Below are 49015 nucleotides of genomic sequence, written 5' to 3' on the forward strand. Positions count from 1 at the left end.
ACAACGGGACGAAACGACCTCTTAGCTTGTTCTTTATCTACCAAGATCTTCCTGGCTTGCCGATGGCCTTGAGGGTCTCGGGGCGTTTGACGGTCTTGCCGACGTCGTAGCGGGGTGCCCGGTGTTTGTTCTTGGCGCCGGGTGGCCGTCCGGGGCCAGCGCCTCGGGGTTTGGGAACACGGGCCGGGCAGGCGAGGTGAGCGCGGATGTTCCTGAACCCCCGGCGGACCCGGGCCGGAGTGAGCCGGTCGGAGGTGGTGGGTTTCTCCCAGGGCCGACGGAGGTCCGCGGCGAGCGGCCGGGCGAGCCGGAGCTGGGTGTGAGCGACGATCAGGATCCAGGTCCAGCGGTCCGCCGCCTCGGGAGTACGGAGTTTCGGGGTGGTCCATCCGAGGGTCTGCTTCGCGAAGCGGAAGGTGTGCTCCAGATCAAAGCGGCGGAGAAATGCCTGCCAGAAGCGGTCCACATCGTCCGGGGTGGCGCCGGTCTTCGAGGACCATAACCACACCGGCGGGGCATCCCGGTCCTTCGATAGATGCTCGACCTTCAAGCGCATCAACGTCCCCTCGACCAAGGGAAGTTCACCGTCGTGGTCGAGCCAGGAGGAGCGGTGGGTGAGCCTTGGGTGGACCCGGTCCCACGCCTGGGTTTCGGCCTTGCCGTAGTTGGTGGTGTCCGTGATCGTGGTGATCGCGGGTTCGGGCCAGGTCTCCGGCTTGGTGAAGCGGAATTCCGGGCCGTGCTTGGGCGGCCGGCCGTTGACGCCGTGCATCCGCGGTTGTTTCGGCAGACGCATCACGCGGTCGGAGCGGACCCGGCCGACCAGCTCGACTGGCAGGTCACGCAGGACCCATGCCAGGCGGGTGACGTCGTAGCCGGCGTCGCTGACGATCACGATATGCGGGTCCCCGGTCTGCCACTGGCCCGCGGCGATGAGCCTCTCGACGACACCCCTAACTGGGCGGCGGTGATCGCGGTCGCGTCGTCCGCAGGGCCGAGCCGCACCACGTCCAGGATCGCGGTCCAGGACGTGGCACCCGGCTCCAGGACGGCGACGAAGGAGTAGGGCCAGCCCGGAATGAACTGCGAGGCCGTCTTCGCGCGGCCGTAGACATGGCAGAACAGCCGATCGGCCGAGCACGGTGCGTCGGAGCGAAGCCACGGCGACACATCGACCGCCAGGACCAGGCGCCCGCCGTCGAAACGCGGCAGCGACAGCCCGGCCAGCACCGCCCGCAGCCGGCCGAAGTCGATCCGGCCCTGGTTCAAGCCGCCGTACATCGCTCCGTGCCCACGCCGGTGCTCGGGCAACAGCGTCAAGTCCACCGGGGACTTCACCGCACCGTCCGCACACAGCACCGCGTCTGCCAGCTCGAACAACTCGTCGCGCCGAGCGGTCAGACACTCGTAGAACTCTCCCCGGAAGCGTGACGCTTCCGCGAACGCTTCCCTCCGGACAGCATCTGGCAGCAGACTCACCCTCACGGCCTTCGTCGTGGTCATGTGCACCTTGGTCGGAGCACAGGATCAGACGAAGGCCGCCCCCATGTCCGGCGAATGCCCAGGTGAGCGACCTAGTGCGAGACGTCGTTCGATGCCGGATGCCACATCGATCCAAACATGCCAATGCGAGTACGACCCACCGGACTCGACAACGCTCACCAGGCGATCTCTCCGTCCTCGTCTACGGAGGGATGGGCGACGGAGTCAAGCCAGTCGGTCCGATCGTGGTGTTCCATGGCCTCGGCCACCTCGTGGAGCCAGGTTCCAAGGCTCGGCCACCCCAGGAAGTAGGCATAGTCGGCGTGCGGGGCACGACCGAGATGGTCATGCCACAACCCCGGGCCCGCGTCGATGAAGTGCTCGTCGCCATCGCCGCCGGCGAAGGGGACCCACTGCGTTCCCCACCACGGAGCCTCCTGCTCGTCTGGGTCGTCCTCGCCCTCCCAGATCTTCATGCGCCTCTGTCTCACGTCGGCGATTGCATCCGTGGAGTACAGCGGGCCGCACGGCAATATGCCGAGATAGGACGAATCCCCGTCGTGACACAGCAGGGACGCGCGCAGGTCGTTGGGAAGACGTACGCCCAACGCGACTTCGAGCTGGTCGACGGCATGTGGCGAAGCCGGAGGAGCAAGCTCTGCGAGTCGAGCGGGCGCATGCCGGGCCAGCCATGTGTCGATGCGCTGCCACGAGGTGGCAACAGGTGGAATCACCGGCGTGATGCCGATCAGAGGCGGCTCAATCATGAGCTGAAGCATCTCACCCGGGTTCAGCAGCAGGCTGAGAGGTGCAGGTTAGGGGCACTTCTCATGCGCTTGGGCGGGCTGGAAGATAAAGAACAAGCTCCTTACGTTGTTGGTGGGTCGATTCCGCTCACTCGTAGGATCGGAAGGCCCTGGGGCACTGGGTGTGGCTGTCAAGCTCATGCCGCACGTGTGGCTTCTACTGATTGGCCGCCCGGTGCCCCGCGACGACTCGGCCACTGATTGGGATGCGCGCGGAGATCGCTTGGTAAGGACACGCTGGCGAGGTCGTCTGCTGGGACCAGTACCGGAACTTCGGAGGTGAGCGTGCCCGAACTCTGGGCCGGAACGGACGCGGGCAAAGCCGAGCATCACTGCACGGTTATCGACACCGAGGGCAAGCGGAGGAAGATCACAACCAACGCCTTGTCCATCCTGACCGCCGTGATCATGCTGCGGGAGGTTCAGGTTCCCGACGGCGTCACCGACACCCTCCGAGCCGCCCTCGCCGAGGAGCGTGACAGGTGGCATCGGCAGGTCGGTGAGGCGACCCGTCACTTCACCGACCGCGCGCAGGAGTTCATCTTCACCTTCCGCGGTCCCATCGGAGTCCTGTGGATGCGCTACTGCGGGACCGCCCGCATGGTCTGGATCTCCGACCGGACCGAGGAGACGAGGCTGCGGCACCTCCTGGAGATCACGGAGCACTTCCACACCCTGTTCTTCGGCAGCCGATGGCGCCTGCGTTCACGCGTACGGGCGATGGGAGAGCTGCAACGCCTGATGAGCGTGATCGAGGAAGAAGGCCGGCCGCCATTGCCCCAGAGCCGCACGGCACCCGCCGTCGAGGTGTGACAGGCGCCCCTACGGATCGGACTCCCGAACAGGAGCGCCAGCCGCCACGGCTACGCTGCTCCGCGCTGAACGCGCAACGCAGAGCCCGGCACAGGCTACAGGCGTGGAGCTGTCCACCGCTGCGGGTCAGCCTGGCCATGCGGGCTGCCCGCTTGCGGAGTTCTGCCGGGGCGGTCAGATGCGGCGGGGTTCGATGACTACCTCGGGTGAGGAAGACCGCACTACGCTGGCGGCAGGGACGACGGTGCTGCCCATGCAGACGCTGGCCGCAATGGCCGAGTGGCGGCCCACGGCGATGCCGGGGCCGAGGGTGATCATGCTGCCGGTCTGGACCTGGTCGCCGATCAGGCTTCCGAACTGGGACGTGGTGCACCGGTAGGGCGGTTCGTCGCCGGAACCGTGAAGGACGATCTCCTTGACGGGTACGCGCATGTCGTAGTTCCACAGGCTGATCGCCGCGATGACGAGGTTCGCGGACAGGTGGGCGTCGGCCCCGATGATGGAATGGCCGATGCCCACCTGGTGGCCGAGAACGGCGTTCTCCCCGACGAAGGAGTGGGTGACCTCGCATCCGAAGCCGACCGAGACGCCGGCGGCGAGGACGGAGCGCTTGCGGACCGTCGAGAATTCGTGAACACGGACACCGGAGCCGATGATCACGTCTTCGCCGATGATCGCGGTGGGGTGGATCCGTGCGGTGGGGTGGATCCGCTCGGGCACAACCTGAAGGGCGTCGTCGTGGAGGCTGTCCCAGCGGGTGAGGAAGTCGGACAGCTCGAACTCGCTGATCTTCGCGTAGCCGGTGGCGTCCAGGCCGGACGCTGAAGGGCTGCGGACGTAGTCACCGATACGGATGGTCTCGGGCACCTGCTTGCTCCTGGGCGTCGTCGGGTCGGGAGGTTCACGCGGCTTCGGCGGCGTCACGGCGCAGGAAGTCAGGTAGGGCCGCGGGGGTGTTGTCGAGCCAGGCGACGTAGCGGGCCACGCCTTCGGCCACCGTGATCCGGGGCTCCCACTCCAGGGCGGCGGTCATGCGGGCCGTGCCGGCCGTCCCGCCGAGCGGGTCACCCTCAGGCAGCGGCCGGTCCTGGAACTCGGCATCGCGGTAGTGGTTGCGGATGAGCTGGGCCACGTCCGCGATGGAGGTGGCCTGGCCGGTGCCGACGTTCAGGGTCTGCCGGTCGGCGCCGGGGGCGAGCATGGCCATGATGGTGGCGTCGGCGATGTCTTCGACGTGGACGAAGTCGCGGACCTGCCGGCCGCCGCCGTTCAGGTGCAGGGGAAGGCCGAGCTTCGCGCGCATCGCCATCCAGGCGACCACCCAGGAGTGCGAGCCCTCCTTGACGGTCTGGGGCTCGCCGTAGACGGAGAAGTACCGGACCGAGGTGTGGGAGACGTTGGCCTTGCCCAGCACCAGCGCGGTCTGTGCCTCGCCCCACGCCTTCGTGTTCGCGTAGACGGAGAGCGGGGCCAGGGGCTGGTCCTCGTGCCAGGTCTGCACGTTGCGGCGCTTGGGGTCGCCGTTGCCGTAGACGGCCGCCGAGGAGACGAACACGAAGCGGTGCACGCGCGCGTTGCAGCGGCTGACGGCGTCCAGGAGGACCTGGGTTCCGGTGACGTTGGTCTGGATCGCGGCCATGGGGTTTCGGGTGCAGGCGGCCACGTCGGCGACGGCGGCGGCATGGATGACGTAGTCGGCTTCCCGGACGACGTGGTCCATCAGGGTCGCGTCGGCGATGTCGCCCACGATGGTGTCGCGGTCGGTGGTGCGCACACCGAACAGGTCGCTGTAGACGGTGGCGGGGTAAGCGTCGAGCTTGCCCACGGCGATCACGCGGGCCCCCGCTGCGCGAAGGCGGACGGTGATGCGGGAGCCGACCAGGCCCCCGCCCCCGGTGACCACCACGGTTGAGCCGGCGAGGGCGGCGGACAGGTCAGCGTCGGTCAGCGGCACGGCGGTTTCTCCTCGGACTCGGCGGGATGGCATAGGGGAGCGGGGAGGTTGCGACCGGGCCGGCTTGGGACCGCCTCCCCGCCACCCGGCAGGCACCGCCCGGGGCAGGGGTGGGCTCCATCGGAAGGAGCGGTGAAACGGCCCCGGGCGGCGTGATGAACAGTGAACTCGCCTGGGTCAAAGCTGAGTACGGTGGAGACGGAGGGAACCCGTTCAACCCGTTCAAGATCGCTTGCGAGGGGGCCGACGTTGGCAGGAGACCGGACGCCGAACAGCGCGTTAGCGGACGTGATCACCGAGTCCGGGGCCACGTACTACGCGCTGGCCAGGGAGATCCGCTCTGTGGCGGCCGAGGCCGGCCAGCGATTGAGTACCGGGCCGTCGGCCGTCGCCTACTGGGTCGCCGGGGGTACACCGTCCGGCCAGACGCCGTTCTACATCGCCGAGGCTCTGACGAGACGGACCAAGCGACGGGTGACGGTTGCCGAGATCGGTCTAGGCTGCGAAGGCGGCGGGGCCATGGAAGCAGATCCACTGGCCGCCATCGCCGATCTCGGGAGATCCGTCATGCAACGTCGCCGCGACTTCCTCGGCGCCGCGTTCACCGCCGCCGCCGTCGGTCTGCCGCTGGCCTACGACCACGAAGCGGTCGCCGCGACGCTCCGAGCGGCCGAGACCGGCGGCAGCGTCGGCCCCACCGAGGTGACCACGGTCCGGCAGCTGACCGAGATGTTCCGCAGCGTGGACGAACGCATGGGCGGCGGCCACGGCCTGACCACCGTCACCGCCTTCTGACCGACACCGTCGCACCGATGCTGACCGCCCGGTTCCCCTCCGCCACGGTCCGGTCCGAGGCGTTCGGGGCTGCGGCCCAGCTGGCTTGCCTGGTCGGCTGGAAACACCACGACCTCGGCCGGGAGGGCGCCGCCCAGCGGTACTACCTGCTGGGCTACCAGCTCGCCTGTGAGGCCGACCCGAACGGCCACGCAGCGTGGATGATGCGGGCACTGACCCATCAAGCCCTCGACCTGGGCCACCCCGGCTCATGTCCCGAGCTTGCAGAGGCGGCCCTGGGCAGGGCCGTGGGGAAGGTCGACCGGCAGACCGAGGCCCTGCTGTTGGTGACGTGCGCCAGGGCGTACGGGGCCGGCGGCCAGAGCGCCAAGGCCGCACGGGCGCTTCTGGCCGCCGAGGACGCCGTGACGGACACCCGGGACCCGGTCACCGCCTACGCCGCCGCCTCAGGGCCGGTGGCGGCCACGGTCGCCTCGCACATGGGCAAGACCCTGACCGCGATGAAGGACCACACCGCCGCCGAACGGCACTACCGCCGGGCCCTGGCAGGCCGAACCCCGGGCACGTACCAGCTCAAGCACGGGCTGACCATGGCCAACCTCGGGCGATCGGTGGCCGGGCAGAACCGGCACGAGGAAGCCGTGGGCCTGTGGACCAGGTCCCTGGACTTCATGGGCGGTGTGGTCTCCGACCGCAACCGGCAGGCAGTCAGGGAAATCCAGGCGGCGGCCGCCCGGTACCGCCAGCGCGGTGTGGCAGGCGCGGCGAGCCTGAACCAGCGCGCCACCGAACTGCTCACCAACCAGGCGTGAAAGGAACGAACACCAGAATGCCGAAGATCGGGGTTGTGGTCCTGACCATGGGCGACCGGCCCGCAGAACTGGGGGCCCTGCTGGCCTCGGTGGCCGCTCAGGAAGGCGATCCGGCGACCGTCGTGGTCCTCGGCCAGGGTGTGAAGCTCCCGCCCCTCCCGGACGGCGTGGACGGCGTGGAGCTGGCGGAGAACCTGGGGATCCCCGGCGGGCGGAACGCCGGCGTGGCCTGGCTGCGCGAGCGCGGCGGCGTGGACGTCGTCGTGGTCCTGGACGACGACGGCCTGTTGCCCCGCACCGACACCTTCCGCCTGATCCGCGAAGCGTTCGCCAGCAGGCCACGCTTGGGCATCGCGGGCTTCCGCATCGCGGACGAGACCGGGGAGAGCCAGCGCAGGCACATCCCCCGTCTGGGTGGCAAGAACCCGCTGGTATCCGGGCCGGTGACCACGTTCCTAGGCGGCGGCCACGCCATCCGCATGACCGTGATCGACCAGGTAGGCGACTTCCCCACCCAGTTCTTCTACGCCCACGAGGAGACCGACTTCGCCTGGCGGGCGCTGGACGCCGGCTGGGAGATCGACTACCGGGCGGACATGGTGCTCCAGCACCCGCGCACCGAGGCGTCCCGACACGCGGTGTACTACCGCAACACCGGCCGGAACCGGGTCTGGCTGGCCAAGCGGCACCTGCCCGCCGTCCTGGTCCCGGTCTACCTCGCGACGTGGGCCGCGTACACGCTCGCGCAGCGACCCCCGCTGTCGGGCCTGGCCTCCTGGTGGGCTGGCTTCTTCGAAGGCGTACGAGTGCCGTGCCCGCCGAGGCGGCCCATGCGGTGGCGGACCGTGTGGCGGATGACCAGGCTGGGCCGACCCCCGGTCATCTGACGCCCCGATATGGGTTCGCTTTGCTGGCTGCTGCCCAGCCCGGAGCTTCGGGTGACAGCATGAAGGCCATCGTGCAGGCGGTGGTCTCGGGCTTGCTGGTGCAGCTCGGACACACGGTCACAGAACCGTCCAAGGACAGTGACCTGCTTGTTCTCGCCGAGGGTCATGGGGCCGAAGAGTAGGTCAAGCCGCTCGTTGTAACGCCCTCGGAGTGTTGGGCGACCGGGCTGTAGTCGGGGTCCGTGAGGGGTGATGCCGTCAAGATCCGCTGCATGGTGACCGGCCGTTCTGCTTCACTTTCGCCCATGACCGACACCCGTGAGGCCCTCGACCGCGCCTCCGCGCCGACGGCCGCGCGTTGGTCGAGGAGTACGTCGTTCCCGAGCCGACCCGGGCACCTTCACCGCCCTGGCCGGCCCCTCGGCGGGGGAGCTGCCGCTGTGCTGCGAGGGCACGCTGGAGTAGCCACGCGCGAGATCCCGTTCGGCGGACGCCCGACGGTGCCGCGAGTGCCGGTGTCGTGCGGGGCGTCGAGGGCTGCCGGCCGTCCCGGATTCGGGTCGATGACGGCCTGACACCGCGGTCTCCCGACGGCTTACGGGTGACCCGATTCGTCGGACAAACCTGTCGGTGGACGGGCAAGCTGTTCGCCGACGGAGGAGACGAGGAGGTCAGGGTGATCGAGACGATCGTCGCGGTGGTGGGGGCGGTCAGCACCCTGGCGGGTGTCGGAATCGGTGTCGCGGGCTACCGCAGCCAGGCTGCGCTGCTCCGCCTGCAGGCGGCACAGCTCCAGCGGCAGACCGAGGACGCCGAACGGGCCCAGCGCCTCGCGGAGGCGGCCGAGCGGCGGGCCCAGGCGGCGGAGCGCCGCGCCGTCGAGGCCGGCCAGCAGCGGGTCGCGCAGGAGGAGAACGCCGACCGGGCCCGGGAGCGTCGGCTCCTCCTCGCCCACGCCCGGCACTTCACCGTCGAGGCGGAGCGCAACGCGGTGCGGGTCGGCTACCGGGGCCGGTTCCCCGTGACGGACGTCCGGGTTTACTGGCGGGGGACCGACATCACCCCGGGTGGCCTAGGCCTGGGCCTGTCCGTCCCGTCGGACCTCGCGCCGTACGACCCCCGGGCCGGGATCCTGGTGGCTCCGGTGCCGGGGCTGCCGGACGGGACCAGGCCCGCCTTCGCGGACATCCACGTGGACTTCACCGACGTGCACGACCGGCGCTGGCGCCGTCGCGGGAACGGCGCGCTGCTCCTGCGCGGCGGCAACGGCGAGTGGGACCCGGCGCCCACCTCCTGGCTGGAGGACGATCCGGCTCAGCCCTGGGACCCCCGTTCCGTCGGACACCAGCCACAGGGCTGGCCGCAGCGGCAGCTGCCACCGCTGCCGTGGCCGGCGGCGGTGCCCGGCCTGCCGGAGCCGGGCACAGCCCCGATCACCGGGCTGCCCGACGGCCGGCCACGCCCGACGTATGGCGACACCCCCCTCTCGTCCGACCGCCTGCTGCGCGCGCAGCCGAAGACGAAGGCGAGCAGACCGGCGGAGCGCCAGGGCCAGTGGTACACGGCCCAACCCGTCGCTCCGGAGCACCCACGGCCCCCCATGCTGCCCGTCCTCGCCGTCCTTGGGATCGGACTCGGTGTCATCTGCCTGCTGTTCCTGGCGTTCTAGGCAGATCGATAGCTGTTGCGGGTCATGACGTTGTTGACGCTCCCGGCAGGGCATATCCGTGCAGCTGCGGTGTGCCGGGGCTCGTCGCTCTATGGCTGGCGCACCGCACCCGAGGAGGTGGCTTCAGGTAGTCGGGGCCCAGAGTCCGTCGGCTGCACCGCGGGCGAGGTGCTGGGCGTAGACGGCGACCTTCCAGGTGATGACGGATCGGCACTCCTCCAGCGCCTGGATCTGTGCGTCGACGCGCTGTCGATGGGTGTCGAGCAGGTGCAGGCGTTCCGCTTCGTTGCCCGGTCCGTGGCGTACCAGTTCGGCGAAGTGCTTGAGGTCGGCGAGCGGCATGCCGGATTCGCGGAGTTTGACGCAGATCAGCAGCCATTCGACGTCGACGGGGGTGTAGCGCCGTCGGCCGCCCGATGTGCGCTGGACGGGTCCGACGAGCAGGCCCTCGCGCTCGTAGAAGCGCAGCGCGTGCACGCTCAGTCCGGTGCGCTCGGCCACCTCGCCGATGCTCAGCGACTGCGCGGCAGCCTCGCTGGTCGTCATCCCGCTCACCCCTTGGCTTGATCTAGACCTCGCTCTAGATCGTAGCGTCCGCAGCATGACCATCACTGATCAGCAGTCGCTCGGCTCGACCTTCTCTGCCTCCACCACCGCCGAGGACATCGTGGCCAGCCACGATCTCTCCCGAAAGACGGCTGTGGTGACAGGGGGTTATTCCGGGCTCGGCCTGGCCACCACGCTGGCGCTGACGGCCGCCGGAGCCCGGGTCATCGTTCCTGCCCGTCGCCCCGACGCTGCCCGTGCCGCTCTGCAGGAGTTGAAGAACTGCGAGGTCATCCCCATGGACCTGGCCGACCTCGCCAGTGTCCGCTCAGCCGCCGCGCGCCTGAGCGACCGGCTCGACCGGATCGATGTCCTGATGGCCATCGCCGGCGTCATGGCCACCCCAGAGCGGCGTGTCGGGCCCGGCTGGGAAGGCCAGCTCACCGCCAACCACTTCGGGCACTTCACCCTCGCCTGCGAGCTCTATCCCCTCCTGGCCGCCGCGGACGGCGCGCGCGTCGTCGTCAACAGCTCCGCCGGACACACCCTGACCGGCATCCGCTGGCACGACCCGCACTTCCGTACCGGCTACGACAAGTGGCTGGCCTACGGCCAGGCCAAGACCGCCAACGCCCTGTTCGCCGTGCACCTAGACGCCATCGGGCAAGGCGACGGCGTCCGGGCCTTCGCCCTTCACCCCGGCAAAATCATCACCGGCCTCCAGCGCGAGATGGCCTTGAAGGAACAGATCGACCGCGGCTGGGTGGACGAGCACGGCAATGTCATCGGCGAGGGCTTCAAGACCCCCTCCCAGGGCGCCGCCACCGGCCTGTGGGCCGCCACCTCCCCACTCCTCGATAACCGGGGCGGCCTCTACCTGGAGGACTGCGACATCGCGCGCGTCTCTGCCCCCGGCACCCCCATGGACGACGGCGGCGTCCGCGCCTACGCCATCGATCCCGACGAGGCCGCCCGGCTCTGGTCGACGTCTCTCGCCGCCACCGGCGCCACGCCGATCACCCGATGAAGCCGCGCTCTGCATCTGCCCGTGCTGCCCGCCGCTGCGGCGGGCAGCACGGTGCGGACCGTCCCCGGGCCGATCACGGCCGCGCCGGGCAGAGACCTCCGGCATTCCGCCGTCTGAGGCCAAGGGATAAAGGGATCTAGCTGCCCGGAGTCCCACGCCCGCCCGCGTGAGGAGCCTGAACGATGACGTACGCCAGCAGCGCCCGGCAGCCCGAGCCGGAGCCGGGCCAGACCTGGTCAAGGGGTGCCGAGAGCCCCGCAGACGGTCCGGAAGCCGGTGTCGCGTCCAGTGCCGTGAACGATTCCAACGTCGTGCCCATCACCGCAGCTCACACCAGCCGTCAGGGGGCTCCCCGGCACGCTGACACCTCTCTCCCTAACCCTGAGACAGCAGCGAAGGGGAAGAAGTCCACTCCAACGGCAGGGAAGGTACAGGCCGATGCTCTGAGGATGCTGGGGTGCGTACGGATAGCCACGGTTCGGCAGATGGCTCAGGTGATCACGGGGGAAGAGTCGGACGGCCGGTCGTACGTGCGCAGGGCGATGGTGGAACTGGAGAAGCTCGGGCTGGCGGAGACGAACGGCAAGGACGGCAAGCACCGGATCTGGAACCTCACCCCGGCAGGGCAGAAGGCTCTGGCCGACGGCAACGAACTACCGGCACGCCCGAAGGCCGGCACCGGAGCGAAGGCTGTCCGAGCCGGGCTTGGCCCGCACGGTCTCGCGGTGACCGACACGATCCTCGCCTACACCGACACCGTCCTGCGCGGTCGCCGGGAGTACCTGACCGACTGGCAGGTGGAGGTCAACCACGCCATCAAGCAGACCGGCCTGTCCTTCAACACCGACGCCGTCCTCGCCGTGCCGACCAAGACCAGCGAGGTCCGCCTCTTCGAACTCGACAACGGGTCGATGAGTCGGGCCCGCCTCGCGAAGGAGGTCTGGGACTACAAGCGCTACGCCGGGCACCGCGTCTGGGAAGGAGCCCGCGGCACCATCGGCGGGACGTACCCGTTCTGGCAGCGCCACCGCTACACCCGCTCCAAGACCTTCCCGCGGCTGCACGTCGTCCTGGCGGGCAAGGCCGAGCACCTCCTCGACAACCGCCTCCAGGCGCTCACCGCCGACGTGAAGGGCATCACCATCGCGGTGTGGGCGAACACCCTGCCCCGGCTCCAGGGCGGCGAGCCCTGGTACGAGATCGGCGTGGACGACCCGCACCAGCGCCGCGCCCGCTACCCCGAAGCGGTCGGCCGCTGACTGGTGCTGGGCAAGCCCAAGGGGAGCCTGGGCAAGCCACCCGCGAGTGCGGCTTGCCTACCCTGCCCGGAGGCACTGCGGGCAGGCGGCATCGGTCACGGCCACCCCGGTCTTCCCGGCGAGGGGCTGGCTGACCGATGACGGGTGACCGATGACCGGTCACCGTCTCGGCTGGGGGTTGCATGGACCGGTCACGGCGCTGACGTGCTGGTTGACCGATCGCGGGAGGCGGATCGGTCACAGCTGGCCTGCCGATCGGTCACGGCCCTGGCTGGGCAAGCCCTCGGCTCGGAGGGCTTGCCCAGTGTCCGGATCACGTGGCGGGACGGCTCCCGAGGTCGTGGCGTCACTGTCTGGGACGCGGAGGCCCGGAGCCGGCCGACGCCTCCTCGCCGGTCGTAGACCGGAGTCATGAGACGAAACAAGCAAGAGATCCCGGCCGTGCTCGGGCAGAGCGATGCGGGCGACATGTGGCTGGCTCTGGCGCGCCTTCACGCGGCTCACCGTGACCCGGTCGGCCGCCTCGTGCCGTTCGAGCGGCCGGAGGCGCTGTTGTCCCTCACCGAGCCGGACGGCGTCCTGTTCACCGCGCGGGTGGAGCTGTCCGGGATGGAGACGATGGGCCACCTCCACGACCTCATCCGCACGGTCACCCACGGCGTCACCGCGGAACTGGGCTACGCCGAGCCCGGAGTCGCGCTGGAGGTCATGGTGGGCAAGCGCCACGAACTCGCCCTGCACCCGGCCCACGTCCACGGCCTCACCCGGCTCCTGCGCCAGGCCGGCGACACCATCGGGGCCCGCAGCACGCCCGGGGGCGGCCGGTGCTTCCACTGCGACGGGACCGGCCGTGCCCGCCCGTTGTGGGAGTCGGCAGCCGGGCAAGCCTGACGCGCCCCTGGGCAAGCCCTCCGCGAGGGCGGCTTGCCCAGAGGGCCTATGGCTATGGGGCTTCCCGTCCAGGGCGCAGGACGTCGGCGTAGATCCGGGCCCGTACTCCGGGCTCGCCGGGGTCCCGGCGCATCGGGCCGATTCCCGAGGTTGCCCAGAGCCCCTCCAGCGCGGCCATGACGGACTGGACGGTGTCCTCGTCCCCGCCGGTGATGTCCAGGACCACCAGGCCGGGCTCCGCGATGTGCTGCTCGTCGATCGGCTTCATGACCGCTGCGACGTCGGTGAAAACTGGGGCGGTTCGCCAGCGGCCTCGGCTCCACCCGCACGAGGGATTGGAGCCTGGCTCCGCGCATCAGCATCCGGCAGGACGCTCGCGTGGTGTCGGGGTGCGGCCCCCGTCGCGGCCCTGGTGGCCAGGGCCGCACCCCGTACCCCGAACGTACTCCGAGGCGGCCAGGTATCCGCCCGGCGGGGGGAAGCACGGGCCGGTGCTACGCCTACAACAAGAAGTCGACCGCGCAGCGGATGCGCTTCGCGAGGTCGGAGGCCGTGTAGGGGGCGCTCGGCTGCAGCTCGGACAGGCTGTCGACCAGGTTGTACTGGATGCGGCGCTGGTGGGCGCCGATGCCCTGGAAGATCATCGGAACCATCTTGAGCATGTGGATGTCGGTGCTGCCAGGTGTGGTGAGCCAGCCGTTCGGGATTGGGAAGAAGCGGTCGAAGGCTTCGAGGGCTGTGGGGATCTCGTCGGCAGGGATGCCGGAGTACTCCGCCATCCACTCGAACTCCTCGCCCGTCCTGTCGTTGAGGTAGAACCCTCCCCATCCCCAGAGGAACTGCTGCCAGAAGGTCGCGTACCGCGCGAAGTTCGGCTGCTCTCGCAGCCATGCAATGCCGTCGTGGAACGTTCCCGGCAGGACGTGGTAGGTCAGCCCCTGGAAGAAGAAGGACTTCCCGTCCTGCGACATGCGGAACTCAGGCGGGCCGTCGGGATGCGCCAGTGCGTAGTCCACGGCGGCCTTGAGGATGGCGAGCCGGGTCCGGTGCTCCAGGTACATGCACGCCTGGAGCTCGGGGTGACTGCCGTGCCAGAGCATCGCCTGGTAGCTCGTGCTGTCACTCGCGGCCGTGTGCGGATCGAAGCCCTTCCCATCGATCTCGCGCGCGTAGCCCAGAGTCAGTTTGGGGTGCTCCCCGTACGCCTCGTAGAGCAGCGCCAGCGACTCCTCCGGGGCCCTGGCGAAGAAGGTGCCGTTGTTGATCTGACGGTGGTACGTCTTCGCGGCCTTGGCGCCTTCGTGCCCGGCGCGCTCCTGCTGGTGGATGAGCTTGACGAACTTGCGCTCGACTCCGTACGAGTGCCGCCACAGACTGATGAGCCGCGGCTCCGGAAAGGAGCCGAACCCCTTCTCCGTGAACAGCTGCCGAGCGGTTGCGAAGTCGTCGAAGCACACCACGTCCAGGCCCAGGGGCTTCATCTTCCGCAGAGCGGACTCCCGGTCATCCCACTGGGTCATGAAGAAGGCCCCGTGCTCAAGACCCAGGTACTGCATCCACCCCACGACCTTGAACAGGTCGGTGAAGCCCCACTTCCCGCTCTTGACCTCGATCAGCCGCCGCACGGCCTGCTCAGGCCCGTAGTCGGTCGAGAAGATGTCGAGTTCGAGGATGTCGGCCGGATCCCTTTCGATGATCTGCTTCTCCACGAAGTGACCGGACGCCTGGAACAGCGCGGCGATGTAGTCCTCGAGCTCCTCGCCCTTCGGGCTCTCCGGCAGAGTCACGACCTTGTTGCCCATAAGCAACCCCCTTTGTGCCGGGTGACCCTATCGGCGCAACGCAGTCACCAGCCACGCCTTTCCGAAGATCCCGACGACAGCGGCAGGCCCGGGAGAGTTGCACCGGAAGGGGGCTGGACAGTTGCCTGCAGGGGTGCACTAGGCGGGGGACCGCAGGTGTGACCGGAGGTGGGACCCCCCGAATCCGGTGATCTTCCATCTGTGCAGGTCAGAGGCCGTGGGCAAGCCCCCTTCGGAAAACGACACCTCTTACCTCGCGATAGCCGAGGCGAGAGGTCTATCCGTATCCCGGGGGCCGGCGGCCGCGGGCACCGGGCTGTGCGCTGCGGCTGGTTCAGACGGCGCTGGACCCGGCGGCGCGGTGTGTGTGCCGGGGCCAGGGCCTGGTGCTGTCAGTAGTCGCCGTGCTGCTGGCCCTTGTGGTGGTTGCCCTCGCCGCCGTTGCTGATGCAGGTGTTGCCGAAGGCGGGGTTGAGGAGGCCGACGATGTTGACGGTGTTGCCGCAGATGTTGATCGGGATATGGATGGGGACCTGGACGACGTTGCCGGACAGGACGCCGGGGGAGCCGATGGCGGCGCCTTCGGCGGTGGCGTCGGCGGCGGCCATGCCGGCCCCGCCTGCCAGGACGGCACCGGCGGCGGTAACGGCTACGGCCTTGGCGATACGTGACATCAAAATCTTCGTGAACACAATTGCCGGGGAATACGGCACGGACGACGCTCCCCACAACGCTTTGAGCCGCCCGCCCGTCACGGGCCCTGGGCCGAACCAGTGACCCGACACCCGTGTGCCTGACGAACCTGCCGCTTCATGTCCCCGCTCCACCTTCGTCTGCGAGATCAAGAGGGGCGCACAACCGACTGCACCCCACGGCCTCCGCGCCCCTTCCACCCCGCCCCGGGAGCACCTCGAAGACGGACGCGCGAGGCATATCGCCAGTACTGCGATGAATGCAGGACCGTGCCGCCGTAACTCCGCCACCCCGACGTCGGGGCCGCAAGCGGGGGCGCTGCCTGCGGTGAACGCGTTCGGCCGTACGGCGCGCCGTCGTCACTGATCCGTTTCGGTGGTCCAGCCTGCGGTAGAGGTAGGAGTGCCGCACGGGGTGGCACCGGGCGGCACGGACTGATGTGGAGTGACGCGCATGGCGAGGGGCACGGTGAAGTGGTTCAACGCGGAGAAGGGGTTCGGGTTCATCGCCCAGGACGATGGCGGTCCGGATGTCTTCGCCCACTACTCCGCCATTGTCGGCGCCGGCTACCGGGAGCTGCGTGAGGGGGAGCCGGTCACTTTCGACGTCGCCCGGTCGGACAAGGGGCTGCAGGCGGAGAACATCATCCGCCACTGAACAGTGTTGGCCGTCCTGCCTCGAGCGCAATGCCAGCACCGGGGAGGAGAGACGGGTCGTGCGGGGACGAGCGGTGAGGTCTCCCGGCCGAGTGACTACCCGGCCGAGTGATCGCCGTAGGCATGCTGCTCGCCGCCGCCTCGCGGAACACCCGGGCCGTAGACAGAGAGGGCAGCCCGCGTCGAGTCAGACAGCACGGGATCCGCCGGGGCTGCCCGTTCTCGCGGGCCCGCGAGACGTACCCGCCCGGGGAGTGCTGCCCGGCAAGCCGGCGTTCGAGGCTAAGTTCGACGGCTACCTAACTTCTGTCGAGAGGACGACCGATGAGCATGCCCTATCTCGCCCAAGCCGATCAGCAGGAGACTCTTGAATGGCTTCACGGCGGCACTTTCTCGGTTTTGCTCGACGGCCAGGCAACCGACGGTCAGCTCACTGTGGGCCGCTTCCGTGTCACGAAGGGGGAGGCCCCGCCGTTCCACCTGCACACCCGGGAGGATGAGGTTTTCCTGCTCATTCAGGGCTCCGCGCTGCTGTGGGTGGGCGATGAGCAGATGGAGCTCTCTGACGGAGGCATCGTCTACCTGCCCCGGAATGTTCCCCACGGCTACCGCATCACGTCCGACACCGCGGACCTCCTCATGATCACTACGCCGTCGGGAATCGAGGGCATGTTCCGTCACGCGGGACGTGACGTCACCACTGACCGGCCCAACGGCTTTGAGATCTCGAACGACGTGCTCGCCGAAGCCGCCGACCTCTACGGCCAGGTGATCGTCGGACCGCCACGCTGAGGCGTACCTGCGCTGCTGCCAGGCGGCACCGCGCCACCGCGAGGGGTCTGGTCAAACGAGCCGCCGGCTCCCCTGCGGCAATCTGCGATTCAGCAGCACCCGCCTGTGGAGATCACAATGCGGCACACAGGGACCGCTCCGCCACCTGGGCCACAACCATCCGTAGGCTGGTCTGAAGAACTCTTGCGTGGCGGGGTCCTGCGCCCCACTTCGACGCGGGGACGTCGCCGACACCAAAGCGGGCCTTTGCCTGTCTGCAGCACTGAGACCAGCGACCGGCCTGCCCTGGCGGGGTGCGGACGGTTGCCGCCACCCCCGGGGGAGAGGAGCACGCGATGAACGCTTCAGCAGCCACCGTACCCGGCGCGTACACGACCAAGCGCGTGGAGTTCGACAGCCAGGGCGACACGCTCGTGGGCCGTCTCTACCGCCCGGCCACATTGCCCCCTGGCAAGGGGCAGCCGCCGGTGGCGGTGGTGATCGGCCCCGTCGGCTATGTCAAGGAGCAGTCGCCCAAGCAGTACGCGACCCGCCTGGCCGCCCGCGGCATCGCGGCCCTCGTCTTCGACCCCCGCTACTTCGGCGAGAGCGGCGGAGCGCCCCGGCAGTTCGAGCACCCCGCGGCCAAGGCCGAAGACCTCCTCGCGGCCGTCGACTACGTTTGCGCGCACCCGGACCTCGACACCAGCCGACTCTCCGTTCTCGGCATCTGCCAGGGCGCCAACTGGGCCATCGACGCCACCGTCGCCGACCCGCGCATCAAGCGCTTGTCCCTGGTCTCCGGGCATTACCTCTACCCGGCGGCGATCGACGGCTTCTTCTCCGTCCTGTGGGCCGGCCGCACCAGCGCCGACGAGCGCATCACTGGCGGACGGAAGGCGCGGGAGGCATACGAGAACACCGGCGCGGTGGAGTACATCCCCATCGTCGGAACCGATCAGGACGCAGACCGGCTGCTGCCCGCCGTGCCGACCTACCAGTTCTACATCCGCTGGGCAGAGCGCAGTCCGGCCTGGGCATTCCACGGTCTGTGGGAGAACCGCGTCACCAAGATGAGCGAGGAAGCCCTGTGGAGCCACCAGGCGGACCAGGCCGTCAACCAGCTCCGCACACCGACACTGGCCGTAGTCGGCGACAAGTCCGCCACCCCGCCCGCCCACCTGCAAGCCCTCCTCGACGGCATGCCCGGCCCCCACGAAATCCGCCACCTGGGCCAAATTCACGCCCACATCCAGTTCTACGACGACCCCGAACTCATCGACCGCGCCGTCACCGAAATCACCGCGTGGCACCTAATGGATCAAGACTGACAACAGGCCAGACGGGTGGACCCGCCCGGCCGCCCGCCCGTCCCTCGGATGGATGACGCCCCCGGGCGCGCACGGGCGGGTTCTGTCCGGTCCGGCGGACCCTGGAAGGGGTACCCGAGAGGGGCAGGGTGATGCTGAGACCGCCGGTTGAGCCGATTCTGGCGCAGGCTGTGGAGTCGGTGCCGGGCCCTGGTGTGGCGGGTGTTGTTGCAGAGCCGGCGCGGTTCGCTGGTCCAGGACCGGTTCCCCGACCTCGTCGCGGCCGCTGCGGAGCAGCTGCCTGACGGCCTAATCGTCGATGGCGAACTGGTGGTGTGGGATGCCGGGGCGGGTCCGTTGTCGTTCGTGGCGTTGCAGCGCCGGGCCGCCGCCCGTAGCCGGGCCGCGCCGACGCTCGCCGCGACGCTGCCGGCGTTCTTCATCGCCTTCGACATCCTGCAGCAAGACGGGACCGAGCGGCTGAACCTGGCTCTTGATCTCGCGTCAGCCATCACCGTGGGGGCGTACGCCCCTGTCTCGGTTGTGCGCTGCGTGAGCCGTCCTCACCCGAGTGAGTGATATGCCGCCCACATGCGCGTTCGTACCTTGAAAGCGGCATATCCCGTTGCCTGCTCAGGGAGGAACCATGCCAAAGTTCCGTACCGGTCTGATCGCCGCCGCGGCCGCGTTAGTCGTGGGCACCAGCGCCATCCTGGCGGCGCCGAGCGCGGTGAGCGCAGCACCTTCTGCGCCCGCTGCTCCCAGGGGCATCGAGAAGCTCCACACCCAGGTCGACCTCCCGGCCGGGGCCTGGAGGGACACGATTCAGGTCCGCCTGCCGCGCGCCGGCACCTACGAACTCGACGCCGACGTCCGCGGTCGCCTGTCCGGCACACCCCCGGTGAACACCTACATCACCGCCCGCCTGTGGAACGCCACCACCGGCACCGAAGTCCCCGAAAGCGCCCGGCTGATCTACCAGATCATCGACGGCAACCCCGGCAACGCCTACGCCGGCGGCAACCAGACCGCACCGATCAGCGAACTCGTCCAGGTCACCGGCCCGACCACCATCAGCCTGCAGGCCCAGCGCTTCGACGCCCGCGGCACCGCCGGCGTTTCCCAGATCTACTCCGACACCCGCGGCTACACCTCCCTGCGCTTCAACCGCATCGCCCCCTGAGGAAACGGCGTAAAGGGTTCCGGCGGCCATCGCCCACATCAACAAGATCGCTCTGTCGAACACATCCCTTCAGGAGGGCTCATGCACGCAGTTACTGTCCCTGGCAGCCGGCGCACCAGCCGAACGTGGGCCATGGCCGCCGCGGCGACGGCAGTAGGCCTCGTGGTGCCGCTCGTCGCGGCCGCGCCTGCTCACGCCGCTGCCTCGACCTACAACGCCTCCGGCACCTACACCTTCACCGTGCCGGGCGGCGTCACCAAAATCACCGCCTCGGTAACCGGGGCCGGTGGCGGAGGCGGAGGCAGCAGGTACGGTGCCTTTCCCTTTGCCGGCCAGGGCGGAGGCGGTGCAGGCGGCGGCGCCACGGTCAGCTGCACCCTGACCGTCACCCCCAATTCCAGCCTGACCATCACCGTCGGGACAGCCGGCACCCCAGGTCCACTCCACTACGGGGGCGGGGCCGGAGGTACCTCCTCCGTCACCATCGGCGGTACCCAGCGGGCCAACGCTGGCGGCGGCGCGGGAGGAGCAGGGCCTGCCGGGGTGTACGGGGGGGTTGGGGGTGCTGGCGGTGCCGCCGTCCTATGCAACGGCACCGCAGCCACCCTCCGCGCCGGCAACCCCGGCACGAAGGGCGGGAACGGCGGCGTCGAGAGCAACAGCGGAGGCATCGGCGGAACGGCAGGAGGGCCGGTACCGGCATCCTGCACCGCCAACACCGGCCGAGGCGGGGACGGCGCCGCCGGCGGCGTCTTCACCGGGTACGCCGGCAATCCCGGCAACCCGGGCTGTGTGGTCCTGACCTACTGACAACACCACCTCACCAGAGACGGCCGCCGCCGGCCGCCGCAGGCGGGCAAGGCGCCGGCCCACGCCGATCACGATGCAGCGGTCGCGGTGGCGTGTACGGACACCCCGGCCGCCGGGCTGCCGGCAGCGCGCAAAAACGCCGATGCCGAGCGCGGTGCTCCCCTGGTGCACGGAGACGCTCGTGGCCACGCCGGCCCTGGCGATCCTTGCCCAGGGCTCAGCGTCGGCTGTGCGGATCGGCTTGGAGGCCGACCCATCCCCGCATTACGCCCAGTCCATGCCGAGCTCAGCGAGGGCGGCGAGCTGGTCGGCGCTGAGCTTGTCGCGCCGGCTCGTGGTGTTGGAAACCCATACGCCCAGCTTCACAACGACCGGCTCCGTCTCGCCGTCGACCGCGATCTCCTCAGAGTGGCCGCGCGGTACAGGCTGGTGCCCTTCCCGCTCCACCCACTGCGCGAGTGCCGCAAGTCCGCGCTGGAACGCCTACTGCGTCTTGCTCGGACCCTTCGCCGCGTGACCGGCGGCGGGGGCGGGGGAGGGGGCCTGGTCGGGCTGGACGCCCAGCGCGGTCAGCCGTTCCTGCTGCTCGGGGAGGAGCCGCGTCCAGGTGGTCGGCTGTTTCTGTTGCTGTAGCCACTGTCCGATGTCGTCGCCGTCCATGAGGACGCCGGGGCGATGTCGGGCAGGTGGCCGCCGGCGTCGACCAGGTCCGCGAGGACACGGTAGTGGCGCTGCCAGTTGAGCGGCAGCGCCCGCCGCGCATGGCTGGAGCCGATGCGCGACGGGTGGGAAGCGGGCTCTGGCACCCGTCTGCCACAGGCCGAAGACTGCCTGACTTCAGGGGGAGGTGTCGGGCTGTCGTCAGAAGGCGGCGTTCTCGTAGGCCCAGTTGTGCCACTCCCACCAGGCCGTGTGCGTCTTGGAGCGGTTGATCGTGTGGTTCCTGGCGCGCGTGCCGTTCTGCTTGTCGACGGTGATCATGTAGCCGTACACCTCGGGCTTGGCCCGCCCCTCATACGTGAAGGGCAGGTCGAGGAAGTAGCCGTGCCAGCGGTTCCGTTTGACGAGCAGGGTGTGCAGGGCCCGTGCGGTGTTGTAGTTCCACCGGGGCTCGTTGTCGAGCGCGGACAGGGCGTAGATGCCCTCATTCACGTCGCCCCAGAACACGACGTGCGTGTGGTTGGGGAAGCGGGACCGGTTGCCGTGCATGTAGCGCTCGAGGTCGGCCAGCCCCATGTCCTCGCGCAGGTACTGGATCTGCTGCTCGACGCTCCTCCTCGACTCGTAGCCGACGTAGAAGTCCCACCGCCGGTTGTGCCGTCCGAGCTTGCAGAACGTTTCGGCCTGGCTGGGCATGTGCTTGTAGAGGAACGCGAAGCGGCCGGTCTGAGCCTTCATCTGGCTCAGCCACGTGGCACCGCCGTTGTGGATGCCCTTGAAGTAGGCGCCCATGCCGCCGCCGGGGACCATCAGGGTGTGCGTCGTGAGCCAGTTCCCGGTAAGGGCGTTGATGCCCTTGGCGATGTACAGGGCACGGTTGCGGACCTCGGCGCAGTTGTTGAGGTTGGTCTCCACCGGCATCACGCCCTGCAGTGCACCGGCGATACCCTCGCGCCTGGCGCGCTGGATGAGCGCGCTGATCTCCGTGATGAACTCATCCGCGCCGGGGTGCTTGTTGTAGGCACCCCAGGAGCGGTCGCTTCGCTGCAGCCACTGGCGCTTCCACAGGTAGACCTTCATGCCGCGGCGGTTGAGCTCGCGCAGCAGCTTGATGACCTCGTCGTCGCGCTGCTTGAGGGTGGTGCCCTGCGGGAGGTCGCCCAGGTTGGCGACGCGCAGGACGACCGTGCGGAAGTTGTTGTTGTTCAGCGACCCGGCGGCCGTGCCGTAGGACAGGCCGGCTGTGTCGAAGCGGGTCGTGAGCGTCGTGCTCGTGTCGCCAGGTTGCGGCGTACGGTGCGCTCCGCGCCATTTGATCCCGCGGATGCTGTCAGGGTTCTGCGAGACGGGGACGGCCGCGGCGGCGAGGGCCACGGCGGGCTCGGCGCCCAGCGTCCCGCCCGCCACCGCCGCACCGGCGACGGAGATGCCGATTCCCAAAAACCGGCGCCTTGTTGTTGCCATGAGGGCCTCCTCGCGACCGCTCGGTTGGTGGATTCGGTGTACCGGCGCCCGCACGACCCCGCGGCGGCTTCACAACCTGGGTCACCCGTTTGGCGGGGCGAGTTCACCGCAGGAACGATTGCCCGCCCGTCCTCGTGGCCAGGTCTCCCGGCCACGAGAACGCCACCGAGCCGCACAGCCCCGGCCGTAGCTGCGGCGCATGGCGGTGTAGGCGACTTACCGCCCGGCGACAGGGCGGGGCGCTTAGATGCAAACGGGGACGCAGGCTGCGCCCCCGGCAATGCTTCAAGGCGCTGTCCCTCACACGGGGGACAACTCCTCACCAGGCGGCGGTGATGCCTCTACCGTCCTGGCAGGCGTCACAAGACGCCGGTGACCAGCAAGGGGAAACACATGCGCAAGATCCTCATGTCGCTCGGCGCGCTATCCGCGGCCGGCATGCTCACCGTGGGGCTGACCACGTCCGCGCAGGCGGCCACGGGCACGCTGTACATGACGCAGTCCGGGCAGACCACGACGTACACCAACCCGAAGCAGGGCCTGTGCGTCACCAGCGACCCGGCGAAGGGTGACGTCACCTTCATCAACCGGACCAACGGGGTGGCGTGGACCTACTCCAGGCCCGGGTGCGACCGCGCGTACCAGGTCGACTACCTGCGTGTCGGCCAGCGGCTCACCCTGCCCGCGGGGTGGTCGATCCTCATGCTCCAGTGACCTGAACCGTCCGTGTGCTCGTCGGCGGTCGGGTTGACCGCCGGCGAGCGCACGCATGTCGCGGGGCGTTGTGCAGGCCGTCTGTCAGGCGCCGGAGAGGTCCGGCAGCGGTCGCGCAGGGAAGGCACCGAGGCCCCGGAGCGGCGAATGCCGCTCCGCGGCCGGTGCAAGGGTGTCAGTCTGCGATCTTCACGTACGTCAGGTAGGAGCGGTCACCCTGGAAGGCGGAGGCTTCGAGTGTGGCGTCGTCCAGGCCGTTGCCGGGTCCGCCGCCGTGGAGGACGGCCTGAACGCGGACCGTCTTGGATCCCTGGGCCTCGGACACGGTGACCAGCCCGGTCAGGGGTGTGGGGCCGTGCGTGCAGTGCTGGAAGCGGGTGTCGCTCGCCGCGCGGAACTGATGCTGCGCCGACTGGCGGGGGCCGAGTTCGACGGCGCCGGACTGCGTGTGGACCAGGCGGACTTCGGTCCACAGGTTCGTGCCGCCGCCGTGGTCGATGGTCGCGCAGATGTTCGTGTCGATGTCGCCGGTCACCAGGTAGACGCCGGGGTGGGGGAGCGTGACCTGCAGGGTGGTGTTGGCCCAGGTGTCGTTGGCGCGGGTGGGCCGCAGGTCGACGTCCGGGACCGGGGTGGCGGCCTCTCCGCGCAGGGGTGTCAGGTAGGCGCGGACCGTGTAGTCCTGCGGGCAGTCGCCCGCCTCGGGGGACGCCACGACGACGTCGACCGACTGCCGGTTGTCGGCGATGCGGGCCGGCGCCGGTCCGGATGTTCCCGTGACGCGGGTGCGCGGCACGAGCAGGCCGGACGGGGTGCACTTCAGCGCGTTGCAGGGGATGGGGTCGATGTCCACGCCTCCGCACGGGTCGCAGCACGGTGAACCGGGGGAGGGCGGACGGGAGCAGGGTTCGCAGCACGGGGAGGCGTTCTCGACGCAGAGGGTGACGGTGTCGGTGTTGTTGCCGGGGCGGGGGTCGGTCTCGTTGGCGTCCGCGGTGGCGGTGTTGGTGAGGGGTCCGGCCTGGGTGGCCTTGGCGCGCAGGGTAAGGGTGGCGGTGGCGCCTTCGGCCAGGTCGCCGATGCTCCACCGGCCGGTTGCCGGGTCGTAGGTGCCGGTGGTGGCGGTGGCGGAGACGAAGGTGAGGTTGTCGGGCAGCTGGTCGGTGACGGTGGCGCCGGTGGCCGCGTTGGGGCCGGTGTTGCGGACGGTGATGCGGTAGGTGACGGTCTGGCCGACGGTGACGGTGGTGGCGTCCGCGGACTTGACGACCCTCAGGTCGGCCGCCGCGCGGACCTCGGTGACTGCCTCGTTCGAGGTGGCCGTGAGCGGCTCGGGGGTCGGGCCGAGGCGGTTTTCGTACGTGGCCGTCGCCGTGTTGGCGACGCGTCCGCCGGCGCTCGCCTCGTCGATCCTGACCCTGTACTCCACCGTGGTGCCCGCGGGGGAGGTACCGGTGTTGGGCAGGCTGCCCCCTTGCCCGCTGGTGGCCCCGTTGCCGAGGTGGAAGACCACCCGGTTGTTCTGGGCGTCGAAGTGCGCCTGGTCGTCACCGGCCTGGTCGGTCCTGACGCCGGTGTTGGGGCCGCCGATGATGCGCAGCGAGCCGGGCACGTAGGTCGTGCCGGTCGGAACGGCATCGGTCAGGACGAGGTTCTCGGCATCGCCACCGCCCTCGTTCCTGGCGGTGATGCGGTACGTGATGACGTCCCCCACCTCCAGCGGCCCCTCGGGGATCGCGGATTTGGTGAGTACCACCAGCGGCGCGGTGCCGAAGAACACCCCGTCCAGGAAGTTCCCCACACCCTGGTTGCCACCCGCTGAGGCGATGGACCGGAAGGCGAACCTGGTCGTGGTCTGGCCGGCCGGCACCGTGTAGGTGCCGGTGTAGTAGCCCCAGGCGCTGTTGCCGTCGGTGAATCGCCGCTGCTCGACCGCCGTCCCTGGCGCACCGATGTCCAGCGCCATCGTGTCCTGACCGAGCCGGCCGCGGTGGTACAGCCGCCAGTACAGCGTTGTGCCGGGCGTGGTCGGCAGGTCTTGGAAGAGAGTCGAGACGCGATTGGCGTTGAGTTCGGCGAACTGGGCTCCCTCGGCCGCAGGGACGCCGTTGAAGCCGGAGCGCCACAGTTCGATCATGTGGTCGGGCGCGGTGGTGAGCCAGCCCGGCACGCGGCGAGGTGCTTGTGTCTGGGAGGCATCAGGGAGGATCTCGAAGTTGTTGACGGTGGGTTCCTCGAAGCTGCCGTTGACGAGCGCTACACGGAGTGGGGCGGGAGTGGTCATCGTCTTCCCCTTACATACCGCTGGGGCGCCCACCGACCAGTCCCGGATTCCAGGGAGGGCGGCGGGAGGCTGTAGCACGGAAGGACAACACACATCGGCAGTTGACTGACAGTGACCGGCCAAGGGTCCCGGCCATCCCTATGAGGCAGGTTTGGCAGGCAAGTGCACCGGACACGTGACGGCCTGCCGCACCCAAGACCCGCCGGTTCACACCACGTGTGGCACACAGGTTCCAGCGTGATCAACAGCCACCCCGTAAACGGCCGAAATAAGCCGTCAAATCGACAGGACGCTCCACTCGATCGCGTGAAGCAAAGGTGCGTGACGTTGACGCGCTGAACAGTTCCGGGCCACCGCAGAAGGCCGCTCCACTGGCCAGGCCAGGCCAGGGCGGCTGCAGAGCGGTGAGCGGGGAACGCCGGCCCTTCACCACCGTGCGCAGCCGCTCCCGGTCAACCTCTGTCCGCAAGGTGGGCAGCGCATCGGCGTCAGCGCTCCGGCAGAGCGCTGACACCCCGGTTCGGCCACGGTCACACCTGCGCCGTGATACGACGCTCCACTGCCACTGTCATGGGCCACTCGGAGCGCTTTTGGCCCGGTCGGCGGGAACAATTGCCAGTCCACGCCGGGCGCGGTCAGGACCGCGAGGCGGGACGTCTACCGACCACGACAAGTCCCGGCCTTGCGGTGACGAGGTGGACGCGCCCTGACGCCAGCGACATGGGCACAGCGGTCGCAAACTCCGCCGCGGCCGCCGCATCAAGGGGGGAAAGGTGCGTAGGGCCTTGACCCCGGGTTTTGGACACCGGAGACACTTGGATCTTGATGGTCCAGGAGAACGGAGTCCCCGTGGGGATGAAGCATTACCCCGCCGAGTTCAAGGCGGACGCGGTCGCGTTGTACCGGTCGAGGCCGGGAGCGACGATCAAGTCCGTCGCCGGTGATCTCGGGGTGAACACCGAAACGCTGCGGAACTGGATCCGGGCCGCCGACGGCCGCCGAGCTGGCGCCCACTCCGAGCCGTCGGCCGCCTCGCGGGCCGGCGACGACGCCGTTCAGGCAGAGCTGGCCGCCGCCCGCAAGAGGATCCGTGAGCTCGAGGAAGAACGCGACATTCTCCGCAAGGCGGCCCGGTATTTCGCAACGGAGACGCGCTGGTGAACCGCTACCAGTTCGTTGACGATCACCAGCGCCGACACGGCGTGAAGCGGCTCTGCGACATCCTCGGCCTGCACCGCTCAAGCTTCTACTACTGGCGCCGCACCGCATCCGCGAGAGCGGCCCGGCAGAGTGCCGAGGCCAAGATCGCTGCCCGGATTCGCAAGATCCACCAGGACTCCGACGGCACCTACGGAGCCCCCAGGATCACCGCCGAACTCCGCGACGAGGGCGGTCCGGTGGTCAACCACAAGCGCGTCGCCAGGATCATGCGGACCATCGGGCTCGAGGGAGTCCGCCTGCGCCGCCGGCACCGCACCACGCTCGCGGACCAAGCCGCAGCGAAGGCGCCGGACCTGCTCGGCCGTGACTTCACCGCGGCCGAGGCCAACCGAAAGTACGCCGGCGACATCACATACCTGCCGGTCAGCGGCACGAAGCCGCTCTACCTCGCGACCGTCATCGACCTCGCCTCACGCCGACTGGCCGGGTGGGCGATCGCCGACCACATGCGGACAGAACTCGTCATCAAGGCCCTCACGGCCGCCGAGCGAACCCGCGGAAACCTGGCCGGAGCGATCATGCACACGGACCACGGATCCCAATACACGAGCAGGGCTTTCGCGGAAATCTGCAGGTCAGCAGGGGTCCGGCAGAGCATGGGCGCGATCGGATCCAGCGCCGACAACGCAGCCGCGGAAAGCTTCAACGCCGCCTTCAAAAGAGAGACGCTCAAAGGCCGGAAGGCCTGGTCGAGCGAGCGCGAGGCCAGGCTCGACGCCTTCCGCTGGCTGACCCGATACAACACCCGCCGCCGGCACTCCCGCCTCGGCCAGCGGTCCCCGATCGCCTACGAGAACGACCTCCAACCAGCAGCAACTACCCTGACCCAAGCCGCATAGACGTGTTCAAAATCCGGGGTCAAGGCCCCCCGAAGAGCCGCCCTTCGACCTGGACGAGATGCCCCCGCCGCCCTGGGACGACTGGCAGTAGCCGGTCACCCCGCCGAAGGCTGCGTACGACAGCTCCTGACGGCCACTCGGGAGCCCGCCGCCGACCGCGCTCGGGATGCAGCCCGCGCCGTTGAGGCGTTGCATGGTCAGAGAGGCCTCCTCCACTCGGGGATCGACGTCCTCATGCTGCGGAGGCAGCCATGCCCACCATGCTCCGGATGCGGACCTGCGCCGTTGTCACCTTCGCGCTACTGAGCGTGAGCGGCGGTTACGCGTACGGCCTTCCCACAGCGACCAGCCACGCGACGGCGGACCAGCGCCTCGCCCCGACCCCGCCACCCGCGCCGTACCCCCTCACCCGCGCGCAGGCGCTCAACCTGCTCGGCGCGGGCACCCCCGTCGCGGGCCGGTACGGCGGCGGGTTCGAAGGACTCGCGACACAGACGACCGAGACGGCCTACCGGGAGGAGCGGGTCCGTCGCGAGAAGTGTGCGTACGTCTACGACACCTACAAGGACAAGGAAGTCCTGAAGTGTCATGACGAATACGTCACCGAGAAGGTGCCGTACGACAAGACGGTCTACCGGGCATCCGTCTACAACACGTATCTCGGCGAGTTCTCACACCTCACGTTCCCCTCGGCCGCCCAGGCCATCGGCTACATCTCCTCGTACGGCGTCACGGGCTGGCGCCAGGTGACGCAGTGACGACAGCCATCCGCATCGAGGTCCTGCCCGCGCGGCAAGGTGACTGCCTGCTCGTGGAGTGCCCGCGGGAGCCCGGGCCGCCCTGGCGCATGCTCGTCGACGGCGGACCCCCGGCCACGTGGCCGCTCCTGGAGCAGCGGCTGAGCCGGCTCCCTTCCGGCGGGCGGGACATCGACGTCGCCGTGGTGACCCACATCGACAGCGACCACATCGGCGGCATGATCCCGTTCCTGCGCAGCGAGTACGCCGAGCACGTCGGCGACTTCTGGTTCAACGGCCGTACCCATCTGCCCCGCACCGGGGTCAGGCGCGGCGTCGCACAGGGGGAGCGCCTGATGGCGGCGCTGCTCGGCGAGCCGGGTGGCCCCGAACTGCCGTGGAACCGTGCGTTCGCCGGCGGTCCGGTCGAAACCGGCTACGACGGGGGGTTCACGGAAGTGCCGACCCGGGACGGCCCGCGGATCACCGTGCTCTCGCCCACGCTCATACGCCTGCAGAGTCTGGGGCACGCCTGGTCCGAGACCGTTCGGAAGGCCAGGCGAGGACGTGCGGAGGAGGCGGGGCCCGACATCCTGGAACCCCTCGACGACGTGGTCTCCCTGTCCGAGGAGAAGACCTCCAAGGACCCGTCCGTCGCGAACGGGAGCAGCATCGCGCTGCTGGTCGAACACCGTGGAGCCGGCCTCGTCCTCGGTGCGGACGCGTTCGGCACCGTGCTCGGGACCGGTCTGCAGGCCGTCGCCGGGGCACGCGGCCTGGACACCCTCCCGGTGGACGCCTTCAAGCTCCCGCACCACGCCAGCAAGGGGAACGTGCTCGGGGCGCTGCTCCGTGCCGCCCCTGCCCGGCACTACCTCGTGTCCACCAACGGCGACCTGTACCACCACCCCGACGACGTGGCGCTCGCCCGCGTCGTGCTGGGCGCACCGAGCGGCGCGGCACTCTGGTTCAACTACCGTACGGACCGGACCGCCCGGTGGGCCGATGCGCAGCTGTGCGAGAAGTACCGCTACACCGCGCACTTCCCCGAGGACCCCGGGACCGGCGCGGTACTCGAACTACCGGCCCGGTCGTGATGCTCCCCGTACCCGCCCGCCCGGCGCTCGGCCCGCTCGTCCGCGAGGACCTGCAGAGCGCTCCCGGCCGCGCACGCGAGGCCGCCGAGGAAGTGCTCGCCCGGCGGCCGCACGACCCACGGGCGCAGCTCAACGCCTGCCTGGCTGCGCTGACCGCGGGAGAGCCCAAACGGGCGCTCGCGGGCCTCGACCCCTCCGACCTGGGGCCGCGGGTCACCGCGGCCCTCACCGCCTGGGCCATGCGGCTCGACGGCAACTGGTACCCCGGGGACGTCAGCGCGGAGTTCGGCATGGAGCTGGAGGGGGCGTTCGTCGAGACCCGGCCGGGTGAGACCGATGAGGAAACCATCGAGCAGGTGGTCCGGAACGGACCCACCGCCCTCTTCGCGCCACGCCGCCTGATCGAGGCCTGGCTGCGCGACGACGCCGTCAAGGGAGCGCAACAGGCGGCCGTCGCGGCCTGGACGGACCTGGACACCTTGTCGCGGTACGCCACCGCGCACGCCCTTCCGGACCTCACCACATGGGCCGTGATCGCCGGCGCCGACCTGGCCGCGCGGTTGGGCCTGCCGCAAGCCGAAGAGCTGCTCGCCGACGTGCGCGGGCGCGCAGCCGCCCTGGGGGACGACGGCCGCCTGGCGCTGACGTACCTGGTGGAGGGCGACTGGTACGCCGCCCCGGGAAGTTGCCCCGAAGCGCTCGGCTGGGATCTCGCGCCGCAGCACAACCCCGGCCGGTCGACCGCCGACCTGCGACGCGCGGCCGACTGCTACGGCCTGGCGGAGGGGCTGCTCGGCGCAGCGGACGTCCCGCGGCTCCGCGCAGCCCTCGCCCTGCGCCGGGCCTTCCTCGCGCGTGCGGCCGGAGACGCGGCGTCCCGACGCTGCCATATCAAGACGGCCGTGGCCGGCTTCGACGCCGCCGGCGACTCGGCCGGACACCACCTCGCGGCGATGCACGCTCTCGTCGGCGACATCGACGACGGGCGGCTGGCCGGCCATGCGCTCGACCTCGGAGGCGGATGGCACCGCCCCGCCCGGGGTCCCGTGGCGGACGCACTGGCGTGGGCGGAGACGGTCGGCAGCCGCAGCTGGTGCGTGGGCCTCGGCCGGCTCCTGGAGCGGTGCGGGGACCACTGGACGCACCACCGCAGTGTCGCGCGGTCGCGCATCGCCTACCTGGCCGCACTGCACCTGGTCTCGGTGGACCCCGCCTTCCCGTCGCAGACACTCGTGACCGCGGTGGCCGACGCCGACAACGAGAACAACCTCTCCACCAATGCGCTGCTGCGCCTCGAGCGCTCCCTGGAGCCGCTGTTCGCCGACACGTCGACCGAGAACCCGTACGCGTTCTCCCAGAAGCTCGACGCGTCCATCACGCTGATCTCGGCGCTGCGTCACCCGTCGCACGGCCCCGCGGCGGCGCGGGCAGCGGACCGGCTGGCCCTGCTCGGCCGACAACTGGCGGAAGCGGCCGACCGTTTTCACGTCTCCCTCCCGCCCGTCGAAGGGCCGGTCCCCACGGAGATGCGCGAGCAGCAGGCCGCGCTGGACGCCCTTCGGGGTGACGGCTCCCTCACAGCCCGGAGCGACCAGCTCCAGGCGGGCGCCCTCCTCTCACAGCACTCGTTCGTGGCGGCGGCGCGGCTCAACATCGACAGGACCGAGGTTTACGCGTCGCTGAACCGGGCGGAGGTCAGCCAGCACATCGGATGGCTCGCCGAGGCGGAGCGCTGGTTCGACCGCGCGATCGAGGCCGCGAGCAGACCCGGTGCCGAACCGCACCTGCTGCCCCAGGCGCTCGTCTCCGCCCAGCGGTTCGACGAAGCCCGCGCCGCGCTGCTCGCCCGCGGCCGGCAGATACGGGACAAGACCCAGCTGCTTCTGTGGCTGCGCGTCGGGGACTTCGACAACGCCCTCGCCACGCTCGCACGGATGGAGGAGGCCGGATACGCCGCGGAGAACTGGACGGACCTGCTGTCCGTGGCCCAGCTCCGCCTGGCCCGCGGCGAGCACACCGAGGCCCGGCGGATCGCCCTGGAGGCCGTCGCGGCGTTCGAGGACTCCGTACGGCTGCTGCTGCGGGACCCGGAAAGACTCGAGGCCTGCGACCAGCCCGAGGTGGCCGACCTGTACGGCGCCCTCGCGCTGACCCACCTCCCCGGCGAGGGCCCGCCCGCCACCGCCGACGCGGAGGCGTCCTTCGAGGCGGCCGAGCTGCTCCGGTCGCTCACCTCCGATTCCGGATCGGGCCGGGCCGATCCCGCGAGCAGGCGGACCTGGCAGCGCGCCGCGGCCCAGTACGCCGCGGCCGCCAACCGCCTCCTGGCGGGCAATCCCTCGGCCACCGGCGAACGACTGGCGGCCGGCTTCGCCGAACTCGACGCGCTGGACGCCGCCCTGGCGGCCGCCGAGCACACGGTGGACACGCAGGACTCCGGGATCCTGCTGCGCCGTACGGCCCGCCCGCCGCAGCCGCCCGCCGCACAGCTCAGACGACGCATGCCCGAGAACACCCTGCTGCTGGAATACCTCACGGTCGGGAACGGCCTCCTGTCGTGGGCGATGACCCGGGACACCGTCCGGCCCGCGCACGTTCCGGTCCGCCCGCCCCACCTCGCCCGCCTCGTGCGCGACTTCCACACCGGCTGCGCGGAGGGCCGCGCCCTCGCCACCGAGCTCACGCAGCTGCTCCTGGGACCGTTCACCGACCTGCTGCGCGCCTTCCCCCGCGTCGTCGTCGTCCCGTTCGGGCCGCTGAGCCTGGTGCCGTTCCACGCGCTGCCCCTCGACGGAACCCCTCTCGTCCTCAGCCACGTGGTCTCGTACGCCCAGCGGGCGGCCGGTATCGGCGAGCACGAGGGCGGACTCGACCGGCCCGTCCGCGCGACCCGCCCCCTGCTGGTCGCCGACCCGGCGTTCGATCCCGCCGCACACCCGCACCTCGAGCGACTGCCCGGCTCTCGAACCGAGGCCGCGGCCGTCGCGGAGGCGCTGGGCGTGCCGGCCGACGGCGTACTCGTCGGCCCCGCCGCCACCGAGGCGGCTGTGGGCGCCCGCCTCGACGACTGCGACCTGCTGCACGTGTCCAGCCACGGCCACCTCGACGAGTGGTCGCCGTTCGCCTCGTCGCTCGTTCTGGCCGGGCGCGACGAGCTCACCGTGGCCGACATCACCGGGCTGCGCTTCGCCACCGACCTGGCCGTGCTCACCGGATGTGACACCGGCCGCGGCAAGGCCACACTGGGCGGCGACCTGATCGGCCTGACCCGGTCCCTGCTGCGCAGCGGTGTCCGGCGCACCGTGGTCTCGCTGTGGCCGGTGGACGACGGGGTGGCGCCCGTCGTCATGGCGCGCTTCTACGCCGCCCTGGCCGACCGTGTGGCGCCGGCGGACGCCCTGGCACGAGCACAGCGCGCCGTGCACGCGATGAGCGCCGGACAACTGAGCGCCGCGTACACCGCCCTCGGGGGTGATCCCGACACGGACGTCCACCGGCGACGCGGCCGGGAGATCGACCCCGAGCTCCTGGACGAACACCGAGTACCCGAACCGATGGGCGGCGACGCGGAGCGCTATTGGGCGCCGTTCGTCATCGTCGAGTGAGATCACGGGAGGCCGTCATGACCGATGCTCCGCAGGACTCCGGGCGCAACCTCGTGCTGTGCCTGGACGGGACCAACAACGAACCGGAGACCGGCACCACCAACGTGGGCCGGATGTACGACCTCGCGGTCAAGGACGATCGGCAACTGGTCTACTACGACCCCGGCGTCGGCACGATGGGCGCGAGGGGCGCGGTCACACCATGGGGCAGGAAGGTCACCCGGTGGGCCGGACTCGTCGCGGGGTTCGGCGTCAAGGACAACCTCGAGGAGGCCTACACCTTCCTCATGCGGAACTACCGGAAGGGCGACCGGATCTTCGTCTTCGGGTTCTCCCGGGGCGCCTACACGGCCCGGGCGCTCACCGGAATGCTGCGCACGGTCGGGCTGCTGCGCCCGGGCACCGAGAACCTCGTGCCCTACGCGGTGAAGCTCTACGCCCAGGCCGGCGAAGAGAGCCCGACGAAAGAGCAGCGGAGCGAATACTTCCGGCTCCGACGGGAGTTCGCGCGCCAGTTCGGCAATCCCGATTTCCCCAACCCGTTCGACACGGGCCGCCGCCAAGTGCACTTCCTCGGCGTCTGGGACACCGTGAAGTCCGTGGGCTGGCTGAACTGGAAGGCGCGCATCGAGCAGGCCCGGTGGCCCTTCACCGCGAAGATCACCAATGTGGGAACCGCCAGGCACGCCCTCGCGATCGACGAGCGCCGGCGCCCGTACGAGGAGTACCGCTTCAACGCGGACGCCGTGGCCCAGTCCCGCGGCCATTACCAGGAGATGTGGTTCGCCGGCGTGCACAGCGACGTCGGGGGCCAGTACCGCGACGACCACGGCCTCTCCGACACCGCCTTCGCCTGGATGACGGAGGAAGCCGAGTCGTTCGGCCTGCGGGTCGACCCGCAGGCCTACCGGCGGCTGCTCGACGTCGGACACGGCGAGAAGCTCCCGGATGAACGTGCGCTCGGCACGCTCCACACCAACGAAAAGGCCTGGCGGCTCCTGGGGGGCTGGCGCGAGCGCCCCATCCGCCCCGGAGACCGGGTGCATCCCAGCGTGCGCTACCGCATCGAGGCCACCGCGGACAACGACCGTCCGTACGCGCCGAGCGTGCCCTCGGGCTGAGTGCCCCGCATGCGAAGTTACCGAGGGGTAGCCGCGGGGTGCGGTGGGACGGTAGCGTCGGCCGCCGAGAGGGGAGAGCCATGCCTCGTACGTTCACCGTGTCCGACAGCATCGTCGTCCACGTCAGTCCCGCCGACGTCTACCGGCACGTTTCCGATCCCGCCCGGATGGGCGACTGGAGCCCGGAGAACCTCGGCGCCACCGTCCACTGAGACGGCGGGGAGACCCGCGTCGGGACGGTCTTCGACGGGCGGAACAAGCGCGGAGCCTTCCGCTGGACCACGCGGTGCACGGTGACGGCGGTCGAGCAGGACCGGCTGTTCCGGTTCCGCGTGCACGCCATCGGCATCCGGCGTCCGCGGGTGCCCGGCCCCATCGCCACCTGGGAGTACCGGTTCGAGTCGGTCCCGGAGGGCACCCGGGTTCCATTCATCTGGGCAACGGACCCGGCTGGAAGGTCGGCGGTTGGCCCCCGTGGGGCCGCACCGACCCGAACCCCCGGTACTGCGCTGTGTGCGAGGTACAGATGGTCCTGCTACTGACGATCGCTTCCTGGGAGTGGGACGGCGGTGAAGGGCACAGCTGGGCGCCGCAGGAAGACCAGGCCGCAGCCCTTGCCTCCCACTACGCGGGCCAGGACCCCTCGCAGCCGACGAGGGTAGAAGTAGGCAGTACGGACAACATGCAGATCTACGTCTGTCCGGCCTCACCGGAGCATCCGCACACCGACCTGATCCAATGAGCTGTCCCAGCTGGCCTTACAACCCCCCTAACCCGTGACAGAAGGGCCGCCGAGTCGGAACGTCCTGAAAGAACACGCAGGTGAGGCGATCGATGTCGCCAAACGGGAGGAACGCATCATGTGCGCGCGTTTCCGCAGGTGAGAGGCGTCCAAGATTTAGCGCGCTAGTTGTCCATCCAGGCCAAGTAGGGCGCTAAGTCACAGCTGTGACTGAGCACTACATCTGTCCAATGAGCGCTGGACTTGTCGTGCTGTGCACACTGGTGCGCCAGCCATGAGGCCAGCCAGGTCGATCCGCAGTCACCATGGGGGCAGCGCGGCGAAAGGGTTTGTCACGACGTCGGACGTCGACGATGATCACCGCATGACGACCAGAAAGGGCCATGCCGTCTAGGCGCCCCGCTCCCCTCTCCACCGCTCGCGCGCCGCCGCCCGCCGCTCACCGCAGCGCCCGATGGCCGTGACCGCCCACCCAGGAGAGCCCGCCCGTGCAGAAGACCGCCCTCGTTCCCTACGCCCACCTCCCCCGAGCGCACCACGATCGCCACGTCCTGACCAGTACCGTCGACGTCTTTGGCGTCGCCCACTGGCTGCTTGCCGATCGCGCTCCGCAGCCCGGCGGCGATGTCCTGCCCTTCGACACCCTCGTGGTGTCTGTCCATCCGGGCGGAACCGTCGAACTCACCGAGCTGAGCGCCGTGCGGGCCCGCTGGCCGCACCTGGACCGCCTGCCCGACGGCGGGTTCGTCGTCGCCGCGTCTCGCGCCCGTCGGTACGAGGACGGGAACCAGGTTCAGGTCTTCGACCCGCTCGGCCGCGAGACGTCGTCCTTCTCCGTCGGAGACGCCATCGAGCACCTGCTAGTGGACGAGGCCGGCCACATCTGGGTCGGGCACTTCGACGAGAACCCGTCCGGCATCCGTCGCTGGAGCACCACAGGCCACCCCCTGTGGACGTCGGACGGTGCCGACATCCCCGGTCTCTTCGACTGCTACGCCCTCAACGTGTCGGGCAACACCGCCTGGGCCTGCACCTACACGGACTTCCCGCTCGTCGAGATACGCCCCAACCGACCCGACCGGTCAGTGAGGGTCTGGGCAAACCAGGTTCGGGGCGCCAAGGCAGTGGCCGTTCACGGAGATCAGGTGGCCTTCTACGGCGGCTATGGCGAGGAGCAGGACCGGCTCGCTCACGGCAAGCTCACTGAATCATCGGTCAAGCCAACGGACGTCGGCCTGCTCACCCTGCCCGATGGCAGCGCCCCGGGCCACCGACGGGTTGTCGGCCGAGGAAGCAGGATCTACGTCCAGGCCAAGCCGTTCACAGCGTGGGGTGTGTTCGACCTCAGCAGCTGATACCCGGCGCTGGAGGGGCGCACCAGCGAGGGTCAGAGGGTCTTCGACCGGTTGATCGAATCTCCTCTGCTGCGCTGAGTCCTTAACGCCGCAGCGGGCCCGCGGTCGAGGCATCCTTCCAATCCCGACACGAGCAGGCGGGCCAGCTTGCGCTCGGCGTCACCGTCGGGCCGAATCTGTGCATCAGAGTTGTCCATCCGAGCCAGGTACAGCGCTAAGTCACAACGGCACAGTTTGCGAATGGACGCCATAGCCTGCGAACGCCCACGCGCTGATCACTCTGTGCGTTCAAGATGATCGCGGTCTGGCCGCTCCAAGTCGGCCGGCTGCGCGTCTTCAAGGGTTGTTGACGCCTCGTCAGTTACATTACTGAAATCCGGTCGATCTTTCGTGATATCGAGCATGCTGAGTCTGCTGATCAACTAGGACAACTGTGGAGTGAGCATGTCGAATATTCCGGCTGATCTGCGGTATACCGAGTCGCATGAGTGGGTGCGGTCGGAGTCGGACGGCACGTTGGCGGTCGGGCTCACCGATCACGCTCAGCAGGCGCTTGGCCCGGTGGTGTTCGTGGAGCTGCCGGAGGTCGGCAAACCCGTCGCGGCTGGCGATGTCGTCGGTGCCGTCGAGGCGGTCACGGCCCAGTCGGACATCCACGCGCCGGTCGGCGGCGAGGTGATCGCCGTGAACGAGGAGCTGTTCTCCAAACCGCATCTCATCAACACGGGGTACTGGCCCCACGAGGCGTGGATCTTCAAGATCAGGCCGTCGGACAGTTCCGAGCTCGGGAGGCTCCTCGACGCTGCCGGCTACAAGGCGGCCATCGGCGAGTGAACTGCGCCACCACAATGCCTCGGGCCGGGTTCGGCTGTCACTCGGTGATGCGCCAGCACGAATACCTGGTCGCCCTCAAGGCCGAGAACGGCCTCCTGACCTTGGACACCCTGCACTGGGCCGACGAGATCAGAGACCCGCAGAAGGAGATCGACAACCTGCCGGGAAAGGCGAGGGCCTCCGACAAAGAGCTGACCATGGCCGAGCAGCTCATCGAAGCCCTGACGATGAAGTGGGACCCGGAGCAGTTCCACGACACCTTCCAGGGGAAGGTCGCCGCCATGATCGAGGCCAAGCAGGCCGGCGAGACCGTCGAGAAGGCCGAGGTCCCGGTGGAGCCGACCGGTGTGGTCGACCTCATGGAGGCGCTGCGCGCCAGCGTCGAGCGGGCCGGGAGCCCGAAGGCCACCGGCGGCAAGGCGACCACTTTCGGTAAGGCCGCCGAGAAGAGGCCTGGGGCGAAGAAGCGGATCCGCTCCGCGCCGAAGGAAGACTTGAGCGGACTGTCGAAGGCCGACCTCTACAAGAAGGCCGCCGCCGCCGACATTCCCGGCCGCTCGCACATGACCCGCGATGACCTCGTGAAAGCACTGTCCTCATCCCGGACGTAAGCGCGAAAGGGAGGCATACAGGGTGGCGTTGCGACCGCCGGTGGAGCCGATGCTGGCGCAGGCCGTGGAGTCGGTGCCGGGCCCCGGCGTGTTGGGAGAGCTGGCGTTCGAGCAGAAATTCGACGGCTGCCGGACCCTGCTGTTCACCCCCACCGGGCCGGACAGTGGCCTTCAGCTGCAGACCCGGCGAGGGTCGCTGATCCAGGACCGGTTCCCCGACCTCGTTGCCGCGGCGGACAAGCTGCCCGACGGCCTGGTCCTGGACGGGGAGCTTGTCGTCTGGGACACGAAGGCGGGTCAACTGTCCTTTGAGGGGTTGCAGCGCCGCACCGCTGCCCGCGGCCGCAGCGCACGCGGGCTCGCCGCGTCCCTGCCCGCCTTCTTCATCGCGTTCGACGTCCTGCAGCAGGACGGAAGCGAACTGATCAGCTACCCCTACCGCCAACGCCGCCTCCGCCTGGAAGCACTGTTCGCCGGGCACCGGCTCACATCCCCCTGGACGCTGTGCCCGATGACAACGGACCTGATCAAGGCACAGCAGTGGCTGGAAGCCTGGACCGAGATCTCCGGCCTCGAAGGCATCGTGGTCAAAGCAATGAACCAGCCCTACCGACCAGGACACAGAGGCTGGTACAAACTGCGTCGCCGGAACACGACGGAGGCGATCATCGGAGCCATCACCGGCACCCTGATCCGACCACAGCTCCTCCTCCTGGGCCGCCGCGACGCGCACGGCCGCCTCCGCTCGATCGGCCGCACGGCCCCGCTGCGTGCCGAGATGGCGCGCCTGGTCGGAGGCAACCTGATCGCGGCCGATGCCGGACACCCCTGGGAGGGCTGGCGGTTCGCATCGGCGTGGGGGAGCCGGGACATCCTGGATGTCACCCTCGTCCGCCCCGACCTCGTGGCCGAGATCAGCGCCGATACCGCCGTCGACCGAGGAGGAGTCTTCCGGCACGCGGTCCGCTTCAAACGGTTGCGCCTCGACGTGACCGTGGAGGAGGTACCGCTGTTCAGTGCCGGTCCGAGCGCCGCAACTGGCTGAAGAGTCTGGGTGAGCACCTGCACGGAGGGGGAGGTGAGGCAGGTGCCCACGGACGACGGCCGGGGGGCCGCTCAGCGCGCCGGCCGCCGTCTCCAGCGTAAATTCACCAGGCGCTCGGAGTCACGTGCCAGGCGTGGCGGCCGTGCTTCATGGGCGGGGGTGCGGGCGGTCCCGTAGGGGCCGGAACCTGTCATTCGGCCCACACGCGTTGTCCAGATGCTTGCCACGGCGAGAGCCGCAGCGCTGCTCAGCGGATCCGGCCCAAGCCACAGCGCGGCAGCAGCCCGCCCCCCATCAGCCCGGTCCGGGCGGTGCGCTCGCCTCGCGCAGAGTCCGGATCGACGGCGGGGGTACGGTCCGCGCCCACGGCAAGCGCGCGGACCTGCATCCGTCGCCCAGTACGTACCGGCCCTCCTCCGCCGCCGGCCGTCTTTTCGCCGTCCCGATCGCCCGCAGTCGGCAGCGCTGGCGGCCACGCATGCCATGTGACGGATGCCGGTCTGAACGTCGGCCGGAATCAGGCGTTGGCGCCGACGGGAGCCTGTCCCGGAATTTCGGCGGGTGCTGGCCCGGACGGCGATGGCGCCTTGCCGCCGGCACTCCGCAGGGCGGGGGCGATGACCTGTTCGTCCACTTCAGGGCGATCGAGTCCGACGGCTTCAAGAGCCTCAAGGAAGGCCAAATCGTCAGTTTCGTGGCTGAGCAGGGCCAGAAGGGCATGCAGGCCGCGCAGGTCCGCCCCGAGTAGCCCGCGCCGTGGGGGCTGGGAATCGCTGGGGCGGTCGCCAATACCCCGCCGCGACTGACTCTCCGCAGGTCGGGGTGACTGTTCCAGAATTCTGGAACGGCCCCCAGATCCGGTTACCGGGCCCAGTCGACGCCGAGTTCGGCGAGCGCGCGGAGCTGCGCCTGGTCGAGCTTCCATGCCCGGGTCTCGGCCGTGAGGCTTGGCCCTGGTAGCGGTCAGGGTCCGGCGGATGGGTGCGTGATGGCGGGGGAGCTGGGCGGTCTTCCGGTGCTCTGCATCCGATGCAGAGCATCGAGTGGAGTCCACCGGGTGGCCTCCGCTCCGCCCGCGCGAGGGCCTCCAAGACCTTGCCGCGCCGCGGGGCCGGCTGCTGCTGCTCGTGATCGCTCATGTCCCCAAGGACGCCACGGCGCCCCTGTGGACAAGGGACGTCGTGGGGAGGCCGGTCGAGGCCACCGTTGCTGTGTGTGTGCATCCTTCGTCCGTGGCCTCGACCAGGTCCGGCCGCTCGCCGTTCGCCCGGTGGACGACCCGCACCAGGTTCTTCTGCCAGAGAGAGACCGACGCCCCGTAGAGCGCGAACTGCTCGTCTGCCCAGGCGACGCGGACCGGGTCGTCCTCCGGGGCGTGCACCTCGGGCGGGACAGCCTGGGTGAGTGCGGGGAAGGACGTGGACATCGCGGTCGGGGCGGTCTTCTGCACTCAGACGAGGAATAGGGGTGTAGCCCGTTTGGTATTGCCTGTCGGGCGTTGGCCGGTGGGGTGGGCGAGTGTGGTGGGGTCACCCGTTTCGTGCTGTGTGTCAGGGAAGGATCCACCTATGCCGTTTACCGAGGTTGTCACCTTCCGGCTGAGGGAAGGGGTGCGGACTGAAGATTTCCTGGCTGCGGCATTTCGGATGGACCGGGAGTTCCAGCCGACTCAGCCCGGCTATCTGCCGGGCAGTCGTCGTACGCTCCGCTCGCCTGACGGCACGTGGATGATCTCGGTGGACTGGGAGACGGTGCAGGATTCGGAGAACTCCCAGGCCGCGTTCGCTGACGCGGGGGAAATCACCGAGGCGTACCTGGGCGCCATGGACCCTGACAGTGCCCGGATTGAAACGTGGGAGCTCTTCATCCCTCCGGCGCAGTAGGCCGCAGGGTATAAAGCGCCTGGTCAGGTCCGGTGCTCCTTGCGTTGCGGGCCGACGGGTGCGCTGCTGGAGGTGAACGTGGCGGCGAGATCTTCGATGAACTGGTCGGTTACGGGTTCGCGGGAGATGAAGCGCCGGAAGAGTACGGGTCCGCACAGGCGGGCGTACTCGTCGGCGTCCACGCTCACCCCGAACGGTGCCAGGAGTTGGTTGAGGGCGTCGCGGCGGTTGGTGACCAGGCGGTTCAATGCCTGGTCGCTTTGGGGGTCGTGGTCGGCCTGGGCGGCGAGCATCATCAGTGCGCTCGCGTTCGCCTGGGCCTCCATGCCGGCGCGCAGGCTGCGCAGGAAGGCGGCGGCGATCTGCTGCGGGGTGCCGGAACCGTCGGGGTACTCGGTGGGCGGGCCCTCAAGGAGCAGGTCCATGAACAGGCGCTCGCGGCTGGGCCAGTGCCGGTAGAGGGTCTGGCGCGTGACGCGCGCCCGGGCGGCCAGTTCGGTGTAAGTGACCGCGTCGGGGCCTCGGGTGGTGAGCAGTTCGCGGGCGTGGCCGAGCACGTGGGCCCGGGTCCGCTCGATGCGGGGGTCGGTTCTGGCGGCAGCGCCGACTTCGTCAGTCATGAGTGAATCATACAAGCCCATCGCTATCATACGACTCGTTCCATAACTACGGGTGTTCGCTCCGGGTCTCCCGCCTCCGGTATCTCGAGCTGGGTCCCTCCGGTGCATCACCCCCGCCGATGCGCCATGCGCGCTCCCGCGAACCGAGGGAAACCCAATGATCACGATCGACAAAGACGCCGACACGCTCACGGTCATGATCGTGTTCACTCTCGAGGCCTCCGATCAGCCGGCCCTGCTGGAAGCCATCCGCACGTTCGTCCAGGACGTGGTGCGCCACCAGCCGGGCTTCGTCTCCTCCACCGTGCACGTCAGCGATGACGGCACACGCATCATCAACTACGCCCAGTGGGAGAACCGAGACGCCCTCGAAGCCTTCCGGGCAAACCCCGACGCCATGAACCGGCGCGGTGACATCATGCGCTTCGACCAGGAGAGCCACACCTACCGGATCGCCTTCCAGTCAGAGCGCCTCGCTCCCTGAGACGGCGCGGCCGTTTGCCGGCAGCCCTCCCGGGACGAGCCGCGGGAGGCTGCCGCCCCTCACGGGATACGCGGTACAACGATGGGCCGCACAGAGCAGTCTCTGTGCGGCCCCGCCGCCGGCCGGATCCCGCCTCAGGGGAGAAGAACGATCTTCCCGCGGTTTCGGCGGGTGTCGATGTCGGCGTGCGCCCGGGCCGCTTCGGCAAGCGGGTAGGTACGCCAGATCGGGACAGTGAGCTTGCCGGCGGCGGCCAGCTCGGCCAGTTCCGGCAGCGCTTCGGGAGCACGGTCGGAGGGGTCCATCCCGGTGAAGCGCACGCCGTATTGGGCGGCGCTCATGTCGGCGAGGGTGATAACGCGCTCCGGACCACCGGCCAGTTCGATGGACTGGGGCAGCACGCCCGCACCGGAGGTGTCGAGCACCGCGTCAATCCCCTGCGGCGCCGCGGCGCGCACCCGCTCGACCATGCCGTCGCCATAGAGCACGGCGGTGGCGCCGAGCCCGGTGACCCGCTCCAGGTCGGCCGCCCCAGCCGTGCCGATCACGGTGACGCCGCGGGCGACGGCGAGCTGGACGGCAATCGCGCCCACACTGCCCGCGGCGCCATGGATCAACAGCGTCTGACCGCCGCGCACGTCGAGGTGCTTCAGGGCGCGGAAGGCAGTCTCCCCGACGGTCGCAAGCGCGGCCGCCACCTCCCACGACAGCCCCTGCGGCTTGACGACCGGCCCGCCCAGCAGTGCGTACTGCGCATACGCCCCGCCCGTGGCCACACCGAAGACCTCATCACCCAGGGCAATGCCGCTCACCGCGTCCCCGACGGCGTCCACGACACCGGCCACATCCATTCCCGGGGTGATCGGGAACTCGGCCGGGAACACCCCGGCCAGCTCGCCGCGGCGGATCTTGTTGTCCAGCGGGTTCACCGCCGCCGCCCGGACCCGGACCCGGACCTCGTGCGCGGCAGGCTGCGGCATGTCGACCTCGGAGAAGGTGAGCACCTCCGGGCCGCCGAAGCGCGTGTACGTGATGGCTGACGGCATGAGAACCTCCCAGAGAAACAAAATAAGACGATCTGTAGTTAAACATACAGGACGTATGATTGTCGAGCCACGTCGAGGCCGCGCCGGGCCGGGCCCCCTCATCGGGGTCAGGCGGAAGGAAAGGTGGTCATCGGCGCGCCTGCCCAGGTGGCTCTGTCCGCGTTCCACTGCATCAGCAGGCGGGCGGGCAGGTCCCGGCGCTCCACGACGCGGACCGCCACGGGGTTGATCCACACACCTCACGCGCCGACCCCGGTCAACGAAGCCGCGGGCCTCGAGCCGGTCCACCGCTTCTGTGAACTCGCTGGGCGTCAGGAAGAACGACGGCGCGAGCAGGAACCCCAGCTGGTAGTTCCTGATCTCCGGCGGCTCCTCCGGCCGGTGCAGCTCCGCCTGTTTCAGGGCCAGCCACAGCAGAGCGGTGGCCTCGTAGGGGGAGGAGGACAGCTCCCGGAGCACGTCCTGGTGCAGCGCCACGAACTCGCCCTGCACCCGGCCCACGTCGACGGCCTCACTCGGCTCCTGCGCCAGGCCGTCGACACCGTCGGAGCCCGCAGCACGCCCGGGGGCGGCCGGTGCTTCCACTGCGACGGCACCGGCCCTGCCCACCCGCTGTGGGAGCTGGTACCCGGCAAGCCTGAGCACCCTGGGCAAGCCCAAGGCGACCCTGGGCAAGCCCTCCACGCGGGCTTGCCCAGGGGCCGGATTACGCCATCGCGGCGGCCACGGTCTCCAGGACGACGAGCTGCTCCGGGTCGACGGGGACGCCGTCGGCCTGACGCAGCGAGCGGAGAGTGCTGCCGTCGGCGCACAGCCTGCACAACCCGGCCAGGGGGAACGGGGTGGCGCCGATGAGGGTGTGCGAGGAGGAGCTGTCGTAGACGGGCCGGTAGCAGCCGGGGCACGGCAGGCAGTCATCGACTCCGTCTCCGGCCGGCGCGTCCGGGCCGAGCTGCGGCACGATCAGCAGGAGGTTCTCCCCGGCCTCGGCCCACAGCCCCATCGGCCGCTCCGCGGACCGCTCGAAGACCACGTCACCGTCCGGGCCTTCGCCGGAACGGACCCGGGCCAGCGTGCCGACGCCTTCGGCGGGGTGGTTCGGGAGGAACGCCAGGACGGTCTTGGCGCCGGGCTCCTCGCTCACGCTGTAGACGTGCCCGCGCCCGGCCTTCATGGCCGCGCCCATCCCGTTCAGGCCCTGGCCGCCGTCGTCGTTGCGCAGGCGCAGCTGCCACGAGGCCGGGGCCCCGTCGATCTCGGCGGGAGAGGAGGTGATCAGGATGCCGTTGCCGGACCGGCGGACGTCCAGGTGCTGCATCCCGCGGACGGAGTGGAACGCGGTGCCGAACCACTCCGTCGGCCGCCCGCCCTCACCACGCGGCGCGCGCGGCTTGTGCAGCTTGTGTCGTCCCATGCCCTGCCTCGCAGACGTGATCCGTGCACGGGCCGATCGGCCCGCTGAACCCACAACCGCTGCCCGGCGACCCAGGCACGCCACAGGCCCGGCCTCCACCCATTCAGCGCACCTGGGCAAGCCTCCCCATCCGGGAGGGCCGCCGGACTCATCCCGACTCGCAGAAGGGTTGCACCGGAAGGGGGCTGGAGAGGTGTTTGCACGGGTGCACTAGGCGGGGGACCGCAGGTGTGACCGTGAGTGGGACCCCCCGAATCTGGTGATCTTGCATTCGTGCAGGTCAGATGCCATGGGCAAGCCCCCTTCGGGAATCGACACCTCTAATTCGATAGCAATTAGAGGTTCTGGATCTCTGACGGGCCTGGCGGACGCTGTCTGCCTGGGCAGGACGTGTGTGGTCCGGTCGGTGCCGTGGTGACCCCTACGACACCTCCGACCGATCAGGTCTGTGGAAAGACCGGTGGCGCCGTGGTGCCGGCCGGTCCTCTCACGTTCTGCCCCCACGGGCCCGTCGGGTTCGGGATCCTCGACGGATGAGCTGCCGTACGGTGACGCGTTTTTCCTCACGAGCTTCGAGCTCTGGACACGGCGTGCGCCCGTGCGGTCCAGCGGTGCCGCGCACGGCTGATGAGGTGGCGGGCCTTGGAGCCCTGGAATTAGTGCGCCGTGCGGCCCCGCGTGCTCGCCTTCGAGAACAGCACGGGAGAAGGGGCGGGATCCATGGACGTGTTCTGCGGGATCGACTGGGCGGAAGGGCACCACGACGTCGCGATCATCGACAACACTGGCAAGCTGCTGGCCAAGTCTCGAATCGACGATGACCTGGACGGCTACCAGCTGCTGCTGGACCTGATGGCCGACCATGGCGACAGCGCCGAGACGCCGATCCCGGTGGCTATCGAGACCAGCCGCGGCCTGCTGGTCGCCACCCTGCGGACTGGGGCCCGGCAGGTCTTCGCGATCAACCCGATGGCGGCCTCCCGCTACCGTGACCGGCACGGCGTCTCCCGCAAGAAGTCCGATCCCGGCGACGCCCTGGTCCTGGCGAACATCATCCGCACGGACATGCCTATGCACCGGCCCCGCCGACAGCGACCTGGCCCAGGCCATTGCCGTTCTCGCCCGCGCCCACCAGGACGCCGTCTGGAACCGGCAGCAGATCGCCAACCAGCTCCGCTCTCTCCTGCGCGAGTACTACCCCGCTGCTCTGGAGGCATGGCGCCACAAAGCAGGCGGACTGACCCGGCCGGACGCGCGGAAGATCCTCGCCGCCGCACCCACCCCGGCCATGGCCGCTGAGCTGCCGCTCTGGAAGCTCCGGGTGATGATGCACAACGCGGGCCGCCAACGCGGCATCAACGAGGACGCCGAGCGGATCCACACGCTGTTCCGGCAACCGACCGCCCGCCAGCTGCCCGCGGTGGAGGAAGCCATGGGCATCCAGGCCAAGGCCCTACTGGTCCAGCTGAACGCAGTCTGCAAGGCCGTCGACGAGCTCGCCAAGGCGGTAGAGCGGACCTTCCGGAGCCACCCCGACGCGCCGATCATGCTCAGCTTCCCCGGCATCGGCCCCGGGGTCGGAGCACGTCTCCTGGCCGAGATCGGCGACGACCGCACGCGCTTCACCACCGCCGGCGGACTCAAGGCATACGCGGGAGCGGCCCCGATCACCCGGGCCTCGGGCAAACGCAAGTACGTCGGACGGCGCTTCGTGAAGAACAACCGGCTCAACCACGCCGGCTACCTATGGGCCTTCTCCACCCTCACCCACTCGAAGGGCGCCAACGCGCACTACCGGCGACGACGCGAGACAGGAGACTGGCATGCCCAGGCCCTGCGGCACCTGTTCAACCGCATGCTCGGACAGCTCCACCACTGCCTCCAGACCCGCGTCCCCTTCAACGAATCCATCGCGTTCCCACAGCCCGCTGGGACCTGATGGGGCACGTTGGAACTCTGATCACGGTGGCGTGAATCCTCAGGTCAGCGGCGGGCCCATACGCGCAGGATCCTGCTTGCTTCGTTGCTGATCGAGTCGTCGGCATCCGATACCAACACCGAGGACAGTTCCTCGAGCTGTGCGAGACCTTCCTCGGACTGACAGCAGACGTCATTGATTGCACCATCGAGGTAGTCACTGGTGCCGTCGTCCGCGCTGCTGAGCGCCACCAGGACCATGCGCAAACCGCAGATGTCCCCCCGCTCGAGCAGAGCCTCCGCCGTCTCGCGAGTGACAGCGGTGTCTTGGCCGTCCAGCAGCAGCCGATGCAGTACGTCAGCCACTCCGGCTTCCTCTGCCGAGCCTGCCAGACGCCGACCTGCTGCCGCTCTGACGGACCATGATGCCGAGCGAGCGTCCTGAAGGGCTGAACTCAACTCGTTGTCGATTTCGGAGCGGGTCATGGCCTCCATCCTGGCACGACAGCTTGGACACCTCGGCTCGCCTTCACAATGGCGGCCAGAGCCGCCTCCGGAGGCCCTCATTTCACCCGCTGTCTTGACCTCTTAGCCGCATGAGGTGTCTTTCCTCGCGATAGCCGAGGGGAGAGGTCTATCCGTATCCCGGGGGCCAGCGGCCGGGCGGAGGGGTACATATGTACCTGTAGGGCTCGTGAACGGATCCGGTGGCGCCTCGTCGTGGAAGGGCCCGGCAGATCGTGGACGGGTACGCGCCGCTCAAGGTGACCTTGAGGCAGGTCATGTACCGCGTCGCAGCCGAGGGCGTGCTGCCGCACACGCCGCCGATGTACCGGCGGCTGTCTCGCGGCTGACCCAGGGCCGGCGGGAGGGCCGCTTCCCCGTCCTGATCGACACCATCCGCGAAGTCCACGTCCCGCCGGCCTGGCCGAGCGCGGGCGCGTTCGTCGCCGAGATGCCCGAACTGCACGGTCCCGTCCTCGGTCCTTAGAACGACCGCTACCGTGCTCCTCGCCGGTGCACCACTTGTGGCGGTGGCGGTGGCGGTGGCGGTGGCGGTGGCGGTGGCGGCCGTGGCGGTTTTGACGCCCTTCGCAAGGTCGTCAAGCTTGTCCGCCCCGTAATCGATCAGAACCCGAACAACGGTAAGGACGCTCGTCCAGCCCCCGATCACACCCCCAAGCCCAACTGGGACCCGAGCAAGGGCAACTGGCAGCCTGGAGACGGCGTCGGCATGCTCACCAGCGCCTTGGACCTCCTCAACATGCTGCTGGGGACAAATCCGGACTACACGCCGGACCAGACTCCGAGTACGCACAATGCACCCGGCGCGGCCCCGGGTACGGGCAACGGTCAGGATGACTCGCGTGACTGCCGTAGAGGCGGCAAGGGCTGGATCGATCCCACGAACGTCGATGCATCGAACGGCAACCGGGCTGTCAAAATGGATGGCTGCCTGGACCCGACGATCGTCAAAGGTGGGTCGGCAACGAACAACCAGGTCCGGCCCCCGGGGTACGAATGGGCTCGTCGTACAGCAGGCTGGCTCGGCCTGAGTCCCGAACGAGCGATCAACAACTGCCACCTCATCGGAAATGACCTGGGCGGCTCGGGAACCGATCTGAGGAACCTTGCCACCTGCTCGCGTCAGGCAAACGTAAAGGTCCGGGGCGCTGGAGAAATAACTGACCACATGCGCAGCTATGAAGAGAGGGTCCGCCAGGCTGTTGACAGCGGCCAGATCGTGCGCTATACCGTCGAACCCCAATACGCCGGAAGTCGCACGGTTCCGACGGGGTTCAGCATCACGGCACGCGGATGGAACCAAAATGGAGCCCCGGGCATAAATATCAACGCAATTGTGCCGAATTCTATTTACAGCCCGAAATATGACCACTGGCGTAACCTGGGGCTCTTCAACGACACCGGAACCACCAACCCCATACCCACTGGAGGTATACGTTGACAGGGGATCCCGAAACTGGCGGCCTCGCAGGGTTGCTCAAGCTCATGCCCTCAACTGACGGGCAGGACGAGGAGGTGGACTGGGATGCGATGGCGAGGCTGTGGGGCACCACCTTCCCTGCTGACTACGTCGCGTTCATGGCCGTGTACGGCGCTGGCAGCATCAGCGAATCCTGTGCGGTGCTTCGTCCCAAGCCGGCGTTCGCAGGCCACGAAAGCGACGTTGAAGAGGAAACCGCCAACGCCCGCGACGGGTGGCCCGACGCCGGATCCGCAGAATTGACTCGGGACGCAAAATGGCCTGTCATCGCCTGGGGAGTAACCGTGGCAGGCGATATTGCCTGCTGGCGCACCACTGCGGAGAATCCTGACAACTGGACCGTCGCGGTCTTCAGGGCGAGCGGTTTGCGGCCTTGGCGCGAGTACGCTTACGGAATGACAGAATTTCTGCGCTTGACTTTCACCGGGGCATTGGAAGAGTGTCCTTTCGATGATTCGACGCTCTGGAACAGGGCCCCGCAGAAGTTCGTGCATTGGCGTGAGCAACTGAGGTTGCTCGGAGTGGATGACCCCTGGACCGACCAGTAGCGGACGCAGGGAAGGGTTACTGATGGGCCTCGCACTGTTCACAGTGCGAGGCCCATTGACGTGTAGGACTGGACCTGTCGCACCGCGGCGCATTTGCCCCACCTGGTACTGGAACAGCTGCTGTTCTGGCTGTGCGGCCAAGGCCTGGCCGAGCGCCTCATCGACGGCTCCTACGTCCCATTCCGGGGCCGGCGCTTGGACGGCCGCGCGGCGTGAGGCTGGTGCGGGTTCGGATGTGCTTGCTGTCCACGGGCTGGCCGGCCGAGGCGATGACATCGAGCACGGATCAACCGCAGTGGGACCTGCGGCGGTGTGTCAGGCCGGTGGGCGGCCGCGCGGCAGACGGACACGTCCGGGTCCTCGTCCAGCTGCCGCCCTGCATGATCCGGTAGGTCCCTGGTGGCCGCTGCTTCTCGTCGGAGCACCGCAGCTGCCCTGCAGGTAGGTCACCATGTCCGGGCCGGTGAGTAGCGCCAGCTGCACGGTGACCGGCCGGGTCCGCCAGGTGGCGGCGACCGTTGCGCGCACCTTGGGATCGGAGGCCGTATCGAGTTGCGTTGGCTCTTGGTCGTAGGCCTCGACTAGTGCTGTGACCGGGAAGGT

43 protein-coding genes and 6 pseudogenes are annotated in these 49015 nt (G+C 69.3%); 33 read left to right on the forward strand and 16 right to left on the reverse strand.

The genetic code is table 11. The annotated features are described in order from the left end of the window. Positions 1-37: 37 nt before the first annotated feature. Together AMK16_RS33105 and AMK16_RS33110 are read right to left on the reverse strand one after the other, a co-directional pair. Positions 38-1503: pseudogene (locus AMK16_RS33105) on the reverse strand (NF041680 family putative transposase). Positions 1504-1658: 155 nt separating this feature from the next. Next, entirely contained in the window at positions 1659-2249 is a 591-nt protein-coding gene (locus AMK16_RS33110) for an SMI1/KNR4 family protein (RefSeq protein ID WP_073921086.1), read from the reverse strand. Positions 2250-2573: 324 nt separating this feature from the next. On the opposite strand from AMK16_RS33110, the gene AMK16_RS33115 reads away from it, so the two are divergent. Beyond that, positions 2574-3101, forward strand: coding sequence for a hypothetical protein (locus tag AMK16_RS33115; RefSeq protein WP_143196927.1), 528 nt, complete (start codon positions 2574-2576; stop codon positions 3099-3101). Positions 3102-3275: 174 nt separating this feature from the next. Here the strand turns inward: AMK16_RS33115 and AMK16_RS33120 are convergent, their stop codons facing one another. Continuing rightward, positions 3276-3968, reverse strand: a complete 693-nt coding sequence (locus AMK16_RS33120) for a transferase (protein ID WP_073921050.1) — start codon at positions 3966-3968, stop codon at positions 3276-3278. A 34-nt stretch (positions 3969-4002) separates the two neighbouring features. Beyond that, positions 4003-5055, reverse strand: coding sequence for an NAD-dependent epimerase/dehydratase family protein (locus tag AMK16_RS33125; protein WP_079191898.1), 1053 nt, complete (start codon positions 5053-5055; stop codon positions 4003-4005). 249 nt (positions 5056-5304) lie between these two features. Between AMK16_RS33125 and AMK16_RS33130 the strand changes: the two are divergent. From AMK16_RS33130 to AMK16_RS33140, 4 genes and pseudogenes are all read left to right on the forward strand, one after another. After that, positions 5305-6662 (forward strand): annotated as a pseudogene (locus tag AMK16_RS33130) (tetratricopeptide repeat protein). Positions 6663-6679: 17 nt separating this feature from the next. Then, positions 6680-7549, forward strand: coding sequence for a glycosyltransferase family 2 protein (locus tag AMK16_RS33135; protein WP_073921052.1), 870 nt, complete (start codon positions 6680-6682; stop codon positions 7547-7549). Positions 7550-7608: 59 nt separating this feature from the next. Continuing rightward, positions 7609-7731 carry a hypothetical protein gene (locus tag AMK16_RS38240; protein ID WP_274535400.1) on the forward strand — a complete coding sequence of 41 codons (123 nt, stop codon included), beginning with the start codon at positions 7609-7611 and terminating at the stop codon, positions 7729-7731. Positions 7732-8225: 494 nt separating this feature from the next. Continuing rightward, a complete protein-coding gene (locus tag AMK16_RS33140; protein WP_073921053.1) occupies positions 8226-9218 on the forward strand; it encodes a hypothetical protein in 993 nt (330 codons plus the stop codon). A gap of 123 nt (positions 9219-9341) precedes the next feature. Here AMK16_RS33140 and AMK16_RS33145 read toward each other — a convergent pair whose 3' ends face one another. Next, positions 9342-9764, reverse strand: coding sequence for a MerR family transcriptional regulator (locus AMK16_RS33145; protein WP_107417313.1), 423 nt, complete (start codon positions 9762-9764; stop codon positions 9342-9344). Positions 9765-9819: 55 nt separating this feature from the next. Between AMK16_RS33145 and AMK16_RS33150 the strand changes: the two genes are divergently transcribed. The 3 genes from AMK16_RS33150 to AMK16_RS33160 all read left to right on the forward strand — a co-directional run bounded on the left by AMK16_RS33150 (position 9820) and on the right by AMK16_RS33160 (position 12941). Then, a complete protein-coding gene (locus AMK16_RS33150) occupies positions 9820-10791 on the forward strand; it encodes an oxidoreductase (RefSeq protein ID WP_073921055.1) in 972 nt (323 codons plus the stop codon). Positions 10792-11240: 449 nt separating this feature from the next. Continuing rightward, positions 11241-12050 carry a replication-relaxation family protein gene (locus AMK16_RS33155; protein ID WP_073921056.1) on the forward strand — a complete coding sequence of 270 codons (810 nt, stop codon included), beginning with the start codon at positions 11241-11243 and terminating at the stop codon, positions 12048-12050. 411 nt (positions 12051-12461) lie between these two features. After that, the gene (locus AMK16_RS33160) at positions 12462-12941 is read left to right on the forward strand and encodes a hypothetical protein (RefSeq protein ID WP_073921057.1); all 480 of its coding nucleotides are present in this window, start codon (positions 12462-12464) and stop codon (positions 12939-12941) included. A 52-nt stretch (positions 12942-12993) separates the two neighbouring features. On the opposite strand, the gene AMK16_RS33165 is transcribed toward AMK16_RS33160, so the two are convergent. The 3 genes from AMK16_RS33165 to AMK16_RS33175 form a co-directional block, all read right to left on the reverse strand. Then, positions 12994-13209: a DUF6207 family protein gene (locus AMK16_RS33165; protein WP_073921058.1), complete on the reverse strand. Its 216-nt coding sequence runs from the start codon at positions 13207-13209 to the stop codon at positions 12994-12996. Positions 13210-13441: 232 nt separating this feature from the next. Further along, entirely contained in the window at positions 13442-14743 is a 1302-nt protein-coding gene (locus AMK16_RS33170) for a hypothetical protein (protein ID WP_073921059.1), read from the reverse strand. Positions 14744-15135: 392 nt separating this feature from the next. Beyond that, positions 15136-15417: a chaplin gene (locus tag AMK16_RS33175; RefSeq protein WP_073921060.1), complete on the reverse strand. Its 282-nt coding sequence runs from the start codon at positions 15415-15417 to the stop codon at positions 15136-15138. Positions 15418-15889: 472 nt separating this feature from the next. On the opposite strand from AMK16_RS33175, the gene AMK16_RS33180 reads away from it, so the two are divergent. From AMK16_RS33180 to AMK16_RS38245, 6 genes are all read left to right on the forward strand, one after another. Continuing rightward, positions 15890-16093, forward strand: coding sequence for a cold-shock protein (locus AMK16_RS33180; protein WP_073921061.1), 204 nt, complete (start codon positions 15890-15892; stop codon positions 16091-16093). A gap of 323 nt (positions 16094-16416) precedes the next feature. Then, positions 16417-16884 (forward strand): cupin domain-containing protein, encoded by a 468-nt coding sequence (locus AMK16_RS33185; RefSeq protein WP_073921062.1) that lies wholly within the window; start codon positions 16417-16419, stop codon positions 16882-16884. A gap of 335 nt (positions 16885-17219) precedes the next feature. After that, positions 17220-18194, forward strand: coding sequence for an alpha/beta hydrolase (locus AMK16_RS33190; RefSeq protein ID WP_073921063.1), 975 nt, complete (start codon positions 17220-17222; stop codon positions 18192-18194). 201 nt (positions 18195-18395) lie between these two features. After that, positions 18396-18752 (forward strand): ATP-dependent DNA ligase, encoded by a 357-nt coding sequence (locus tag AMK16_RS33195; protein ID WP_242439045.1) that lies wholly within the window; start codon positions 18396-18398, stop codon positions 18750-18752. A 67-nt stretch (positions 18753-18819) separates the two neighbouring features. Further along, positions 18820-19356: a hypothetical protein gene (locus AMK16_RS33200; RefSeq protein WP_073921065.1), complete on the forward strand. Its 537-nt coding sequence runs from the start codon at positions 18820-18822 to the stop codon at positions 19354-19356. 81 nt (positions 19357-19437) lie between these two features. Beyond that, entirely contained in the window at positions 19438-20166 is a 729-nt protein-coding gene (locus AMK16_RS38245; RefSeq protein WP_158071277.1) for a glycine-rich domain-containing protein, read from the forward strand. Between the two features lie 264 nt (positions 20167-20430). On the opposite strand, the pseudogene AMK16_RS33210 reads toward AMK16_RS38245, so the two are convergent. Further along, a pseudogene (locus tag AMK16_RS33210) lies at positions 20431-20912 on the reverse strand (helicase associated domain-containing protein); the annotation flags it as partial. Between the two features lie 115 nt (positions 20913-21027). Continuing rightward, positions 21028-22290, reverse strand: a complete 1263-nt coding sequence (locus tag AMK16_RS33215) for a hypothetical protein (RefSeq protein ID WP_143196928.1) — start codon at positions 22288-22290, stop codon at positions 21028-21030. 393 nt (positions 22291-22683) lie between these two features. Between AMK16_RS33215 and AMK16_RS33220 the strand changes: the two genes are divergently transcribed. Then, the gene (locus AMK16_RS33220; RefSeq protein WP_073921068.1) at positions 22684-23004 is read left to right on the forward strand and encodes a hypothetical protein; all 321 of its coding nucleotides are present in this window, start codon (positions 22684-22686) and stop codon (positions 23002-23004) included. A gap of 898 nt (positions 23005-23902) precedes the next feature. On the opposite strand, the pseudogene AMK16_RS34630 reads toward AMK16_RS33220, so the two are convergent. Further along, positions 23903-25288 (reverse strand): annotated as a pseudogene (locus AMK16_RS34630) (isopeptide-forming domain-containing fimbrial protein); the annotation flags it as partial. An 849-nt stretch (positions 25289-26137) separates the two neighbouring features. Here AMK16_RS34630 and AMK16_RS33235 point away from each other — a divergent pair. From AMK16_RS33235 to AMK16_RS38690, 12 genes and pseudogenes are all read left to right on the forward strand, one after another. Then, positions 26138-27348 (forward strand): IS3 family transposase gene (locus AMK16_RS33235; RefSeq protein WP_107417317.1). Its coding sequence is split into 2 segments (ribosomal slippage): positions 26138-26429 and positions 26429-27348, totalling 1212 coding nucleotides; the frame shifts between segments, so codons are not numbered across the junction. A 251-nt stretch (positions 27349-27599) separates the two neighbouring features. Next, positions 27600-28106 (forward strand): hypothetical protein, encoded by a 507-nt coding sequence (locus AMK16_RS33245; RefSeq protein ID WP_073921072.1) that lies wholly within the window; start codon positions 27600-27602, stop codon positions 28104-28106. Next, positions 28103-29182: an MBL fold metallo-hydrolase gene (locus tag AMK16_RS33250; protein WP_073921073.1), complete on the forward strand. Its 1080-nt coding sequence runs from the start codon at positions 28103-28105 to the stop codon at positions 29180-29182. The genes AMK16_RS33245 and AMK16_RS33250 overlap by 4 nt, the downstream gene beginning before the upstream one ends. Then, complete coding sequence (locus AMK16_RS33255; RefSeq protein ID WP_073921074.1) at positions 29182-32787, forward strand: CHAT domain-containing protein; 3606 nt, start codon at positions 29182-29184, stop codon at positions 32785-32787. The genes AMK16_RS33250 and AMK16_RS33255 overlap by 1 nt, the downstream gene beginning before the upstream one ends. Positions 32788-32804: 17 nt before the next feature. Continuing rightward, positions 32805-33908 carry a DUF2235 domain-containing protein gene (locus tag AMK16_RS33260; RefSeq protein WP_073921075.1) on the forward strand — a complete coding sequence of 368 codons (1104 nt, stop codon included), beginning with the start codon at positions 32805-32807 and terminating at the stop codon, positions 33906-33908. Between the two features lie 80 nt (positions 33909-33988). After that, a pseudogene (locus tag AMK16_RS35585) lies at positions 33989-34354 on the forward strand (SRPBCC family protein); the annotation flags it as partial. An 80-nt stretch (positions 34355-34434) separates the two neighbouring features. Beyond that, positions 34435-34650, forward strand: coding sequence for a hypothetical protein (locus AMK16_RS33270; protein WP_242439046.1), 216 nt, complete (start codon positions 34435-34437; stop codon positions 34648-34650). A gap of 488 nt (positions 34651-35138) precedes the next feature. Beyond that, entirely contained in the window at positions 35139-36005 is an 867-nt protein-coding gene (locus tag AMK16_RS33275; protein WP_073921076.1) for a hypothetical protein, read from the forward strand. Positions 36006-36449: 444 nt separating this feature from the next. Further along, complete coding sequence (gene gcvH, locus AMK16_RS33280) at positions 36450-36839, forward strand: glycine cleavage system protein GcvH (RefSeq protein WP_073921077.1); 390 nt, start codon at positions 36450-36452, stop codon at positions 36837-36839. Positions 36840-36886: 47 nt separating this feature from the next. Beyond that, positions 36887-37450 (forward strand): hypothetical protein, encoded by a 564-nt coding sequence (locus AMK16_RS33285; protein WP_199885686.1) that lies wholly within the window; start codon positions 36887-36889, stop codon positions 37448-37450. Positions 37451-37472: 22 nt separating this feature from the next. Further along, a complete protein-coding gene (locus AMK16_RS33290) occupies positions 37473-38495 on the forward strand; it encodes an ATP-dependent DNA ligase (RefSeq protein ID WP_242439047.1) in 1023 nt (340 codons plus the stop codon). A gap of 478 nt (positions 38496-38973) precedes the next feature. Next, complete coding sequence (locus tag AMK16_RS38690) at positions 38974-39243, forward strand: cold-shock protein (RefSeq protein WP_443333632.1); 270 nt, start codon at positions 38974-38976, stop codon at positions 39241-39243. 387 nt (positions 39244-39630) lie between these two features. Here the strand turns inward: AMK16_RS38690 and AMK16_RS34635 are convergent, their stop codons facing one another. Then, positions 39631-39945: a hypothetical protein gene (locus tag AMK16_RS34635; protein WP_079191901.1), complete on the reverse strand. Its 315-nt coding sequence runs from the start codon at positions 39943-39945 to the stop codon at positions 39631-39633. A 118-nt stretch (positions 39946-40063) separates the two neighbouring features. Between AMK16_RS34635 and AMK16_RS33305 the strand changes: the two genes are divergently transcribed. Further along, entirely contained in the window at positions 40064-40378 is a 315-nt protein-coding gene (locus AMK16_RS33305) for a hypothetical protein (protein WP_073921079.1), read from the forward strand. Positions 40379-40401: 23 nt separating this feature from the next. Here the strand turns inward: AMK16_RS33305 and AMK16_RS33310 are convergent, their stop codons facing one another. Beyond that, on the reverse strand, positions 40402-40998 hold the full coding sequence (locus AMK16_RS33310) for a TetR/AcrR family transcriptional regulator (protein WP_073921080.1): 597 nt from the start codon (positions 40996-40998) through the stop codon (positions 40402-40404). A gap of 157 nt (positions 40999-41155) precedes the next feature. Here AMK16_RS33310 and AMK16_RS33315 point away from each other — a divergent pair, with 157 nt between their 5' ends. Further along, positions 41156-41482 (forward strand): antibiotic biosynthesis monooxygenase family protein, encoded by a 327-nt coding sequence (locus AMK16_RS33315; RefSeq protein WP_073921081.1) that lies wholly within the window; start codon positions 41156-41158, stop codon positions 41480-41482. 134 nt (positions 41483-41616) lie between these two features. Here AMK16_RS33315 and AMK16_RS38435 read toward each other — a convergent pair whose 3' ends face one another. Continuing rightward, positions 41617-43113 carry an NADP-dependent oxidoreductase gene (locus AMK16_RS38435; protein ID WP_338014536.1) on the reverse strand — a complete coding sequence of 499 codons (1497 nt, stop codon included), beginning with the start codon at positions 43111-43113 and terminating at the stop codon, positions 41617-41619. Between the two features lie 121 nt (positions 43114-43234). Further along, positions 43235-43942, reverse strand: a complete 708-nt coding sequence (locus tag AMK16_RS33325) for a hypothetical protein (protein ID WP_073921083.1) — start codon at positions 43940-43942, stop codon at positions 43235-43237. A gap of 720 nt (positions 43943-44662) precedes the next feature. On the opposite strand from AMK16_RS33325, the pseudogene AMK16_RS33330 reads away from it, so the two are divergent. Continuing rightward, a pseudogene (locus AMK16_RS33330) lies at positions 44663-45881 on the forward strand (IS110 family transposase). Positions 45882-45925: 44 nt separating this feature from the next. Here the strand turns inward: AMK16_RS33330 and AMK16_RS33335 are convergent. Then, positions 45926-46225 carry a hypothetical protein gene (locus AMK16_RS33335; protein WP_073921084.1) on the reverse strand — a complete coding sequence of 100 codons (300 nt, stop codon included), beginning with the start codon at positions 46223-46225 and terminating at the stop codon, positions 45926-45928. An 868-nt stretch (positions 46226-47093) separates the two neighbouring features. Here AMK16_RS33335 and AMK16_RS33340 point away from each other — a divergent pair. The 3 genes from AMK16_RS33340 (at position 47094) to AMK16_RS38250 (ending at position 48628) form a co-directional block, all read left to right on the forward strand. Further along, positions 47094-47825 carry a DNA/RNA non-specific endonuclease gene (locus tag AMK16_RS33340; protein ID WP_079191902.1) on the forward strand — a complete coding sequence of 244 codons (732 nt, stop codon included), beginning with the start codon at positions 47094-47096 and terminating at the stop codon, positions 47823-47825. Between the two features lie 32 nt (positions 47826-47857). Further along, a complete protein-coding gene (locus AMK16_RS33345; RefSeq protein ID WP_079191903.1) occupies positions 47858-48412 on the forward strand; it encodes a hypothetical protein in 555 nt (184 codons plus the stop codon). Between the two features lie 93 nt (positions 48413-48505). Continuing rightward, on the forward strand, positions 48506-48628 hold the full coding sequence (locus AMK16_RS38250; protein ID WP_274535401.1) for a hypothetical protein: 123 nt from the start codon (positions 48506-48508) through the stop codon (positions 48626-48628). Positions 48629-49015 lie beyond the last annotated feature (387 nt).

It is taken from the genome of Streptomyces sp. CB00455, from assembly GCF_001905445.1.
Taxonomy (GTDB): Bacteria; Actinomycetota; Actinomycetes; order Streptomycetales; family Streptomycetaceae; genus Streptomyces.

Coding starts and splice junctions, on each gene's coding strand:
- AMK16_RS33155 (WP_073921056.1), top strand. CDS start 11,241: ATGCTGGGGTGCGTACGGATAGCCACGGTTCGGCAGATGGCTCAGGTG.
- AMK16_RS33340 (WP_079191902.1), top strand. CDS start 47,094: ATGCTCACCAGCGCCTTGGACCTCCTCAACATGCTGCTGGGGACAAAT.
- AMK16_RS38240 (WP_274535400.1), top strand. CDS start 7,609: ATGAAGGCCATCGTGCAGGCGGTGGTCTCGGGCTTGCTGGTGCAGCTC.
- AMK16_RS38690 (WP_443333632.1), top strand. CDS start 38,974: ATGCCATGTGACGGATGCCGGTCTGAACGTCGGCCGGAATCAGGCGTT.
- AMK16_RS33180 (WP_073921061.1), top strand. CDS start 15,890: ATGGCGAGGGGCACGGTGAAGTGGTTCAACGCGGAGAAGGGGTTCGGG.
- AMK16_RS33170 (WP_073921059.1), bottom strand. CDS start 14,743: ATGGGCAACAAGGTCGTGACTCTGCCGGAGAGCCCGAAGGGCGAGGAG.
- AMK16_RS33310 (WP_073921080.1), bottom strand. CDS start 40,998: ATGACTGACGAAGTCGGCGCTGCCGCCAGAACCGACCCCCGCATCGAG.
- AMK16_RS33270 (WP_242439046.1), top strand. CDS start 34,435: ATGGTCCTGCTACTGACGATCGCTTCCTGGGAGTGGGACGGCGGTGAA.
- AMK16_RS33135 (WP_073921052.1), top strand. CDS start 6,680: ATGCCGAAGATCGGGGTTGTGGTCCTGACCATGGGCGACCGGCCCGCA.
- AMK16_RS33325 (WP_073921083.1), bottom strand. CDS start 43,942: ATGGGACGACACAAGCTGCACAAGCCGCGCGCGCCGCGTGGTGAGGGC.
- AMK16_RS33185 (WP_073921062.1), top strand. CDS start 16,417: ATGAGCATGCCCTATCTCGCCCAAGCCGATCAGCAGGAGACTCTTGAA.
- AMK16_RS33285 (WP_199885686.1), top strand. CDS start 36,887: ATGCGCCAGCACGAATACCTGGTCGCCCTCAAGGCCGAGAACGGCCTC.
- AMK16_RS33305 (WP_073921079.1), top strand. CDS start 40,064: ATGCCGTTTACCGAGGTTGTCACCTTCCGGCTGAGGGAAGGGGTGCGG.
- AMK16_RS38245 (WP_158071277.1), top strand. CDS start 19,438: ATGCACGCAGTTACTGTCCCTGGCAGCCGGCGCACCAGCCGAACGTGG.
- AMK16_RS33175 (WP_073921060.1), bottom strand. CDS start 15,417: ATGTCACGTATCGCCAAGGCCGTAGCCGTTACCGCCGCCGGTGCCGTC.
- AMK16_RS33245 (WP_073921072.1), top strand. CDS start 27,600: ATGCCCACCATGCTCCGGATGCGGACCTGCGCCGTTGTCACCTTCGCG.
- AMK16_RS33315 (WP_073921081.1), top strand. CDS start 41,156: ATGATCACGATCGACAAAGACGCCGACACGCTCACGGTCATGATCGTG.
- AMK16_RS33145 (WP_107417313.1), bottom strand. CDS start 9,764: ATGACGACCAGCGAGGCTGCCGCGCAGTCGCTGAGCATCGGCGAGGTG.
- AMK16_RS33150 (WP_073921055.1), top strand. CDS start 9,820: ATGACCATCACTGATCAGCAGTCGCTCGGCTCGACCTTCTCTGCCTCC.
- AMK16_RS33255 (WP_073921074.1), top strand. CDS start 29,182: ATGCTCCCCGTACCCGCCCGCCCGGCGCTCGGCCCGCTCGTCCGCGAG.
- AMK16_RS33200 (WP_073921065.1), top strand. CDS start 18,820: ATGCCAAAGTTCCGTACCGGTCTGATCGCCGCCGCGGCCGCGTTAGTC.
- AMK16_RS33110 (WP_073921086.1), bottom strand. CDS start 2,249: ATGATTGAGCCGCCTCTGATCGGCATCACGCCGGTGATTCCACCTGTT.
- AMK16_RS33160 (WP_073921057.1), top strand. CDS start 12,462: ATGAGACGAAACAAGCAAGAGATCCCGGCCGTGCTCGGGCAGAGCGAT.
- AMK16_RS33165 (WP_073921058.1), bottom strand. CDS start 13,209: ATGAAGCCGATCGACGAGCAGCACATCGCGGAGCCCGGCCTGGTGGTC.
- AMK16_RS33220 (WP_073921068.1), top strand. CDS start 22,684: ATGCGCAAGATCCTCATGTCGCTCGGCGCGCTATCCGCGGCCGGCATG.
- AMK16_RS33260 (WP_073921075.1), top strand. CDS start 32,805: ATGACCGATGCTCCGCAGGACTCCGGGCGCAACCTCGTGCTGTGCCTG.
- AMK16_RS33190 (WP_073921063.1), top strand. CDS start 17,220: ATGAACGCTTCAGCAGCCACCGTACCCGGCGCGTACACGACCAAGCGC.
- AMK16_RS33215 (WP_143196928.1), bottom strand. CDS start 22,290: ATGGCAACAACAAGGCGCCGGTTTTTGGGAATCGGCATCTCCGTCGCC.
- gcvH (WP_073921077.1), top strand. CDS start 36,450: ATGTCGAATATTCCGGCTGATCTGCGGTATACCGAGTCGCATGAGTGG.